Below are 46,678 nucleotides of genomic sequence, written 5' to 3'. Positions count from 1 at the left end.
CCCGGGGGGCACGCCGGGCCCCCCCCCCGACGGCGCTCGGGGGGGGACCCCTGCGGTGCCGCCGCTCGGCGCGGCGGACCGGATGCTCAGGCGTAGACCGGCCCGGTGAACTTCTCGCCGGGGCCGGAGCCGGGCGCGTCCGGGACGACCGAGGCCTCGCGGAAAGCGAGCTGGAGCGAGCGCAGGCCGTCCCGCAGCGGCGCCGCGTGGAAGTTGCTGATCTCCGGGGCGCCGGCCGTGACCAGCCCGGCCAGCGCGGTGATCAGCTTGCGGGCCTCGTCGAGGTCCTTGTCCTTCTCGCCGCCCTCGGCGAGACCGCACTTGACCGCGGCGGCACTCATCAGGTGCACCGCGACGGTGGTGATCACCTCGACGGCGGGGACCTCGGCGATGTCCCGGGTGAGGTCGTCGAAGCCGATCGCCTCGTCGTCCGCGGCGGGGTTCTGGGTGGGCTCGCTGCTCAAGGGGGGCTCGTTCCGTCGTGCCGGTCTCCGTACAGAGGGAGCGTACAAGGGGTGGCGCGGAGGGGCGGAATGGCCTTCGGCCCCGGGGCGCTGTATGCTTCGAGACTGACCGGCCAGGCGTTCTCACGGATGTCCGGCCAGCAAGTGGAGGCTCCACCTCAGGAGGCCCGAGAGGGCAACCGCGAAAGTCTCCCACCCGATCGACCTCCGGGTCGACGGGTCCCGGTCCGCGACGGGCGCCCAGTGTGCCGACGTCGCCGCAGCGCCCCTCACCGGGCGTCGCCCCCGGTTGTGTGGAGCCCCGCTTGTACCGAGCGGGGCTTTTTTCGTGTCGCGGTGTGGTTGCCCTCCAGGGCTTCGGCCCACAGCGCAGCACGAATGAAGCCCCGCCCAGTGGTCGAGTCCACTACGTGCGACCGCCGCCCGACGGCCGCATCGCAGAAGGTGCAACCGAGGAGGCCCCATCAGCACCGAGCCCCGCATCAACGACCGGATTCGCGTCCCCGAGGTGCGACTCGTCGGTCCCAGCGGCGAGCAGGTCGGCATCGTGCCGCTTGCCAAGGCGCTGGAGCTCGCGCAGGAGTACGACCTCGACCTGGTCGAGGTCGCGGCGACCGCCCGGCCGCCGGTGTGCAAGCTCATGGACTACGGCAAGTTCAAGTACGAGTCGGCCATGAAGGCCCGTGAGGCGCGCAAGAACCAGGCGCACACGGTCATCAAGGAGATGAAGCTCCGGCCGAAGATCGACCCGCACGACTATGACACCAAGAAGGGTCACGTCGTTCGGTTCCTCAAGCAGGGCGACAAGGTCAAGATCACGATCATGTTCCGTGGTCGTGAGCAGTCCCGTCCCGAGCTGGGCTTCCGGCTGCTTCAGCGACTCGCCGACGACGTCCAGGACCTGGGCTTCATCGAGTCCTCGCCGAAGCAGGACGGCCGTAACATGATCATGGTTCTCGGCCCGCACAAGAAGAAGACCGAAGCGATGGCCGAGGCCCGCGCGATCGCGGACGCCCGCAAGGCCGAGCGTCAGGGCCGTAACACCGGCCCCGACGCCGCCGAGGCCGACGACGACGCAGCGCTTGAGGCAGAGAACGCCGCCGCCGAGGCGGAGGCCGACGAGATCGACGAGGCCGACGAGGCCGACGAGTCCGACGTCGAGGCCGCCACCGAGGTCGAGCAGCCGGCCGAGGCCTCCCAGGGCGCCTGACCCTTCACGGGCCAGAGCAGTCCGGGAGACCGGCCACCACGGAGACGGGGCGCCCCGCCCGGTCACCGCAGATCCATCCTTCACGCCCGCGCGGCGCACACCGCGCGGGCGTGGACGGACCGACGAGGAGATACGGCGAAATGCCGAAGCAGAAGACGCACAGTGGCGCCAGCAAGCGCTTCAAGATCAGTGGCTCTGGCAAGGTGCTGCGCGAGCGCGCCGGCCGCCGCCACCTCCTGGAGCACAAGCCCTCGACGCTGACCCGCAAGCTGGCCGGCACCGTCGAGCTGGCCCCCGCCGACGCCAAGAAGATCAAGAAGCTTCTCGGCAAGTGATCGCCCTCCCGCCCGGTGCGAGCCGCGTGCGGGGCAGCTGATCCTTCCCGACCCATTCGAATGACGGACCACGTGAAGTAGTCCGTGGTCCAATCCAAGGAGTAATCAAGTGGCACGCGTCAAGCGGGCAGTCAACGCCCACAAGAAGCGCCGGGTCATCCTGGAGCGCGCCAGCGGCTACCGCGGCCAGCGCTCGCGCCTGTACCGCAAGGCCAAGGAGCAGGTCACCCACTCGCTGGTCTACAACTTCAACGACCGCAAGAAGCGCAAGGGCGACTTCCGTCAGCTGTGGATCCAGCGCATCAACGCTGCGGCCCGTGCCAACGGCATCACCTACAACCGCTTCGTGCAGGGCCTGAAGGCCGCCAGCGTCGAGATCGACCGCAAGATGCTGGCCGACCTCGCCGTCAACGACCCGGGCGCGTTCGCCACGCTGGTCGAGGTGGCCCAGAAGGCGCTGCCGGCCGACGTGAACGCCCCGAAGGCCGCCGCCGACGCCGCCTGATCTTCCTGGATCAGTCGAGTTGAGCTGACCGGACCCGCAGGCTCGATCCTGCGGGTCCGGTTTTGCGTTCCGACCGCCACCGGTCCGCACCGAGCACCGGCGGGCTGCGCGCGCCGCCGGTCCGTGCGGACCGACGGTCCCTGTCGCCCGCCCGCCACCGGCCCGCACAGAGTCCGCACCAGAGACGAGATCATGCCGAGCACCGAGACCCCCCTGCTGACCTCCCTGCGCTCTCCCCGCGTGGTCGCCGCCCGGCGGCTCGCCAAGCGGAACCAGCGCGGCAAGGAACGCCGCTTCCTCGCCGAGGGCCCGCAGGCCGTCCGCGAGGCGATCGCGTTCGGGCGGCTGCCGGACTCGGGCGAGCACGCCGTCGTCGAGGTGTACGTCACCCCGGAGGCCGCCGAGCGGCACGCCGGCATCGTCGACGCCGCCCTCGCCGAGGACCTGCCGGTGCTCACCGCCACCGACGAGGTCGTCGCCGGGATCTGCGACACCGTGACCCCGCAGGGCATCGTCGCGCTCTGCCGGTTCATCGACACGCCGTTCGCCGACGTGCTCGCCGCCCGCCCGAAGCTCGTCGCGGTGCTCGCGCACGTCCGCGACCCCGGGAACGCCGGCACCGTGCTCCGCACCGCCGACGCGGCCGGCGCGGACGCCGTGGTACTCACCGACGCCTCGGTGGACCTGTACAACCCGAAGGCCGTCCGGGCCTCGGTCGGCAGCCTGTTCCACCTGCCGGTCGCGGTCGGCGTGCCGGTCGAGGAGGCGATCGGGCGCCTGCGCGAGGCCGGCGTCCGGGTGCTCGCCGCCGACGGCGCGGGGGAGCGCGACCTCGACCGGGAGCTCGACGAGGGCACCCTGGGCGCGCCCGGCGCATGGGTGTTCGGCAACGAGGCGTGGGGGCTCCCGGAGGAGACCCGCGCACTCGCCGACGAGGTGGTGCGCGTGCCGATCCACGGACACGCCGAGAGCCTCAACCTGGCCACCGCCGCCGCCGTGTGCCTCTACGCCTCCGCCCGGGCCCAGCGCTCGCCCGGCGGGTGCCGCACGGTGGGGTAGCCGCCCCCTCAAGTCGTCGCGGACCCTATGACCGGGCGCTGCGAGACGCTAGGGTCTGCCTCGGTGGGGGGAAAGACACGGTGGGTAATCGGGGAGGACACCCATGGTCGGCAGCGGGCCAGAGCTCGACCCGGACGACCTGCCGGACGGCCTGGTGGTCGCCGACGCCCTGGGCCGGGTGGTCTGTTTCAACCGCGCCGCCGCCCGGCTCACCGGTATCCGCCCGCAGGCCGCCCTCGGCAGCGCGCTGGAGGACGCCCTCCCGCTGGAGGACCTCGACGGCCGCCGCTGGTGGCAGCTGACCGACCCGTACGGCGGCCTGGCGATCCGCACCAGCCAGCCGGAGCGCAACCTGCTGCTGCCCGGCGGCCGCGAGGTGCTGGTCTCCGCCCGGTACGTCCGCGCGCTGCCGCAGGGGCCGGTGCAGCGGCTGGTGATCGCCCTGCGCGGCACCGAGGCGCGCCGCCGCACCGAACGCAGCCACGCCGAGCTGATCGCCACCGTCGCGCACGAGCTGCGCTCGCCGCTGACCAGCGTCAAGGGGTTCACCGCCACGCTGCTGGCCAAGTGGGAACGGTTCACCGACGGGCAGAAGCGGCTGATGCTGGAGACCGTGGACGCCGACGCCGACCGGGTCACCCGGCTGATCGCCGAACTGCTGGACATCTCCCGGATCGACGCCGGCCGGCTGGAGCTGCGCAAGCAGGTGGTCGACCTGACCGCCGCCGTCCGCCGCCACGTCGAGCGGAAGGTGGCCACCGGCATCCCCGAGGACCGCTTCGACATCCGCGTCGCCGAGTCCCTGACCGTCCTGTGGGCCGACCCGGACAAGGTCGACCAGGTCCTGGCGAACCTGCTCGAAAATGCCGTGCGCCACGGCGAGGGGACTGTCACCATCGAGGTGGCACCGGCCAAGGAGGTCGTCGAGGCACCCGTGTGGGAGCGCTCCGGCACCCCGCCCCGCATCGTGGAAGGCACAGCGGTCACCGTGAGCGACGAAGGCAGCGGCATCCCCGAGGACTCGATGCCGCGCGTCTTCACCCGCTTCTGGCGCGGCTCCAAGCGCGGCGGCACGGGCCTGGGCCTCTACATCGTCAAGGGCATCGTCGAGGCCCACGGCGGCTCGATCCGGGTCGACCGCGCGCCCGGCGGCGGCGCCCGGTTCCGATTTATCCTGCCCTCCGGGGTGCCCGACTTCATGCTCTGACCGAGCTTGGACGACCAGCGGAGCACGCTGGGAGCGGCCCCCGGACGGGCTTCACGGCAGCTGCGCTACGCGCTGCGACTACACTCGACCCTTGGCGTTGTGGGACGCCCTGCGCGGTGGCGCCGCGGACACCCCTCCTCCCCGTACGGAGATCCTCCCGGATCGTCCTGCACGGAGGACGGGCCTGCCCGTGGCCCGGCCACGTCGGGCGTGACGCGATGGGACCCTCCTGCCCGCTGGCGGGACAGGAGGGAGCGAGCCCCCCTTACCTGAGCACGGACGAGCAGGAGCACGGGAAAGATAGAGATGTCGGCACCCAACAAGTCGTACGACCCGGTCGAGGTCGAGGCCCTCAAGCCCGAGGTGGTGGAGGCGGCCCGGAGCGAGGCGCTCGCCGCGTTCGCCGCCGCCACCAGCCTGGACGAGCTGAAGCAGGCCAAGGTCGCCCACACCGGCGACCGTTCCGCGCTCTCCCTCGCCAACCGCGAGATCGGCGCCCTGCCCCCGCACGCCAAGGCCGCCGCCGGCAAGCTGATCGGCCAGGCCCGGGGCGCCGTCAACCAGGCGCTCGCCAAGCGGCAGACCGAGCTGGAGGCGGAGCGCGACGCCCGCGTGCTGGTCGAGGAGGCGGTGGACGTCACGCTGCCGTACGACCGCGCCCCGCGCGGCGCCCGGCACCCGCTGACCACGCTGGCCGAGCGTATCGAGGACACCTTCGTCGCGATGGGCTACCAGGTCGCCGAGGGCCCCGAGGTCGAGGCCGAGTGGCTCAACTTCGACGCGCTCAACCTGGGCCCGGACCACCCGGCGCGCTCCATGCAGGACACCTTCTTCGTGCAGGCCCCGGACGGCTCCGCCGACTCCGGCGTGGTGCTGCGCACCCAGACCTCCCCGGTCCAGGCGCGCACCATGCTCGACCGCGAGCCCCCCGTGTACGTCGTCTGCCCCGGCCGGGTCTACCGGACCGACGAGCTGGACGCGACCCACACCCCGGTCTTCCGCCAGGTCGAGGGTCTGGCCGTCGACGAGGGCATCACCTTCGCCGACCTCAAGGGCACCATCGAGCAGCTGGTCTCGACCCTGATCGGCGACGGCCTGGAGCTGCGCTGGCGGCCCTCGTACTTCCCGTTCACCGAGCCGAGCGCGGAGATCGACCTCCAGTGCTTCGTCTGCCGCGGCGAGTCGGTGGGCAACCCCGACAGGCCCTGCCGGACCTGCGGCTCCGAGGGCTGGATCGAGCTCGGCGGCTGCGGCGTCGTCAACCCCCGGGTGCTGGTCGCCTGCGGGATCGACCCCAACCGCTACAGCGGGTTCGCCTTCGGCCTGGGCCTGGAGCGGATCCTGATGAACCGTCACAACGTCGCCGACATGCGCGACATGGTCGAGGGTGACGTGCGTTTCACCCTCCCGTTCGGGATGGAGATCTGATGCGCGTCCCGCTTTCCTGGCTGCGCGAGTACGTCGACCTGCCGGCCGGCGAGACCGGCCGTGACGTGGCCGAGCGCCTGGTCCGGGCCGGCCTGGAGGTCGAGACCGTCGAGCAGATCGGCGCCGACCTCAAGGGCCCGCTGGTGGTCGGCGAGGTGCTCTCCATCGAGGAGCTGTCCGGGTTCAAGAAGCCGATCCGGCACTGCTTCGTGAACGTCGGCGACGCCAACGGCACCGGCGCCCCGCAGGAGATCGTCTGCGGCGCGACCAACTTCGCCGTCGGCGACAAGGTCGTCGTGGTGCTCCCGGGCGCCGTGCTTCCCGGCCCGTTCCCGATCGCCGCCCGCCAGACCTACGGCCACACCTCGGCCGGCATGATCTGCTCCGCCCGCGAGCTGGGCATGGGCGACGACCACAACGGCATCATCGTGCTCCCGCCCGAGTTCGAGCCCGGCACCGACGCCGTCGAGCTGCTCCAGCTCGTCGACGAGGTGCTCGACATCGCCGTCACCCCGGACCGCGGCTACTGCCTCTCGCTGCGCGGCGTGGCCCGCGAGGCCGCCGCCGCGTACGGGCTGCCGCTGGCCGACCCGGCGCTGCTCGACGTGCCGCCGGCGAACTCCTTCGGCTACCTCGTGAAGGTCGCCGACCCGGTCGGCTGCGACCGGTTCGTGGCGCGCACCGTGATCGGCCTCGACCCCGCGGCCAAGTCCCCGCTCTGGCTCCAGCGCCGGCTGCAGAAGGCGGGCATCCGCCCGATCTCGCTGGCCGTCGACATCACCAACTACGTGATGCTGGAGGTCGGCCAGCCGCTGCACGCCTACGACAAGCAGCGCGTCGACGGTCCGATCACGGTCCGCCGGGCGGAGCAGGGCGAGAGCCTCACCACGCTGGACGGCGTCAAGCGCACGCTGTCCGCCGAGGACCTGCTGATCTGCGACAACAGCGGCCCGATCGGCCTCGCCGGCGTCATGGGCGGCGCCTCCACCGAGATCCTCGACCCGGCCGCGGGGCCGGGCACCACCGAGGTGATCATCGAGGCGGCGCACTTCGACCCGGTCGTCATCGCCCGCGGCGCCAAGCGGCACAAGCTGCCCTCCGAGGCGTCCAAGCGCTTCGAGCGCGGCGTCGACCCGGAGGCCGCCCGCGCCGCCGCGCAGCGCGCCGTCGACCTGCTGGTGCTGATCGCCGGCGGCACCGCGGAGGCCGGTGTCACCGACATCGCCGCCCCGCACCCGGTGCGCACCATCACCATCGCCGCCGATCTGCCCGACCGGGTGGCCGGCACCGCGTACGGCCGCGAGACCGTCACCCGGCGCCTCCAGGAGATCGGCTGCTCGGTCGCCGGCGCCGACGTGCTGGAGGTCACCCCGCCGACCTGGCGTCCCGACCTCACCGACCCGTACGACCTCGCCGAGGAGGTCATCCGCCTGGAGGGGTACGACAACGTTCCCGCGCGGATGCCCACCGTGCCGCCGGGCAAGGGCCTGACCGAGGCCCAGCGGATCCACCGCCGGGTCGGCGTGGCGCTGGCCGGCGCCGGCTACGTCGAGGTCAACAACTACCCGTTCGTCGGCGAGGCCGCCTTCGAGGCGCTCGGCCTGGAGAAGGACGACCGCCGCCGCCGTACGGTCAAGCTGGTCAACCCGCTCAACGACGAGGAGCCGGCGCTGCGCACCACGCTGCTGCCGGGCCTCCTCGGGGCGCTGCGCCGCAACGTCGGCCGCGGCAACACCGACCTGGCGGTCTTCGAGACCGGCACGGTCTTCCTGCCCAAGGACGAGCTGTCCGTCGCGCCGCGCCCGGCCGTCGACCGCCGTCCGAGTGACGGGGAACTGGCCGCGCTGGACGCCGCGCTGCCGCACCAGCCGCGCCGGGTCGCCGTCGCGCTGGCCGGCGAGCGGCTGCCGTCCGGCTGGTGGGGCAAGGGCGCCGGGGCGTCCTGGGCGGACGCCGTCGAGGCGGCCCGCACGGTGGCCCGCGCCGCCGGCGTCGAGCTGGCCGTGCGTCAGGGCCGGCTGCTGCCCTGGCACCCGGGCCGCTGCGCCGAGCTGGTCGTCGCCGGCACCGACCGGGTGGTCGGCCACGCCGGTGAGCTGCACCCGCGCGCCGTCAAGGCGCTGGGTCTGCCGGAGCGGACCGCGGCGATGGAGCTCGACCTCGACCTGCTGACCGCCGACGGCGCCGAGCGGGTCTCCGGCCCGGCGGTCTCCGGCTTCCCGGTGGCCACCCAGGACGTCGCGCTGATCGTCGACACCGCCGTGCCGGCCGCCGAGGTGGAGGCCGCGCTGCGTTCGGGCGCCGGGGACCTGCTGGAGGCCCTCCGGCTGTTCGACGTCTTCACCGGCGAGCAGGTCGGCGAGGGCAAGAAGTCCCTGGCGTACGCGCTGCGGTTCCGTGCCGCGGACCGGACGCTGACCGCCGAGGAGGCGACCGCCGCCCGCGAGGCGGCCGTCGCCGAGGCCGTCGCCCGCACCGGGGCGGTGCTGCGCGGCGCCTGATCCGCGCAGCCGGTGAAGGGCCCCGGCCCGGACGTTCCTCCGTCCGGGCCGGGGCCCTTCGGCGTGGCCGGCGGCCGGCTCAGGCCATGCCGAGTTCGTGGGAGCTCTGCACCCAGTCGCAGAGGTCCCTGAGGTCGGCCTCGACCTGGGTCCAGGACTTCAGCGAGGAGCCGAGGGTGCGGATCTCGAACGGGACCATCACCGCCTCCTCCTCCACGTGCGGCGCTATCTGGCGCATCCCGCCGAAGACGCTCTGCTGGGGGACGGCGGCGTCGCCCCGGAACGCCGCCGTCGCGTAGTCGAGGAGGACGACGGGGCCGCCGTCGATCTCGCGCACCGCGGTCTCGTAGAAGCCCATGTCCTTCCGTACCCGGCCCTCCTCCTGGTAGTCGTCGGCGAGGAGCGTGACGAGCGCGTCGTGGTGGGTGCGCAGCGCGGTCCGCACCTCGGGGTCCAGGTGCGCGTGCACATCGGCGAGCGGCGACCGGCTCAGCACCACGGTCCGGTTCTTGATGCCGGAGTCGGGGCCGCCCCGGGCGACCGTGTCGGCGTGGTCGGCGAACGCGGTGATCTGCATGAACACCAGCTGGAGGTAGCCGAGGACCTCCCGGTCGCGCCTCGCCCGGGCGCTGAGCGCCGGGGCGTTGCGGCCCGCGTCGTTCGGCCGGTTCCGCGGCAGGAACTCCTGGACCGCACGTTCGGCGAAGGCGTTCGCCTGTTGCAGGCGGTGCCGGGCGTCGGGGAGGTAGACGCCGTCGCGCAGCGGCGCCGCACGGCGCAGCCGGTCGAAGAAGGTGGCCATGCCGCTCACCGGTACGCCCACGGAGTAGTGGACGAACAGGCCGTCGCCTTTGCCCTCCCTTCCGGCGCTCTCCCGGTAGCCGTTGCCCCCGGCGAGCCTGGCCCCGGTGCCGGCGGGCAGCACGTCGAGGAGGTCGGCCGGGGCCGAGAGCAGCGCGGTGGTGTTCCGGTAGAACGCGTCGCGGACCGTCCGGATCCGCGTGAGGGTGTCGAGCAGCGCCGCGGGGCCCCGGGTGTGCCCGTCCCCGACCACGGACCAGGGCCTGGTGACGAACTCCAGGTTGGAGTACTTCCGCCCGTCGGGGAGGCTCCTGCTGTCCGCGACCACCTTGAAGACGGGCTTGCCGTCGGTGCGGGTCCTGCTCGCCGCCAGTTTGGTGTCCCCCTTGATCTTCGCCCCCTTCCCGTCGACGACGGGAAGGTCGATCTCGATCTCGTACCCGATCATGCGCGGCTCCTCGTGCCCGTGGCCGTCCGACTGCGGCCCACGGGTAGGCATTCTGAGGCACCGGCAGGTACGGGGACAGGCGCGCGGAGGTGAGGGGGCGCGCATGGGGCTCGCGCGCGCCGGGCGGGTTGAAGTGATTCGGTCAAAGGCCTTGCGGACGTGCGCCGGTGGGCGCTATCTCTTAGTTAGGAAAGTTTCCTAACTCTCATGGAGCTCGGGTATCCCCCTGCCCGGGCGGAGAAACGGAGCGTCAGATGCGTCTCAAGCACCGCACCGTCGGGATCACCCTCGCCGCCCTCCTGGTCGCCGCCCCGGCCACGGTGGCGGCCGCCGGCGTCGGCCACGCCGCGCAGACCGCGCCCGCAGCGGTCCGGATCGCGGCGGTCGGCCTGGACGACCCCCACAAGAAGGACATCGCCATGCAGCTGGTGTCCAGCGCCGAGAACTCGTCCCTCGACTGGAAGGCCCAGTACAAGTACATCGAGGACATCAAGGACGGCCGCGGCTACACCGCCGGGATCATCGGCTTCTGTTCCGGCACCGGGGACATGCTCGAACTCGTCGAGCACTACACCGACCTCAAGCCCGGCAACATCCTCGCCAAGTACCTGCCCGCGCTCCGCAAGGTCAACGGCACGGAGTCGCACGCCGGCCTCGGATCCGCCTTCGAGCGCGACTGGGCGACCGCAGCCAAGGACGCCGTCTTCCAGCAGGCCCAGAACGAAGAGCGCGACCGCGTCTACTTCAACCCCTCCGTCAGCCAGGCCAAGTCCGACGGCCTGCGCGCGCTCGGGCAGTTCATCTACTACGACGCCATCGTCATGCACGGCCCGGGCACCAGCTCCGACAGCTTCGGCGGCATCCGCAAGGCCGCCATGAAGAAGGCCAAGACCCCCGCCCAGGGCGGCGACGAGACCGCCTACCTCAAGGCCTTCCTGGACGCCCGCAAGGTCGTCATGAAGCAGGAGGACGCGCACTCCGACACCAGCCGCGTCGACACCGCGCAGCTGGTCTTCCTCAACGCCAAGAACTTCGACCTCAACCCCCCGCTGAAGTGGAAGGTCTACGGCGACAGCTACAGCATCAACAGCTGAGGTCCGGCCGCCGGGCCGGCCGAGCCGCGGGGACCGGGTCCGCCCGGGCCCCGCGGCCGGCCGGGAATTCGGATGACGGTCGAACGGGTGCGCTGATAGCGTCCGGGACGTGGCCAAGCTGAACCAGATCATCGCCGTCGAAAAGGGCGTCAAGTCCAAGTCCTTCCAGGAGCTGACGCAGTCCCACCAGGACCTGCAGAAGCCCGCGCTGCTGGCCGGAATCTCCCGGACGTACCAGCCCAAGGACGAGGAGGGCGAGCAACTGCCCCCCGAGTCCACCCGCGTCCAGGTGAAGGCCGAGGACGTCCTGCGGGCGACCGCCGCGACCCTGACCCGGCTGTTCGACGTCACCGCGACCAAGGACTGGGCCAACACCACCGCCCGCGCCGACGTCGTGGTCGACGGGCGGACGCTGGTCGCCGACGCCCCGGTCACCTACCTGCTCTTCCTGGAGAAGCAGCTCACCGACCTGCGGACCTTCGTCCGCAAGCTGCCGGTGCTGGACGCCTCCGAGGCCTGGAACCACGACGCCTCCACGGACTCCTGGAAGACCGAGTCGGTGCGCACCATCCGGACCAAGAAGGTCCCGCGCAACCACGTCAAGGCCGAGGCGACGGAGAAGCACCCGGCGCAGGTCGAGGTGTACTACGAGGACATCGCCATCGGCTACTGGACGACCGTGAAGTTCTCCGGCGCCCTTCCGGCCCGGCGGGTGAACGAACTCCTGGAGCGCGTCGAGAAGCTCCAGCAGGCGGTTCAGTTCGCCCGCGAGGAGGCCAACGGCGCCGAGGTCGCGGACCACCGGGTCGGTGATGCGGTGTTCGGCTACCTGTTCGGGTAGCCCCATGATCGCCCCCGTATGAGAGCGGGGGTGGCGCGAAGAGCGCAAGCTGACACTGATGGTGAAGCTGACATCAGGGGAACGGTGGAGGTTCGAGTCCTCCCCCCGGCACCACGCGTCGGGGTGGCCCAACTCGGCAGAGGCAACCCCTGTCAAACTCAGACTCTCGCTCAAGTCTCAGCATTCGCCGCCGAGCGCCGGATCGACCGGGTGTGTGCTGTAAGCGTCGGATGCGGGTTCGACTCCCGCCTGCGCCTCTTCCTGGCGCGGTAGCTTCAATGGCAAAGCGCGACGCTGTGAAAATGACCCACACCCTTAAACGTGCCGGTGCAGAGCAATTGGGTGGCACCTCAGGGGCCCGGGAGCTGGATACCGCTCCCGGGCCCCGTCACGTGCCCGTCACTCCCGCGTGCTCGCAGGTCAGGCGGTGGCGGTGTAGTCGTAGAAGCCGCGGCCGGACTTGCGGCCGAGCAGACCGGCGTCGACCATCCGGGAGAGCAGCGGGGGAGCGGCGTACAGCGGCTCCTTGTACTCGTCGTACATCGACTCGGCGATCAGGACGATGGTGTCCAGGCCGATCAGGTCGCACAGCCGCAGCGGGCCCATCGGGTGGGCGCAGCCGGCCTCCATGCCCTTGTCGATGTCGGAGGCGGTGGCCACGCCCGACTCGAACATCCGGACGGCGGAGAGCAGGTACGGCACCAGCAGGGCGTTGACGACGAAGCCGGCCCGGTCGCGGGCGCGGATCGGCTCCTTGCCGAGCACCTCGGTGGCGAAGGTCTCGACCCGCTCGGTGGTGGCCGCGGAGGTGGTCAGGGTGGGGATCACCTCGACCAGCTTCTGCACCGGCGCCGGGTTGAAGAAGTGCAGGCCGATCACCTGCTCCGGGCGGGAGGTGGCGGCGGCCAGCTTCACGATCGGGATCGACGAGGTGTTGGAGGCGAGGATCGCGTCACGGCGCTCCACCACCTGGTCGAGGGTCTGGAAGATCTTGACCTTGACGTCCTCGCGCTCGGCCACCGCCTCGACCACCAGGTCGCGGTCGGCGAAGTCCGCCAGGTCCACGGTGAAGGCGAGACGGCCCAGCGCCTCGTCCCGCTCCTCGGGGGTGAGCTTGCCCCGCTTGACGGCGGTGTCCAGCGAGTTGGTCAGGCGGGTGCGGCCGAACTCCAGTGCCTCCCCGGTGGCCTCCGCGACCAGCACGCTCAGCCCCGCCCGGGCGAACACCTCCGCGATGCCCGACCCCATCAGGCCGCAGCCGATCACTCCGACACGCGCGATGTCACTCACTCAGTTGCCCTTCGGTGGTGCTGGGGGTCGCCCAGCGACAGGTGGTACCGCAAGCTGTTGTCCAGCGGGGCGGGTGCACGGTAGGTGTGCACCGGTGCACCGCCCCGACGACGTTACTACTCCCTACCGGCCAGTAGGTCATCCCCTCCCTCCGGGTCGAACCGGCCGTCCCGTGCCGCCGGGGCCTTCCGCGGGCCTCCTTCCGGCCCCTTCCGCCCGCCTCCCGACGTGACCCTCCGGCAAACTTCCGACCACGTTCCGGCGATCTCGTCACGACCTCCCGGCGATCTCCCGGCGACGGCCCCGCGATCCTCCGGCGTCCTTCCGGCGCTTCCTCCAGGCGTCCGCGCCCGCCCCGGTCCGGCGGCTGCGCCGGACGGGTGGGCGCGTTCGCGTCGCACGTGCGCCCCGGCTCCGCGCCGCCCCGCGCCGGACAGAATGCGGGACGGTCCGCACACAGGCGAAGGGAGTACGGGGATGCCGACGGGGTCGCTCACGGGACAGGTCGCCCTGATCACCGGCGCCGGCCGGGGAATCGGCCGGGAGCTCGCGATCGGCCTCGCAGCCGAGGGCATGGCCGTCGGGCTGGTGGGGCGGACCCACGAGACCCTCACCGAGACCCTCAAGGAGTGCGTCCGGCACGGTGCACGCGGAGTCGCCGTCACCGCCGACGTCACCCGGCCAGGTTCGGTCCGGGAGGCCGTCCGCCTGGTCGAACGCGACCTCGGCCCGGTCGACCTGCTGATCAACAACGCCGGCCAGATCGACCGCGCCGAGGTGCCGCTCTGGGAGACCGACGCCAACCAGTGGTGGCAGGTCGTGGAGGTCAACCTGCGCGGACCCTACAACCTGCTGCGCTGCGTCCTGCCCGGCATGGTCCGCCGCGGCAGCGGGCGCGTGATCAACCTCAACTCCGGCTTCGCGCTGCGCCCCGACGGTCACTACACCGCGTACGCCACCTCCAAGGGCGCGTTGCTCCAGCTCTCCGACAACCTCGCCGACTCGCTCGCCGAGCACCACGTGGTCGTCCTCGACATCAGCCCCGGCGCGGTCGCCACCGACATGACGGCCGGGATGCCGATGTTCCGGTCCACCAAGGAGTGGGGCTCCATCCCGTACATGGTCGCCGTCACCGTGGACGCCGCCCGAGGCCGCTTCGACGGGCTGCACGGGCGGTTCATCCACGCCGGGCGGGACGACCTGGAGGTTCTGGTCAACCGGGCCGGGGAGATCCGGGAGGCGGACGCGCGCACGCTCCGGCTCCGCCCGTACGGGCCGGACGACCCGATGGGCTGACCGCGCGGTCCGCGGGACGGCGGGCGGGCGCGTCCGCGGAACCCCGACCGGACCGGACCGGACCGGCCCGGCCCCGGCTCAGAGTGCGGTGAGTGCCGCCAGTTCCTCCGCGGTGAGCGAGCCCGGTGCCCGCCCGGTCCGGGCGAACGCCCCGGCCAGCCGCTGGAGCGCCTCGTTGAGCGGCGCCGACACCCCGTGCAGCCGGGCCAGCAGCACGATCTCACCGTTCAGGTGGTCGGCCTCGATCGAGCCGGTGCCGCGCGCCAGGCTCTGCCAGGACGACGAGCCGGTGCGACCCTCGCCCGCCACCGGTGCGAGCCGCAGCGTCTCCCGGGCCTCGACGAACTGCTCGGCCAGGTCGTGGTGCGGGACGCCGGCGGCGGCCAGCACGGCGGCGCCCTCGGCCGTCACCCGGTCGCGGAGGGCGCCCAGCGGACCGTCCTCGATCCGGCCGGCCACCGCGTCCAGCGCGTTGGCCAGGTTGCCGAGCAACTTGGTGTACTTCCAGCGCATCACGTCCTCCTCCAGCGGCACGCTGAAGGAGGACCCGGCGAGGTCCGCGGCGATCGCCGCCGCCCGCCCGCCCGTCCCGGCCGGGTAGCCGCCGAGCCGCAGGATCCCGCTGACCGGCGTCCCCGCCGCGCTCACCCGGCCCGGCTCCAGGTGGGTGGACGGCATCCACACGTACACGCCGAGCACCTCACGGAAGAGCCGCAGCGCCAGCCGCTCGTTCTCCACCCCGTTCTGCGCGCAGACCAGCGGCAGCCGCTCGCCGGCGGTGCCGCCGCCGGCCACCGGGCGGGGAGCCCAGGCGGCCAGCAGCGCGGCGGTGTCCTGGGTCTTCACGGCGAGGACGAGCGCGTCGTCCGGACGCAGCTCCAGCTCGGCGGGCCCGCCGACGGCCGGGATCCGCAGCGTCCGGGTGCCCTCCGGGGTGCCGAACCGGAGGCCGGTCTCCCGCAGCGCGGCCAGATGGGCGCCGCGCGCCACCAGGACCACCTCGTGCCCGCCCTCGTGCAGCCGGGCACCGATCGTGCCGCCCACCGCACCCGCCCCGATGATGATGTAGCGCATGCGGGAAGCATGGCACGCACGTGCGAGAGGCGGCCGGGCTCTTCCGCGGCACCGCCCGGCGGGCCCGCGCCCCACGGGCCGGGTGCCCCCGCGGGCCGGTGCCGCGGCTACGCGAAGAGGCGGCTGGCGGTGACCGGGGTCAGGCCGGCCCCGGCGAGGCCGTCCAGGATCGCGGGGAGCGCGTCCACCGTGCACTGGTGACCCAGGTGCAGGGCCACCACCGACCCGGCGCGCACCGAACCGAGCACCCGGCGCTGCAGCTCGGCCGCGCTCGGGTCGCTGTAGTCCCGGGGGTCCACGTCGAACGCCAGCACGTGTTCGTACCCGACGGCCTTCGCCTGCTCGCGCACCATCGCCGTGGCGTACTGGGCGGCCGACGGGCGGAACCAGCGGCCGATCGAGCCGGTCAGCCGCTGCAGCCGCTCCGCGCACTGGGCGATCTCGGCGCGCGCCCGGTCGGGGGTCATGGTGGAGATGTCCTGGTGGTTCTGGGTGTGGTTGCCCAGTTCGTGGCCGCCGTCCAGGATCCGCCGGGCCATCTGCGGCTGCTGGTCCAGCCAGCTGCCGACGGCCAGCACGGTGAGCCCGACGCCGCGCCGTTCGGCGGTCTCCAGCAGGGCGGTGGCGAGCCGCGGGTCGCCGCTGCCGTGGAAGGTCAGCGCGACATTGCGGCGGGTACGCGGCCCGTACGCCACCTCGACCGGGGTGCCGGGCGCCAGGGGCGGCAGCACCGGCGGTGCGGGCGGTGCGGACGGGGTGGTGGCGGCTCCCGGACCTGCCCCCGGACCCGCCCCCGGACCCGCCCCCGGATCGGCTGCCGGGCCCGCCGCCGGTGCTTCGGCCGCCGGGACCGTCGACGCGGGGGCGCCCGGTACGCCGGGGGAGCCACCGGCCGCCGGCGAGGCGGGACCCTCCGCCTCCGCCCACGCCGGGTCGACGGTGCCCGCCGGGTCGATCGTGCCCGGGCGGACGGCGAGCGCCCCCGGATCGGCCCGGCGGGCGCCGCTGTCGGCGCAGGCGCCGACGAGCCCGCCGACGGCGGTCAGAGCGGCCAGCTTGGCGGTGGTGCGCAGGACGCTGCGCCGATCGACAGTCATCGGCAGCCAGCATAGAGAGGGCGGCACCCCGCGGCGACCGGTGGGAGGAGCCCGAGGACACGGCCGCCGACCCGCACGCGGGCCATCGTTCGAATGCTGCGGAAACCTGAACTCCCGCTGTTTCGGGGGTCCGTCGTCGGTTACGATCGCCGCGCACCGGCGCGGAGGGGGCACGGCACACCGGGCCCGCCGATCGCACCCGGTACGGGGGACGCCGCCGGCACCGGCCGGAGGTGAACGCGGTGAACGACAGGGGGCGGCAGATGACCGAGGACACGACGACGGCGAGCACGGGGATCGGAACCGACTGGGAGTGGGCGCGCGCCGACGACTGGCAGCCCCCGACCGAGCTCGACACCGGCGTCCCGCACACCGCCCGGATGTACGACTACTACCTCGGCGGCAAGGACAACTTCGAGGCCGACCGGAAGGCCGCCGAGGCCGCCATCGCCGCCTACCCGGCGCTGCCGCTGCTGGCCCGCACCAACCGCGAATTCCTCGGCCGCGCCGTCGAGTTCGTCGCCGACCGGGGCATCCGGCAGTTCCTCGACATCGGCACCGGCATCCCGACCGTCGGCTCCACCAACGAGATCGCCCAGCGGGTCGCCCCGGACGCCCGGGTCGTCTACGTCGACAACGACCCGATCGTGGCCACCCACGCCCGCGCCCTGCTGGCCGGCCACCCGGCGGGCCACACCTCCGTCATCGAGGGCGACCTGCGCGAGCCCGAGGCGATCCTCGACCACCCCGGTCTGCGCGCCGCCATCGACCTCGGCGAGCCGGTCGCCCTGATGCTCGTCGCCGTCCTGCACTTCATCCGGGACGAGGACGGCGCCGAACGGATCGTCCGCACCCTGCGCGACGTGCTCGCCCCCGGCAGCGCGCTGATCCTCTCCCACGGCAGCCCCGACTTCGCCTCCCGGGAGAGCGCCGCCGAGGGCACCCGGATCTACCGCAGCGCCAGCGCACCCCTGGTGCTGCGCCCGCGCGCCGCCGTCGAGCCGTTCTTCGGCGACTTCGAGTTCGTCGGCCCCGGCCTGGTCCAACTTCCGCTCTGGCGGCCGGAGTCCGGCCACATCCGGACCACCGACCTGCCGGAGGGCTGGCAGGACGTCTCCGCCTACGCCGGCGTCGCCTTCAAGCGCTGAGCCGTCGGCCGCCCCTGACGCACCGTCGGATCGAGGGGGCGGCGTGCGGGTGGGCCGGGGGGCGGTGCTGTTCGGCGCCGCCACCCGCGACCCCGGCGAGGCCGCCCACCACGAGGAACGCCCCCGGCCCGCTGCGCGGGCGGGCCTGATCGCCGCAGGTCCGGTGCCCGGGCGGACGGAAAACCGCGCGACGGCGCCGGGCGTCCGGTGTTAGCTTGCGACGTATGCGACCCCTGAACGAGACCGACATCCGCGCGTCCTTCGTCAACTGCTCCAAGGGCGAAGCCCGTCGGCTCAACCTGCCCCGGGGCCTGGCCGAACTCCCCTGGGAGAACCTGGACTTCCTCGGCTGGCGGGACCAGGGCGCCCCCGACCGCGGCTACCTGGTGGCGGAGCACGGCGGCGAGCTGGTCGGTGTCACGCTGCGGGTGCCGTCGTTCCGGCGCAGCCTGACCAAGACCAACGTCTGTTCGCTCTGCGTCACGGCGCACGCGGGTTCCGGCGTCGCGCTGCTCACCGCCCGGCGCGCCGGTGCGGCGGGGCGGGAGGGGAACACGGTCGGCACGTACATCTGCGCGGACCTGGCCTGCTCGCTCTACCTGCGCGGCCTGAAGAAGTCCGCGCTGGTGACCCGGCCCGACGAGTCGCTCCCGCTGGAGGACCAGATCGCCCGCACGCTGGCGAACCTGGACACCTTCCTCACCCAGGTCCGGACGGACACCCTGGCTTCCTGACCGCCGTCCGGCCGGGTCGGACGCGGCGGGGTCGGCGGGCCGGGGACCCGGCCCGCCGTGCTACTGGCCGCGCAGCTGGTTCATGTCCCGGCGGTCCCGCTTGGTGGGCCGCCCGGCGCCCCGGTCGCGCAGGCCGGGCACGGCCGCCAGCTCGCGCGGCGGCCTCGGAGGACTGTTGTCCACCAGGCACTCCGCCGCGACCTCGGCGCCGACCCGTTTGCGGATCAGCTTCCGCACCACGACGACCCGCTCGTAGCCCTCCTGGCGCACCCGCACCTCGTCGCCGGGCTTCAGCGACTGGGCCGGCTTGGCCCGCTCGCCGTTGACCCGGACGTGCCCGGCCTTGCAGGCGTCGGCCGCCGCCGACCGCGTCTTCGCGAGCCGCACCGACCAGATCCAGCTGTCCACCCGGACGCTTCCCTCGACATCGACCATCCTCCGAGCCTACCGAGACCGCCCGGGCGGCCCCTACCTCAGCCGGACGGCCCCCGCCACCGGACGGCCCCCGCCACCGGACGGGCCCCGCCACCGGACCGGACCGACGGCGCTACCGGCGGTCGGGTGCCTCCTGGACGGCCCAGCCGTTGCCGTCCGGGTCGCTGAAGAAGACGAACGAGTTCCACTCGCCGCCGCGCCCGTCCACCCGGGTCCCGTCCTCGAAGTGCTGCACCGGGCTGACCTCCACGCCCCGCGCGACCAGCTCGGCGTGCGCCCGGTCGATGTCCGGCACCACCAGTTGGAGACCCTTCAGCGAGCCGGGCGGCGCCTCCGTCATCCCGGCGCCCACCACGATCGAGCAGCCGGATCCGGGGGGTGTCAGCTGGACGACCCGCACGCCGTCCCGGATCCGGGTGTCGTGGTCGACGGTGAAACCGGCCTGTTCCTCGTAGAAGACCTTGGCCCGGTCCACGTCCGACACCGGGACCACCACCACTTCGAGCTTCCAGTCCATGGCCTCGCCCCTTCCCTCGGGCTCCTCCAGTATCGGCCGAGGCCCCGATGCGCGCCCGGCGCCCGGCCCCGGGCGGTGAACCGTGCCGACCGGCCCCGCCCGTCGGCCCCGCCCACCCGCCTCGGCCGTACGACCCCGCTACGCGTCCCCGCACCCGTGATCCCGGGCCCGCCGTCGCCGCCCACCGGGCCCGCCCGCCGGTCGGCTAGCCTGGGCCACGATGAACCGCCTCTCGACGCCCGCCGCCGCGACCCCCTTCGCCACTCCCTGGGGCAGCCTCGACCTCACCCGCTACCCGGAGGACCCGCGCGAGCTGCTGCGCGCCTGGGACGCCGCCGACGAGTACCTGCTGCGGCACCTGGCCGGCGAGGCCGACTCCGCCCAGGGCGGGGCCACCGACCTCACGGGCCGGGCGGTCACCGTCCTCGGCGACCGCTGGGGCGCCCTGGCCACCGCGCTCGCGCGGTTCGCCCCCGCCCAGATCAGCGACTCGCACCTCGCCCAGCGGGCCACCCGAGCCAACCTCGCGCGGGCCGGCGCCGACCCGGCCGCCGTCCGGCTGCTCACCACCCGGGACGCCCCGCCCGCGCGGATCGACGTCCTGCTGGTGCGCGTCCCCAAGAGCCTCGCGCTGCTGGAGGACCAGCTGCACCGCCTCGCCCCGGCCGTCCACCCGGACACCGTGGTGATCGGCACCGGCATGGTCACCGAGATCCACACCTCCACCCTCCAGCTCTTCGAGCGCATCCTCGGGCCGACCCGGACCTCGCTCGCCGTCCGCAAGGCCCGGCTGATCTTCTGCACGCCGGACCGGACGCTCGACCCCGGCCCCAACCCCTGGCCGCACCGCTACGCGCTGCCCGCCGACATCGGTCCTGCCGCCGGCCGCACCGTGGTCAACCACGCCGGCACCTTCTGCGCGGACCGCCTCGACATCGGTACCCGGTTCCTGCTCGCCCACCTGCCGACCGCGGCGCCGGGTGACCGGGTCGTCGACCTCGGCTGCGGGAACGGGGTCGTCGGTACCGCCGCCGCCCTGGCCGCGCCCGGCGCCGAGCTGGTCTTCGTCGACGAGTCCCACCAGGCGGTGGCCTCGGCGGAGGAGACCTTCCGCGCCAACCTCGGCCCGGACGCCCCCGCCGAGTTCCTGACCGCCGACGCGATGACGGCCGAGGCGGTGCCCGCCGGGTCGGTGGACCTCGTCCTCAACAATCCGCCGTTCCACTCGCACCAGGCCACCACCGACGCGACCGCGTGGCGGATGTTCACCGGTGCCCGTCGCGCCCTGCGGCCGGGCGGTGAGCTCTGGGTGGTCGGCAACCGGCACCTCGGCTACCACGAGAAGCTCCGCCGCCTCTTCGGCAACTGTCAACTCGTCGCCGGTAACCCGAAGTTCGTCGTCCTGCGGGCCGTCCGCCGGTGAACCGCCGGGGGCCGGGCCGGCGGGGTGCGGTCGGGCCGGTCCCGCGCGGGCCGTTTTTCCCCTAAGTAAGGGTAGCCTAAGCTAATCGCCGACGACGGGCGGACGATCGCCCGCGCGGTCGGAGTGCCCTGTCCTCGGACGTGGGGGTGGGGCGTGCCCGTTGCGGCGCCCCTCGCCCCACTCCTTGCATGAATGTTCCGTACTGCGTATATTCATGCCACGACGAAGGAGGGAATGCCATGGCATTGCGAGTCGCCGTCGCCGGCGCGAGCGGATACGCGGGCGGTGAGGTGCTGCGTCTGCTGCTCGGCCACCCGGAGGTGGAGATCGGGGCGCTGACCGGCGGTTCGAACGCCGGCACCAGACTGGGCCTGCTGCAGCCGCACCTGCTGCCGCTCGCCGACCGGATCCTGGAGCCCACCACCACCGAGGTACTGGCCGACCACGACGTGGTGTTCCTGGCGCTGCCGCACGGACAGTCCGCCGCCGTCGCCGAGGAACTCGGCGGGAACGTGCTGGTCGTCGACTGCGGGGCCGACTTCCGGCTCAGGGCCGCCGCCGACTGGGAGCAGTTCTACGGCTCCGCGCACGCCGGCACCTGGCCGTACGGGCTGCCCGAGCTCCCCGGCCACCGTGCCGCGCTCAAGGGCAGCAACCGCATCGCCGTCCCCGGCTGCTACCCGACCGCCGTCTCGCTCGCCCTCTTCCCCGCGTACGCGGCCGGACTCGCCGAGCCCGAGGCCGTCATCGTCGCCGCCTCCGGCACCTCCGGCGCAGGCAAGGCGGCCAAGACCCACCTGCTCGGCAGCGAGGTCATGGGCAACGTCAGCGCGTACGGCGTCGGCGGCGTCCACCGGCACACCCCGGAGATGTCCCAGAACCTCACCCCGCTCGCGGGCGAGCCGGTCGCGGTCTCCTTCACCCCCACGCTCGTCCCGATGCCGCGCGGCATCCTCGCCACCTGCTCCGCCAAGGCGAAGCCCGGCGTGACGGCCGAGAGCCTGCGCGCCGCCTACACCGGGGCGTTCGCCGACGAGCCGTTCGTCCGCCTGCTGCCCGAGGGGCAGTGGCCGCAGACCAGCAGCGTCTACGGCTCGAACGCCGCCCTCGTCCAGATCGCCCTGGACGAGGCCACCGGGCGGATCATCGCGATCAGCGCGATCGACAACCTGGTCAAGGGCACCGCCGGTGGCGCGGTGCAGAGCATGAACATCGCCCTGGGCCTGCCCGAGGAGCTGGGCCTTCCCGTGAACGGAGTCGCACCGTGACCGACCACCAGAACCTCGGAGTGACGGCCGCCAGGGGCTTCCGCGCCGCCGGTGTCACCGCCGGCATCAAGGCCTCCGGCACCCCGGACCTCGCCCTGGTCGTCAACGACGGGCCCTCGCTCGCCGCCGCCGGCGTCTTCACCGCCAACCGGGTCAAGGCCGCCCCCGTGCTCTGGTCCGAGCAGGTCCTCAAGGGCGGCTCGGTCTCCGCCGTCGTCCTCAACTCCGGTGGTGCCAACGCCTGCACCGGCCCGCTCGGCTTCCAGGACACCCACGCCACCGCCGAGAAGGTGGCCGAGGAGCTCAAGCTCAACGCCGGTGAGGTCGCCGTCGCGTCCACCGGCCTGATCGGCGTCCGCCTCCCGATGGACCTGCTGCTCCCCGGCGTCGCCACCGCCGCCGCCGAGCTGAGCGCCACCGGCGGCGAGGCCGCCGCGATCGCCATCAAGACCACCGACACCGTCCACAAGACGGCCCAGGTCACCAGCCCCGCCGGCTGGACGGTCGGCGGCATGGCCAAGGGCGCCGGCATGCTGGCCCCCTCCCTGGCCACCATGCTCGTCGTCCTCACCACCGACGCCGACCTGGACGCCGCCGCCCTGGACGCCGCACTGCGCGGCGCCACCCGCACCACCTTCGACCGGATCGACTCCGACGGCTGCATGTCCACCAACGACACCGTGCTGCTGCTCGCCTCCGGCGCCTCCGGCACCACCCCGGACACCGCCGAGTTCGACGAGGCGGTCCGCACCGTCTGCGCCGACCTCGCCCGCCAGCTCATCGGCGACGCCGAGGGCGCGAGCAAGGACATCCGGATCGACGTCACCGGCGCCGCCACCGAGGACGAGGCCGTCGAGGTGGCCCGGACCATCGGCCGCAACAACCTCCTCAAGTGCGCCATCCACGGCCAGGACCCCAACTGGGGCCGCGTCCTGGCCGCGATCGGCACCACCGCCGCCACCTTCGACCCCGACCGGCTCGACGTCGCCATCAACGGCGTCTGGGTCTGCCGCGACGGCAGCGTGGGAGAGGACCGCGATCTCGTCGACATGACCGGCCGCGAGGTGGTCGTCACCGCCGACCTCAACGCCGGCGAGGCCACCGCCACCCTGTGGACCAACGACCTCACCGCCGACTACGTGCACGAGAACAGCGCCTACTCCTCCTGAGACCTGCTACCTGAGCCGGGGACAGAAAACGTGCAGATCGCACCCAAGGGCGAACAGGCCCGCAACAACACCGCGTTGCCCAAGGCCCTGACGCTCATCGAGGCGCTGCCGTGGCTGGAGCGGTTCCACGGCAAGACCGTCGTCATCAAGTTCGGCGGCAACGCCATGGTGGACGACGAGCTCAAGGCGGCCTTCGCCCAGGACGTCGTCTTCCTCCGCTACGCCGGGCTCCACCCGGTGGTGGTGCACGGCGGCGGCCCGCAGATCAGCGCCCAGCTCGACCGGCTCGGCCTGGAGTCCTCCTTCACCAACGGACTCCGGGTCACCACCCCCGAGACCATGGACGTGGTCCGGATGGTGCTCGCCGGCCAGGTCCAGCGCGAACTGGTCGGGCTGCTCAACGGCCACGGCCCGTTCGCGGTCGGCATGACCGGCGAGGACGCCCACACCATGACGGCCGTCAAGCGGTACGCGGTCGTCGACGGCGAGCAGGTCGACATCGGCCTGGTCGGCGACATCGTCAACATCGAGGCGGGCGCGGTGAAGGCGCTCATCGCCGACGGCCGCATCCCCGTGATCTCCTCGATCGCCCGGGGCGTCGACGGCCACGTCTACAACATCAACGCCGACACCGCCGCCTCCGCCCTCGCGGTCGCGCTCGGCGCGGAGATGCTCGTCGTCCTCACCGACGTCGAGGGCCTCTACAAGGACTGGCCGAACTCCGACGACGTGATCAGCCAGCTCAGCGCGGGCGAGCTGGAGGAACTGCTGCCCGGCCTGGCCAGCGGGATGCTCCCGAAGATGGAGGGCTGCCTGCGCGCCGTCCGCTCCGGCGTCGGCACCGCCCGCGTGCTGGACGGCCGGGTGGCGCACAGCCTGCTGCTGGAGATCTTCACCGACGAGGGCATCGGCACGATGGTCGTGCCGGACGACGAAACGACCGTGACCGGGGGACTGGCATGACTTCCAACGAGCAGCTCACCGAGCGGTGGCAGCACGCTTTCACCGACAACTACGGCACGCCCCGGATCCCGCTGGTCCGCGGCGAGGGCAGCAAGCTGTGGGACGCGGACGGCAAGGAGTACACCGACCTGCTCGGCGGCATCGCCGTCAACGTGCTCGGCACCGCCCACCCGGCGATCGTCGCGGCCGTCGGCCGGCAGATCGCCACCCTCGGCCACATCTCCAACCTCTTCATGGCCGAGCCGACCATCAGCCTCGCCGAGCGGCTGCTCGCGCTCGACGGCCGCGCGGGCCGGGTCTTCTTCTGCAACTCCGGAGCCGAGGCCAACGAGGCCGCCTTCAAGATCGGCCGCCGGACGGGCCGCACCCATGTCGTCGCCCTGGAGGGCGGCTTCCACGGACGCACCATGGGCGCCCTCGCGCTCACCGGCCAGCCCGCCAAGCAGGAGCCGTTCCGCCCGCTGCCCGGCGACGTCACCCACGTCCCGTTCGGCGACGTCGAAGCGCTGCGGGCGGCCGTCACCACCGAGACCGCCGCCGTCTTCCTGGAGCCGATCCAGGGCGAGAACGGCGCCGTCCCGCTGCCCGACGGCTACCTCGCCGCGGCCCGGGAGATCACCCGCGCCACCGGCACCCTGCTCGTCCTGGACGAGATCCAGACCGGCATCGGCCGGACCGGCCACTGGTACGCCCACCAGGCGTTCGAGGGGGTCGAGCCGGACGTCGTCACGCTCGCCAAGGGGCTCGGCGGCGGCCTGCCGGTCGGTGCGGTGCTCGCCTTCGGCGAGGCCGCCGACCTGCTGACCCCCGGTCAGCACGGCACCACCTTCGGCGGCAACCCGGTGGTGGCGGCCGCCGCCCTCGCCGTCCTGGACACCATCGAGTCCGAGGGTCTGCTGGAGCACGTCCGCAAGATCGGCGACCGGCTGCGGCACGGCGTCGAGGCGATCGGCGACCCGCTGGTCTCGCACGTGCGCGGCGCCGGCCTGCTGCTCGGCATCGTCCTCACCGAACCGGTCGCGGGCGCGATCCAGGCCGGGCTCCAGGAGGCCGGCTTCCTCGTCAACGCCGCCGTCCCGGACGCGATCCGGCTCGCCCCGCCGCTGGTGCTCACGGAGGAGGAGGCGGACGCCTTCCTCGCCGCCCTGCCGGACGTCCTCCGGGCGGTCCGCGAGGGCGCCCCGGGCGATGCGAACCGAGCGTAGTCCGGGAGAATAATCACATGACCGTTCCCCACTCCGGCCAACCCGCCGCCGGCCCGACGCCGCAGGTCCCCCAGACCCGCACCGCGCGCCACCGGCGGATCGTGGACCTGCTCACCCGCCAGCCCGTGCGCTCGCAGAGCCAGCTCGCCAAGCTGCTCGCCGACGACGGACTGGTGGTCACCCAGGCCACCCTCTCCCGGGACCTGGACGAGCTGGGTGCGGTGAAGATCCGCAACCGGGACGGCGCGCTCATCTACGCCGTCCCGGCCGAGGGCGGCGACCGCACCCCCCGCGCACCGATGGGGGAGTCCGCCACCGAGGGCCGGATGGCCCGGCTGGCCGGCGAGCTCATGGTCTCCGCCACCGCCTCCGGCAACCTCGTCGTGCTGCGCACCCCGCCGGGTGCCGCCCAGTTCCTCGCCTCGGCGATCGACCAGGCGGAGGTCTTCGAGATCATCGGCACCATCGCCGGCGACGACACCGTCCTGCTGATCAGCCGGGACCCGGCGGGCGGCCAGGCCCTCGCCGACCACCTGATGCAGCTCGCCCAGGCGAAGGCCCAGTAGCGGCATCCCCTTCTGTGGGCCCGGTTTCCCCGGGCCCACAGTCGTATCCGCGGCCCCGTCCACGGCCCGACCGGCCCGACCGGCCCGCCCTCGGCCCGGCCGAAGTCCCGCCCGCAGCACGCCCGAAGTCCCGTCCGTCACCCCGCCGGCAGCCCCGTTCGTGGAAGCTCCCGGCCGGCGTTTTGAGTTTCATACGGAGTAGTGCATACTTATGCCTATCGCCGTAAGCCTGTTCGCACTGTTGTGAAGGAGAAAGCCGTGACCGAGCGCGTCGTACTCGCCTACTCGGGCGGTCTGGACACGTCCGTCTGCATCGGCTGGATCGCCGAGGAGACGGGTGCCGAGGTCATCGCCGTCGCCGTCGACGTCGGCCAGGGCGGCGAGGACCTGGACGTCATCCGCCAGCGGGCGCTGGACTGCGGTGCCGTCGAGGCCGAGGTCGCGGACGCCCGCGACGAGTTCGCCGACGAGTACTGCCTCCCGGCCATCAAGGCCAACGCCCTCTACCAGGGCGAGTACCCCCTCGTCTCCGCCCTGTCCCGGCCGGTCATCGTCAAGCACCTGGTCGCCGCCGCGCAGAAGCACGGTGCCACCACCGTCGCCCACGGCTGCACCGGCAAGGGCAACGACCAGGTCCGCTTCGAGGTCGGCATCCAGTCGCTGGCCCCCCAGCTGAAGTGCATCGCCCCGGTCCGCGACTACGCGATGACCCGGGACAAGGCGATCGCCTTCGCCGAGGCCAAGGGCCTGCCGATCGCCACCACCAAGAAGTCCCCGTACTCGATCGACCAGAACGTCTTCGGGCGGGCCGTCGAGACCGGCTTCCTGGAGGACATCTGGAACGCCCCGATCGAGGACGTCTACGAGTACACCCAGAACCCGGCCACCCCGCGCGAGGCCGACGAGGTGGTCATCACCTTCGACGCCGGCGTCCCGGTCGCCGTGGACGGCCGCAAGGTGACCGTCCTCCAGGCCATCGAGGAGCTCAACAAGCGGGCCGGCGCCCAGGGCATCGGCCGGCTCGACATGGTCGAGGACCGGCTCGTCGGCATCAAGTCGCGGGAGATCTACGAGGCCCCCGGCGCGATCGCCCTGATCACCGCCCACCAGGCGCTGGAGAACGTCACCGTCGAGCGCGAGCTGGCCCGCTACAAGCGGCAGGTCGAGCAGCGCTGGGCCGAGCTGGTCTACGACGGCCTCTGGTTCTCCCCGCTCAAGCGCGCCCTGGACGGCTTCGTCAACGAGGCCAACCAGCACGTCTCCGGCGAGATCCGGCTGGTGCTGCACGGCGGCCGGGCCGTCGTCAACGGCCGGAAGTCCGACCAGTCGCTGTACGACTTCAACCTCGCCACCTACGACACCGGCGACACCTTCGACCAGTCGATGTCCAAGGGCTTCATCGAGATCTTCGGGCTGTCCTCGAAGATCGCCGCCCGCCGCGACCTCGGCTGAGTCACCGGCCAGACAGCCGGCCCGACCTCAGGCCCGACCTCCGTCCGGACCCCCGGACGGGTCCGGGCCGAACCGCCCCGACCGGGGCCCGAACCACCTCTCCCGGTCCCGGCCGCGCCCCCCCCCGCGGCCGGGACCACCCCTCCCGAACCCTCTCGCGCAAAGGAGCCCGTGCGATGTCCGCCGACCAGACCACCTCCGGTGGCGACGTCCGCCTCTGGGGCGCCCGCTTCGCCGACGGCCCGTCCGAGGCCCTGGCGAGGCTCTCCGCCTCGGTGCACTTCGACTGGCGCCTCGCGCCGTACGACATCGCTGGCTCCAAGGCCCACGCCCGCGTCCTGCACAAGGCCGGCCTGCTCTCCGACGAGGAACTCGCCGGCATGCTGGACGGGCTCGCCCGGCTGCTCACCGACGTCGAGGCCGGCACCTTCACCGGCACCGTCGCCGACGAGGACGTCCACACCGCCCTGGAGCGCGGTCTGCTGGAGCGGCTCGGCCCCGACCTGGGCGGCAAGCTGCGGGCCGGGCGCTCGCGCAACGACCAGATCGCCACCCTCTTCCGGATGTACCTGCGGGACCACGCGAAGATCATCGGCGGGCTGGTCCTCGACCTCCAGCACGCCCTGGTCGGCCTCGCCGAGGCCCACCCGGACACCGCCATGCCGGGCCGCACCCACCTCCAGCACGCCCAGCCCGTCCTCTTCGCCCACCACGTCCTCGCACACGTGCAGGCCCTCGGCCGGGACGCCGAGCGATTGCGCCAGTGGGACACCCGCACCGCCGTCTCCCCGTACGGCTCCGGCGCGCTGGCCGGCTCCTCGCTCGGCCTCGACCCGGAGGCCGTCGCCGCCGACCTCGGCTTCGAGCGGGGCTCGGTCGGCAACTCCATCGACGGCACGGCCTCGCGGGACTTCGTCGCCGAGTTCGCCTTCGTCACCGCGATGATCGGGATCAACCTCTCCCGGATCGCGGAGGAGGTGATCATCTGGAACACCAAGGAGTTCGGCTTCATCACGCTGCACGACGCCTTCTCCACCGGTTCGTCGATCATGCCGCAGAAGAAGAACCCGGACATCGCCGAGCTCGCCCGGGGCAAGTCCGGCCGGCTGATCGGCAACCTCACCGGTCTGCTCGCCACCCTCAAGGCGCTGCCGCTGGCCTACAACCGGGACCTCCAGGAGGACAAGGAGCCGGTCTTCGACTCCTGCGACACGCTGGAGGTGCTGCTGCCCGCCTTCACCGGCATGATGGCCACCCTCACCGTGCACCGGGAGCGGCTGGAGGAGCTGGCCCCGGCCGGGTTCTCGCTCGCCACCGACATCGCCGAGTGGCTGGTCAAGCAGGGTGTGCCGTTCCGGGTCGCGCACGAGGTGGCGGGTGCCTGCGTCAAGGTGTGCGAGGCCGACGGCATCGAACTCGCCGACCTGACGGACGAGCAGTTCGCCGCGATCTCCCCGCACCTGACGCCCGAGGTCCGCTCGGTGCTCAGCGTGCACGGCGCGATCGCCTCGCGCAACGGCCGGGGCGGCACCGCCCCCGACGCCGTGGCGGTCCAGCTCGCCGAGCTCAAGGCGGACCTCGCGGTCCAGCAGGAGTGGGTCAAGGGCTGACGCCCGGTCACCGAACCGGGGGAGGGGCGCGACGGTCCGACCGTCGCGCCCCTTTCGCGTGGACGCGACCGGGCGGGCGTAACCGGCCGGGCCCGTACCCGGTCATCCACGGTATGTGCACCAACCTCCCGTTCGTCCCCTCCGCCGAGGACGAGGTCCTCGCCGAGCTGCGGCGCCGCCTCGTCCGGGAGGCAGTGGCCGCCCTGCCCGGCCGCTGCCCGCAGCTGATGGCCGCCCTCGTCGAGGACCCGCCGCCGACCTACCGCGAACTCTCCGAACGCCTCGGGATGCCGCGCGGGTCCATCGGGCCCACCCGCTCCCGCTGCCTCGCCTGCCTCCGGGCCCGCCTCCACGCCGAGCGCTACGCCTGAACCGCCGCGGGGCGCGGTCCCGCCCCGCGCCCTCCGGCCCCGGCCATCCGCCGCCTCGTCGCGCCCCCGTCCGACCCCCGACCGGCTCCGGAACCGGGGCCCTCGACCGGCCCCGTCGGGCGTGACCCTCGCCACGTCCGGCGGCCGAAAGGTTGAGGGCAGCTGACGCGCGGGTAAGGCGCTGGCGAACGTAGCTCTTGACGGTGGCGCGGTCGCTCGGATACTGACCGTGAGCACGCCATCGGCGGCACGGCCCTCACCAGGGCCGCGCGGCTGGTACGTTCGTGCGCCACCCCCGGTCCGGGAAGACCCCCGGCCGGGACATCTCCGGCAGGGCATCCGGTGCGACACCCTCACGTTCGCGCGCCGGGCACAACGATGGGGAGGCCCCCGCACATGGGCATGACCGTGATCATCTCGACCGCCGAGGCGGAGGACGCGGAGCAGATCCTCAAGCTCCAGTACCTCGGCTACCAGACCGAGGCCGAACTCTACGGCGACTGGGCCATCGAGCCCCTGACACAGTCGTTGGAGAGTCTGCGCGCCGAACTGACCGAACAGCACTTCCTCGTCGCCCGCCTCGGCGGCGAGATCGTCGGCACCGTACGCGGCCGGGTCGGCCCCGACGGCGTCGGCCGGATAGGGCGCCTGGTCGTCCACCCCCGGATGCAGCGGCACGGCCTCGGCGGCCGGCTGCTGGAGGCACTGGAACACCGCCTCGCGGAGGACGGCGCGGTGAGCTCCTACCGGCTGTTCACCGGCCACCGCAGCCTGGGCAACCTGCGTCTCTACGCCCGCCAGGGGTACCGGCAGACCACCGTGGAGCAGATCAGCGGCCGGCTGAGCCTGGTCCACCTGGAGAAGCCCGCCGAGGTCGAGCTCGCCGCCACGGCCTGACCCTCCGCCGCACCCTCCCGATCCGGCGCCGCCATCATTCGGACCTCCGAAGGCGGCGCCGGTCGGCATTTATGCAGGTCAGGGCCATGAGCGTCCGCATTGCGGACAGCTGGTCCGAATAGTTGGGACCACATCGACCCATCTGATTTACTGGCTCACATGACTGCGACGACGAAATGGACCCCCACCGGCACCCTGCCGGCAGGTGAGCGTGCCATGTGCCGTCGAATGTGTCACCGCTGAGGGCCACCGTTCCCTCCCCCTCGCCGCCGGCCGGGGGACCACATCTCGCGCCCCGAAGCGAGACCCGGCCGCTCCCGTCCGAGTGAGCGAGCCCAGCCTGCCGTCACCACCCCTTCACCCCGCCTGCCCGTCCACGGGCGGGCGGCCGTCACCGTTGACACGTAAGGGCCACGCCGTCGCGCGGCCCGGCCGTCGACCGGCGACGATCAAGGGGTGGCAGGTCCGGACCCCCCTGGCGCAACGCCGTCCTCGTCGCCGACCGCAACCCGGTCCGGCGGTTGCACGCCGCCCGCCCCCGACCCACGGAAGCAGCTGTGATCACCACCACGGACCTCACCAAGGTCTACCGCTCAAGCGGCCGCGAGGTGACCGCCCTCGCCGGCGTCGACCTCCACGTCCGCCCCGGCGAGGTCTACGGCGTCGTCGGCACCAGCGGTGCCGGCAAGTCGACCCTCATCCGCTGCGTCAACATGCTGGAGCGCCCCAGCTCCGGGACCGTCACCGTGGACGGCGTCGAGCTCACCGCGCTGTCCGGCGGCGAGAACCGGGCCGGCAGGGAACTGCGCGAGGCCCGCCGCCGCATCGGCATGGTCTTCCAGCACTTCAACCTGCTCTCCTCGCGGACCGTCCAGCAGAACGTCGAGCTCCCCCTGGAGATCATGGGCCTGGACGGGGCCGAGCGCCGCCGCAAGGCCGCCGAGCTGCTCGACCTGGTCGGCCTCGGGGACAAGGCCCGCAGCTACCCCGGCCAGCTCTCCGGCGGTCAGAAGCAGCGCGTCGGCATCGCCCGCGCCCTCGCCGGCGACCCGAAGGTGCTGCTCTCCGACGAGGCCACCTCCGCACTCGACCCGGAGACCACCCGGTCGATCCTCAAGCTGCTGCGCGACCTCAACCAGCAGCTCGGCCTCACCGTCCTGCTGATCACCCACGAGATGGACGTCATCAAGTCCGTCTGCGACTCCGCCGCCCTGATGCGCGGCGGCAGGGTGGTCGAGTCCGGCGAGCTCACCGACCTGCTCGCCAAGCCCGGCTCGGAGCTCGCCCGCGAGCTCTTCCCGCTCAGCGAGTTCGGCACCGGCCACCCCGGCAGCACCGTCCTGGAGATCACCTTCCAGGGCGACAGCTCCGCCCGGCCGTTCGTCTCCCAGCTCGCCCGCACCTACCAGATCGACATCAACATCCTCGGCGCCGCCGTCGAGACCATCGCCGGCCGGATGGTCGGCCGGATGCGGGTCGAGCTGCCCGGCTCCCGCGCGGACAACGTGGTGCCGATCGGCTTCCTGCGCGAGCAGGGCCTTCAGGTGGACGTGCTGGAGACGGCGAACGGAGCGGCGGCATGACCTGGGACCAGATGCAGGAACTGATGTGGCCCGCCACCTGGGAAACCCTCCAGATGGTCGGCGTCGCCACCGCCGGCACCGTACTGCTCGGCCTTCCGCTGGGCGTGCTGCTGGTCCTCACCGACAAGGGCGGCCTGCTGCAGAACCAGCCGGTCAACAAGGTGCTCGGCGCCGCGGTGAACATCGCCCGCTCGGTGCCGTTCATCATCCTGATGATCGCGCTGATCTCCTTCACCCGCTGGTTGGTCGGCACCTCCATCGGGTGGGAGGCCGCCACCGTGCCGCTCACCATCGGCGCGATCCCCTTCTTCGCGCGGCTGGTCGAGACCTCCGTCCGCGAGGTCGACCGCGGCCTGGTCGAGGCCGTCCAGGCCATGGGCGGTTCCACCTGGACCATCGTCCGCAAGACGCTGATCCCCGAGGCGCTGCCCGCCCTCGTGGCCTCCGTCACCACCACGATCATCACGCTGATCAGCTACTCCGCCATGGCCGGCGTGGTCGGCGGCGGCGGCCTCGGCACCCTCGCCATCAACTACGGCTACTTCCGCTTCGAGACCGCCTTCATGTGGATCATCGTCGCGGAACTGGTGATCATCGTGACCGTCGTCCAGCTGATCGGCGACCGGGCCGTCCGTGCCCTCGCCAACCGCGGACGCACCGGCGGCCGGACCCGCCTGCTCGGCCCGCGCGGCCGCACCCCCGCGGCCCCGGCCACCCCCGACGAGGACGTCGTCGCCCGCTGACCTTCCGATGTCCGAACCCGGACCCGGCTCCCCGTATCACGCAGAAAGGCACTTTTCGTGCGCAACGCCCTGAAGTTCACCAGCGTCCTCGCCACCGCCGGCATCGCCCTCTCGCTCGCCGCCTGCGGCAGCAACGGCGACTCGGCGTCCTCCGACCCGAACGCCGCGCTCACCGTCGTCGCCAGCCCCACCCCGCACGGTCAGATCCTCAAGTACGTCAAGGACAACCTGGCGGAGAAGGCCGGCCTCAAGCTCACCATCAAGGAGGTCACCGACTACGTGACCCCCAACACCGCGGTGCAGGACGGCTCGGCCGACGCCAACTACTTCCAGCACGTGCCGTACCTGGAGGACTTCAACAAGAAGCACAACACCCAGATCGTCTCGGTCGAGACGGTCCACCTGGAGCCCCTGGGTGTGTACTCCAAGAAGGTCAAGGCCATCGGCGACCTCAAGGACGGCGCCACCGTCGGCCTGCCGAACGACGCCACCAATGAGGGCCGCGCGCTCAAGCTGCTCGCCGACAACAACCTGATCACCCTCAAGGCCGGTGTCGGCACCGCCGCCACCCCCGCCGACGTCACCGCCAACCCGAAGAACCTCAAGTGGAAGGAGCTGGAGGCCGCCCAGCTGCCCCGCTCCATCGACGACCTCGACGCCGCCGTGATCAACGGCAACTACGCGCTGGACGCCGGCCTCAAGCCGGCCACCGACTCGCTGCTCCTGGAGAAGGCCGAGGGCAACCCCTACGCCAACATCCTGGCCGTCAAGCAGGGCAAGGAGAGCGACCCGCGGGTCAAGAAGCTCGCCGAGCTGCTCCACTCGGCCGAGGTCAAGAAGTACATCGACGACACCTTCAAGGGTTCCGTCATCCCGGCGTTCTGACACCGGCGCGCCGAACCGCGCTCCGACCCGTCCCGCCGGACCCGCACCGGGCCCCCGCCGCACCTCGGCGGGGGCCCGGTCGGGCAGTATGCACCAGTGACGGTCCGACAGACCCGGAACTGACGTACCGTCGTGCGGTCCGTGCACCGCGTGAGACCCGGGCACCGGCGAGGCGTACGGTGTGTCCACGACCCGGCGAGGAGAGACGGCATGGCAGCGAGCTTCCCCGAGACCGCCATCAGCACCGAACGGCTGCTGCTGCGCCCGCTTGCGGAGGACGACGCCGCCGGCCTCGCCACGATGATGGCCGACGAACTCGTCCTGGCCTGGACCGACCTCCCGCACCCCTTCACCGAGTCCTACGCCGCCGAACTGGCCCGCAGTCTCGCCCCCGCCCACCGGGCCGCCGGCCGGGGCATCGTCTTCGCCGTCACCGAGCACCTCACCCAGCGGCTGGTCGGCCTGGTCGAACTGCGCGCCACCGACTGGCGGCTGCGCTCCACCGAGATCGCCTTCGTCACCGCCGCCTGGGCGCGCGGAGAGGGCTACGCGCCGGAGGCCGTCCTCGGCGTCGCCCAGTGGCTCTTCGAGGACCGCGGCTTCCTCCGCCTGGAGATGCGCACCGCCGCCGGCAACACCGCCGCCCAGCAGGTCGCGCAGAAGATCGGCGGCATCAGCGAAGGCGTCCTGCGCAGCGCGTGGATAGTGCGGGGTGAGGCCGGCGAGGTGGTGGAGGAGAGCCGCAGCGACCTCATCCTGTGGAGCCTGCTGCCGGAGGACATGGAGACCCCCGACACCGTCCAGGCCGGGGCCTGGCCCGGCGACCGCCACTACGTCCTGCGCGACTGACCCCCCGGGGCCGCCCGGTGCCCGGCCGCCCCGCCGCCCGTACGTGACGGACATGTGTGCGAGATGTCGCCGACGGGGGGATCGCACCCGGTAGCCTCTCCACCGGCGCCGTACGCGGGCGCAGCATGTCGGCGCACGGATGGCGAGGGGGAACAGCCGCAGATGGCTGACCGGATCACGGTCATCGGGTGGGACGGCACCCCGCTGACCGAGGCCGCCGCAGCGGCCCTCGCCGCAGCGACCCTGGTGGCCGGCGCCCCGTACCAGCTCAGGACCCTCCCGGTGCCGCCCGCCGCCGAACGCGTCATCCTCGGCAGCATCCGGCCGGCCGCCCGCCGGATCGCGGAGCACCGCGGCGCGGCCGTCGTCATCGCCGAGGGGGACCCGGGCTTCTTCGGTGTGGTGCGCACCCTGCGCCGCCCCGAGTACGGCCTCGAACTGGAGGTCCTGCCCGCCGTCTCCTCCGTCGCGGCCGCCTTCGCCCGGGCCGGCATGCCCTGGGAGGACGCCCAGGTGGTCAGCGCCCACGGCGGCCGGCTGCGCCGTGCCGCCAACGTCTGCCGGGCCAACCCGAAGGTCGCCGTGCTCACGGCTCCCGGCGCCGGGCCCGCCGAACTCGCCCTCATGCTCCGTGGCGTGCACCGCACCTTCGTGGTCTGCGAGGCGCTCGGCACGCCCGACGAGGACGTCACCGTGCTCACCTCCGACCGGGTCGCCGACCACGTCTGGCGCGACCCGAGCGTGGTGCTGGTGATCGGCGGCAGCAGCGGCGGCGGCCCCGGTGGGGGACCGCAGGCCGGCACGGCCTCCGAGGCGGCCGGCTGGATCGCCGGCCGTCCGGTCGGGTATCCCGGCGTGGAGCGGGGCTGGGCGCTCCCGTCCGACGCCTACACGGGCGCCGGGCGCGCGGGGGGCGAGCCCGGCGCGTCCGAAACGCTCCCCTCGCACGTGCGCGCCCTGGTGCTGGCCCGCCTGGGGGCCCGCCCGGGCGACCTGGTCTGGTCGGTGGGGGCCGGCAGCGGCGAGCTCGCCGTGGAGGCGGCCCGGTTCGGTGCCGCCGTCGTCGCCGTCGAGTCCGACCGCGCGGCCTGCGCCCGGCTGGCCGTCAACGCCCGCCGCTACGGGGTCGAAGTGGAGATCGTGCAGGGCCGCGGCCCCGAGGTGCTGGGCGGACTCCCGGAGCCCGATGCGGCGGTGGTCGAGTCGGGCGGTGCCGACGTGGTGCGCGCCGTCCTGTCCCGCCGCCCCGAGCGGGTCGTGGCGGTGGCCCGCACCCTCGGCGAGGCGGAGGAGGTCCGCCGGGCGATCGCCGGAGCGGGCTATCGCGCGGACGGCGCACTCCTCCAGTCCGCGCCGCTGCTCGCGCCCGCCGCGGCCCCTGTCGCCGCGTCGGCTTCCGCACCCGCCGCCGCGGCGGACACCGGCTCCGGACTCCGCCTCGGTGTGGGCGATCCGGGCACCTTCCTGCTCTGGGGTGAGCAGATCGTGTGAAGGCGCGGTCGCCGCAGGGTGGTGATCCCGGTGGTGGATCGCCACCGCGGTGGTCCGACGGAAGGCGCGGTGGCAGGCGCGGCCGGTCCGACGGTGATCCAGGTCGCATCCGGACACCGATTCGAGAGGCGGCGCCGCCGGGCCGGTAGTGTGGCGTCCGGGACGGCTGCGACGTCCGACAGCCCGCCCGATCCGGTCGGTTTGTCGCCTTTTTGACGTGGTGCAGGCCGGTACGGCTCGGAGTGTGGGCAATTCGACGGGCCGCCTGCCGGACCTGGAGAATGCCGTAGGGTCCGGTGCGGTCGTGCCGGTTGCCCCGGCTTGTCGTTGTTTCAGATGACGCGCCACCCCTCGCGGGTGGTGCGCGGGCCGGGGTGCCGCAGCGCGCCGGAAGGACTTCGGCCGCAGCGCCTCGGCGCGGCGGCCATGTGTGGTTGAGGGGCGGGCCGGTGCAGGCCCGGCCCGTGCGGATGGGCGCTGCGGTCGGTGATCGCGTCGCCGAGGGCGCGGCAGCGGCCTGGAAGGAGCTTTGACATGACCGATGGCGGCCACGTCCCGAACGAGGGACTGCCGGAGCACCTGCTCGCCGGGCCCGACCCGCTCGGCGGCCCGGAGGGCGTCGCGGCTGTCGCACCCGTGCAGGGCGTCGCGACGGACGGTGCGGTCCCCGGACAGCTGATCCCGAACCCCACGGTTCCGGGTGCGGGCTTCCCGGGCGCGGTGCCCCCCGGCGCGGGTGTCCTTCCGCCGCAGGGTGTCCCCGGCCAGGCACTGCCGCTCGGCGCGCCCGGCTTCGTCCAGGCCCCGGGCGTTCCCGTCGGCACCGGTGTCCCGGGCGCCGTCGGCGAGGGCTGGGCCGCGGACCCGGGCGCCCCGCGCCCCGCCTTCCACTTCCTCGACCAGCCCGACCAGCCGGACGGGCTCGACGACGAGGACGACGTCCTGCTTATGCCCGGCCCGCAGGGCTCGTGGGGCGAGCCGGCCGCGACCGCCGCCGACCAGCAGGTCGCGCCGGGCACCCCGGTCGAGCCGTCCTGGCCGCCGCTGGACCCGCCGCCGCTCGGCGTCGACCCGGCCGTCCCGCAGGCCCACGGCGTCCCGCAGGCGCCGTTCCCGGCGCAGGCCGGTCAGGCCGTTCCCGTCCAGCAGAGCCCGGAGCAGGCCGCCGCCGCCCAGGCGCCGCGCCGTCCGCTGCACGCCGGACCGCCGATCCCGGACCCGTCCCTGATGACCGGCCAGGTCCCGGTCCGCTCGCTCGCCGACCGCGGACCCTCGCAGGGCGGCACGCCCGCGCACGGCATCCCGGTGATCCCGGCCGCCGTCCAGCCGGAGCCGCAGGCCGTCCCGGTCGCGCCGGCCCAGCCGGTGCCGCACGTGCAGCCGGTGCCGCAGGCCCAGGACGTCCAGCCGGTGCCGGACGCCGTGCCCGTGCCGCAGCCCGTGGACGGCGACGTCCAGCACGCCCCCGCCGTCGAGGTCCCGGTGGCCCCTGAGGCCGTCGCGGCCACCGAGCCCGTCGCCGAGCCCGTTGCCCAGTCCGTTGCCCAGCCTGTCGAGGCGACCGGGACCGTCGAGCCCGCGCAGGCCGAGGCGCTGCAGGCCGAGGCCGCCCCCGTGGCAGTCCCCGCCGTGCCCGCGGGAGAGGCTCCGGGCACCGACGCGCCGAGCTCCGAGCAGCCGTCCGCCGAGCAGCCGGTCGCCGTCGAGGCCCCGGTCGCCGTCGCGCAGCCCGTCGCCCCGGCCGGACAGCCCCGCCGGATCTCCGCCTTCCTCGCCGCCCCGACGCCGCACGGTCTGCCCCAGGTGGAGGCGGTGGACCAGCCGGCCCCGGCCGTCGCCGAGGACGCGGCGCAGCAGTCCGCGCCCATAGCGCTCGCCGGGCAGCCTGCGGCGGAGGCCACCGCCCCGGCGCCCGAGGCCGTCCCGGCCGCCGAGCCGGCCCCGGCCGAGCCGACGGCCGTCGCTGTGTCCGAGACGGTGGACGGCCCCGCCGAGAACGCGGAGGCCGCCGCCGCGACCGCCGTGGGCACCGGCGAGATGCCCTCCGGCCGGTCCGTCGCCGGCCCGGCCGCCGAGCCTGCCCCGGCGGACGCCGCTCCGGCCGACGCGGTCGCGCCCGTCGAGGCCGCGCCCGTCGAGGCCGCGCCCGTCGAGGCCGCGGACGGCGGTGCCGCCGACGCGGTGCAGCCGGCCGTTCCCGCCGAGCCGGTGGACGCCGCCGGACAGCCCGTCGTGCAGGCCCCGGAGGCCGGGGAGACCGCCGAGGCGGCCCAGGCCGCACCCGAGACCCCCGTCGTCGAGACCCCTGCCACCGAGGCCCCCGTCGCCGACCTCCGGGCCGCCGGGGTTCCGGTTGCCGAGGCCCCGGTCACCGAGGCCCCGGTCACCGAGGTTCCGGCCGCGGCCGAGCCGGCCCCCGCCGAGGAGCCGTCGCCCGCCGAGGCCCCCGCCCCGGTCGAGCCCGGGACCGTCGAGCCCGCCGAGCCCGGCACCGACGCCACCGCCCCGGCCGAGGCCGCCGAGACCACGGAGGCCACGGAGCCCGCCGAGACCACGGAGGCCGCCGAAGCCGCGGAGGCCACGGTGCCCGCCGAGGTCCTCACGGAGGCCGCCGAACCCGCCGAACCCGCCGAGCCGGCCGAACCCGCCGAGCCGCGCGGCCCGGCGGCCCCCGGCTACGACGAGGCCGGTCGCGAGGCCGTCCACCAGGTGATCCGCGAGCGCCGCGACATCCGCAACGGCTTCCGCCCGGACCCGATCCCGCACGAGGTGCTGATCCGGGTCCTGGAGGCCGCCCACACCGCGCCCAGCGTCGGCTACTCGCAGCCCTGGGACTTCGTGGTCATCCGCTCCGCCAAGACCCGCCGCAAGATGCACGGGCTGGCCGAGCGGCAGCGCGAGGCGTACGCCGACTCGCTCCCCAAGGGCCGCGCCAAGCAGTTCAAGGAAATCAAGATCGAGGCGATCCTTGAGACGCCCGTGAACATCGTGGTCACCGCCGACCGCACCCGCGGCGGCCGGCACACCCTGGGGCGGCACACCCAGCCGCAGATGGCCCCCTACTCGGCGGCCCTCGCCGTCGAGAACCTCTGGCTGGCCGCCCGCGCCGAGGGCCTCGGCGTCGGCTGGGTGAGCTTCTTCGACGAGGAGGAGCTGGTCCGCGAGCTCGGCCTGCCGGAGCACCTTGAGGTCGTCGCCTACCTGTGCGTCGGCTTCGTCGACGCCTTCCCGGACGAGCCCGAGCTCCAGCAGCAGGGCTGGGCCAAGAAGCGCCCGCTCTCCTGGGTGGTCCACGAGGAGCAGTACGGCAACCGCGCCCTGCCCGGCGAGGAGCCGCACAGCCTGCTCTCCGAGACCCTGCGCGGCATCCGCCCGCTGGACGCCAAGGCGCTCGGCGAGGCCTGGGACCGGCAGAAGCGGATGACCAAGCCGGCCGGCTCGCTCGGCATGCTGGAGATCATCTCCGCCCAGCTCTCCGGACTCTCCCGCAAGTGCCCGCCGCCGATCCCGGAGCCCGCCTGCGTCGCGGTCTTCGCCGGCGACCACGGCGTGCACGCCCAGGGGGTCAGCCCCTGGCCGCAGGAGGTGACCGCCCAGATGGTCGGCAACTTCCTGGCCGGGGGAGCGGTGGTCAACGCCTTCGCCCGCCAGATCGGCACCGAGGTCTGCGTGGTCGACGTCGGCGTGGCCGCCGAGCTGCCGGACGCGATCCAGCAGGGCCGCACCACCGGTCTGCTGCCGCGCAAGGTCAAGCCCGGCACCGACGACATGACCAAGGGCCCCGCGATGACCCGCGAGGAGGCCCTCAAGGCCATCGAGGTCGGCATCGAGACCGCCCGCGACCTCGTCGCGGCCGGCAACAAGGCCCTGGTCACCGGTGACATGGGGATCGCCAACACGACCGCCTCCGCCGCCCTGATCTCGGTCTTCACCGGCCTGGACCCGGCCGAGGTCACCGGGCGCGGCACCGGCATCGACGACGCGACGCACGCCCGCAAGATCGAGGTCATCCGCACCGCGCTGGCCCTGCACCAGCCGGACCCGGCCGACCCGATCGGCGTCCTCGCCGCCGTCGGCGGTCTGGAGCACGCGGCGATCGCCGGCTTCCTGCTCGGCGCCGCCTCGCTGCGCACCCCGGTGATCCTGGACGGTGTGATCGCCGGTTCGGCCGCGCTCGCCGCCAAGGCGATCGCCCCCGAGGTGCTGGCTGCCTGCATCGCCGGCCACCGCTCGGCCGAGCCCGGCCACCAGGCCGCGCTGACCAAGCTGGGCCTGCGTCCGCTGATCGACCTCGACCTGCGGCTCGGTGAGGGCACCGGTGCCCTGCTGGCCCTGCCGCTGGTGCAGAGTGCGGCCCGGGCGATGCACGATGTAGCCACGTTCGACTCCGCCGGGGTCACCGAGAAGGCCTGACGCCCTCCCGCACCGCTCCGCGTACCGGCCCGAGGGCGCGCCGTGACGCGGAGCGGTGCGGCGGCGTACCCCCACCACCCTCACCCGATCCAGGAGCACCGCCGATGACCGCGCCCACCCCTCACCCCAGCACCGAGGGCCGCACCCCGTACCCGGTCGGCCTGCTGCTCGCCGGCCGCCGCGTCGTGGTCGTCGGCGGCGGTCACGTCGCCCAGCGCCGGCTGCCCGCCCTGCTCGCCACCGGCGCGGACGTGCAGCTGATATCCCCGGTCACCACCCCGGCGGTCCAGGCGATGGCCGACGCGGGCGAGCTGACCTGGCACGAGCGGCGCTACCGGGACGGCGACCTGGCCGACACCTGGTACGCGCTGGTCGCCACCGACGACCCGGCGGTGAACACCGCGGTCAGCGCGGAGGCCGAGCGCGAGCGGGTCTTCTGCGCCCGCAGCGACGACGCGGCCGCGGCGACGGCGTGGACGCCGGCCAGCGGACGTGACGCGGGTGCCACGGTCGCGGTCCTCACCGGGGATCCGCGCCACTCCGCGGCCCTGCGCGACTCGATCGTGGAGGGGCTGCGGGACGGCTCCCTCGCCGCCCGCCAGTACCGTGCGCACGGTGCGGGGGTGGCGCTGGTCGGCGGCGGTCCGGGCGACCCGGACCTGATCACCGTCCGGGGCCGCCGGCTGCTCGCCGACGCGGACGTCGTGGTGGCCGACCGGCTGGCGCCGCGCGAGCTGCTCGCCGAGCTGCCGGAGCACGTCGAGGTGATCGACGCCTCGAAGATCCCGTACGGCCGGTTCATGGCCCAGGAGGCGATCAACCGGACGCTCGTCGAGCACGCCAAGGCCGGGAAGTTCGTCGTCCGCCTGAAGGGCGGCGACCCGTACGTGTTCGGGCGCGGCGGCGAGGAGCTGCTCGCCTGCGCGGAGGCCGGACTGCCGGTGACGGTGGTGCCCGGCATCTCCAGCTCGATCAGCGTGCCGGCGGCGGTCGGCGTGCCGGTCACCCACCGGGGGATGACGCACGAGTTCACCGTGGTCTCCGGTCACGTCGGCCCGGACGACGAGCGCTCGCTGACCAACTGGGACGCGCTCGCCGGGATGACCGGGACGCTGGTGCTGCTGATGGCGGTCGACAAGATCGGCGCGATCGCGGCCCGGCTGATCGAGGGCGGGCGCCCCGCGGACACCCCGGTGGCCGTCGTCCAGGAGGGCACGACCGCCGCCCAGCGCCGGGTGGACGCGACCCTGGCCACCGTCGCCGCCACCGTCGAGGCCGAGCAGATCAAGCCCCCCGCGGTCATCGTCGTCGGCGACGTCGTGGACGTCCTGGCCGCCGCGTCCGGCACCGCCCCCGCCCGGTCCTGACCTCCGGGACCCGGCCCCGGGCCCGCGGGCCCGGGACCGGGCGGCGCCCCCGCCGGCCGCTACTCCAGCGGCTGCTCCGTCCAGATCACCTTCCCGGTGGCCGTGTACCGGGTGCCCCACCGGTCGGCGAACTGGGCGACCAGGAAGAGCCCGCGCCCGCCCTCGTCCGTGGTGGCCGCGTACTTCAGGTGCGGCGAGGTGCTGCTGGTGTCCGACACCTCGCAGATCAGCGACCGGTCACGGAGCAGCCGGACCCGGATCGGCCCCGTCCCGTAGCGGATCGCGTTGGTGACCAGCTCGCTCAGGATCAGCTCGGTGACGAACGCCGCCTCCTCCAGCCCCCACTCCTCCAGCCGTTCGGCCACCGCAGCCCGCACCCCGCCCACCGCCGCCGGGTCGGACGGCACCTCCCACTCCGCGACCCGGTCCGGCGACAGCACGTGGGTCCGCGCCACGAGCAGCGCGATGTCGTCCTGCGGCCGGGCCGGCAGCAGCGCCCCGAGCACGTCCGCACAGGTCTGCTCCGGCGTCCTCGGCGGCCCGGCGAGTGCGGCCCGCAGCAGCTCCAGCCCCTCGTCGATGTCCCGCTCGCGGTCCTCCACCAGCCCGTCGGTGTACAGCACCAGCCGGCTGCCCTCGGCGACCTCCAGCTCGACCGTCTCGAAGGGCAGCACCGCCAGCCCCAGCGGCGGCCCGGTCGGCAGCTCCGGGTAGACCACGTGCCCGTCCGGCCCGACGAGCGCCGGCGGCGGGTGCCCGGCACTGGCCAGCGTGCACCGCCGGGACACCGGGTCGTAGATCAGGTACAGGCAGGTGGCACCCGTCACCGCCGCCGGGCCGCCGGTCGCCGACTCCTCCTGGTCGATCCGGTTGACCAGTTCGTCCAGGTGCCCGAGCAGTTCGTCCGGCGGCAGGTCGAGGGTCGAGAAGTTGTGGATCGCCGTCCGCAGCCGGCCCATGGTCGCCGCCGCGTGCAGCCCGTGCCCCACCACGTCGCCGACCACCAGCGCCACCCGCGCGCCGGGCAGCGGGATCACGTCGAACCAGTCCCCGCCCACCCCGGCCTGCGCCGGCAGGTACCGGTGCGCCACGTCCAGCGCGTTCTGGTCCGGCAGGCTCCGCGGCAGCAGGCTGTGCTGCAGGGTCACCGCCATCGCGTGCTCCCGGGTGTAGCGGCGCGCGTTGTCGATGCAGACGGCCGCGTGCGCGACCAGCTCCTCGGCGAGGGCCAGGTCGTCCTCCTCGAAGGCGTCCGTCCGCTCCGAGCGCCAGAACCGGGCCACTCCCAGCAGCACGCCGCGGGCCTTCACCGGGACCCGCACCAGCGAGTGCACCCCGTACGCGAGCACCTGCGCCGCCCGCTCCGGGTCCTGGTCCCGCCAGGCCGACGCCTCCGCCAGCCGCGGCTCGACCGCCGGCAGTCCGCTGTGCAGGGCGCCCGCCAGCGGCGTCGACGGCACCACCTCCAGCACCGTTCCCACCGGGTAGAACGGCGAGTCGTCCCGCACCCCGGCGAACGCCGCCCGGCGCATCCGCCCCAGGTCCGGACCGGGCGGCGGTTCCTCGCCCGCCAGCACCTGTTCGGCGAGGTCGATGGTGACGTAGTCCGCGAACCGCCCCACCGTGACCTGCGCCAGTTCCTCCGCGGTCCGTTCGACGTCCAGGGTGCTGCCGACCGCCACCCCGGCGTCGTACAGCAGCCGCAGCCGTCGTTGCGCGACCTCGGCCCGCCCGGTCAGGGCCATCAGCTCGGTCGAGTCGCGCAGCGTGGCGACCGAGCCGGGAGGCCCGCCGTCCTGGTCGGTCGGTCGGACGTTCACCGCGAGCAGCCGCTCACCGGCGAGCACGACCTCGTCGGTGACCGCCCGCCCGGCGGTCAGCAGCTCCGCGGGCGCCCGGTCGAGCCCCAGTTCGGCGACCGGCCGGCCCTCGGCGTCCGCCGGCAGGTCCAGCAACCGGCGTGCCTCGTCGTTGCAGAGCAGCAGCAGCCCGTCGCCGCCGATGATCAGCACGCCCTCGCGCACCGCGTGCAGCACCGCCGCGTGGTGCTCGTACATCCGCGTCATCTCGGCCGGCCCGAGCCCGTGCGTCTGCCGCCGCAGCCGGCGGCTGACCAGCGCCGTGCCGCAGGTGGCCAGCCCGAGCGCGATGGCGGCCGCGCCCAGCACCACCGGCAGCTGCCGTTCGCTCGCGCTGCTCACATTGGCGATCGTGATGCCGGCGGACACCATCCCGACCACCTGGCCGTCCGGCGCGTGCACCGGCACGATCGCCTGCACCAGGGGTCCGATGGTGCCGACGACCTGCTCGACCACGACCTGTCCCTGGAGGGCGGGCTGGTAGGTCCCCACGAACTTCTGACCGATCCGGTCCGGGTTGGGGTGGGTGAAGCGGATGCCGTCGGTGTTGAGCACGACGACGAAGTCCACACCCGCGTTGACCGCCACCGACTGCGCCTTGGGCTGGAGGATCGCGGTCGGGTCGGGGGAGCGCAGTGCCTCGACCATGCCGGGCGAGTTGGCGAAGGTCTGGGCGACCGCCACCGACCGGTTGGTCGCCTCCTGCCGGGCGTCGTTGCGGGACTGGACGACCAGTGCGACGACGGCCGCGGCCACCAGCAGCAGGACCACCACGACCTGCAGCGCGAACACCTGTCCCGCCACCGACCGGCTCTTCGCCGGCCCCTGTCGGGCCGCTCGGGGTTGCTGGTGCCGACCGTGTGGGCGCCCACCGGCGGAGCCGGCGGTACCGGTGGATCGGGGCGAGGTGGTGGAACCGGATGCACCAGCGGCCGACGGAGCCCAGGATCGGCCCGGAAAACGGGCCATACGTCATATTTGCACTCCGCCCGGCAGGGGGCCAAGGGCACCACCCCCGACCCTTGGGCCGTTTGGCCTTCCCCGGCCCGGCTTGGCAAGATCGCAGGGTGTCCGAACCCAGCACCATCACCGACCCCGCCGACCCGCGCCTCGCCGACTACACCGGCCTGACCGACGTCGAACTCCGCCGCCGCCGCGAACCCGCCGAGGGCCTCTTCATCGCCGAGGGCGAGAAGGTCATCCGCCGCGCGCTGGCGGCCGGCTACCGGATGCGGTCGATGCTGCTGACCGCCAAGTGGCTGGACGTGATGGCCGACGTCATCGCGGACGCCGACGCCCCCGTCCACGTCGTCGAGCCCGCGCTGGCCGAGGCCGTCACCGGGTACCACGTCCACCGCGGGGCCCTCGCCTCGATGGAACGCCGACCGCTGCCGGACGCCGCCGAGGTGCTGGCCGGAGCCCGCCGGGTGGCCGTCCTCGAAGGCCTGGTCGACCACACCAACCTCGGCGCGATCTTCCGCAGCGCCGCGGCGCTCGGCATGGACGCCGTCCTGCTCTCGCCCGACTGCGCCGACCCGCTCTACCGGCGTGCGGTCAAGGTCTCGATGGGCGCCGTCTTCGCCGTGCCGTACGCCCGCCTGGACCCGTGGCCGGCCGCGCTGGACGCGGTCCGCGCCGCCGGGTTCAGCCTGCTGGCCCTCACCCCCGCCGAGACCGCCGTCGACCTCGCCGGCCTGGCGCCCCACCGCCTGCCCAAGGCCGCCCTGATGCTCGGCGCGGAGGGCGACGGCCTCACCCGGGCCGCCGTCGGGGCCGCCGACCACGCGGTCCGCATCCCGATGGCGCACGGCATCGACTCGCTCAACGTCGGCGCGGCGGCGGCCGTCGCCTTCTACGCCGTCACCGCGGCCTGACGGATCCGGCGCGCACGGGACGTCGGCCGGTCCGACGTCCGGTGCGCCGGGCCCGATCCGGGCGAGCCCTCGGCCCGGTGGCCCTCAGCCCGTCGGGGCGGTGGGCGGGGCGGGAGCCGCGGCGGGCGGAGCGGTGACGGCCGGCGTGGTGGAGCCGGAGCCCGGCCAGGACTCCTCCAGGGTGCCGTCCGCGCGCACCGTGTACCGGGTCGAGGTGGCCGACCCCGTCTGGGCGACCCGCTCCTCGCGGACCAGTGCACCGTTCTCCAGCCGCCAGGTCGCCGTGGCCTGCGGATCCGCGGCCGAGGAACGCGAGGCCAGCGCGACCGGCGCGTCCCCGTTGAAGGAGAACAGCTGGACGAGGTCGACCGGCACCGAGCCCTCGGAGCGGCGCAGCACCACCAGGGCCGCCGGAGCCCCCTTGTACCGCGCCGGGAGTACGGCGCTCAGGACGACCTGGGGTCCGGTCCCCGCGGAGCGGCCGTCGCGCAGGGTGACGGCCGCTCCGCTCGCCGGATCGGGGTAGGCGCGGTTCGGCCAGTCCACGGCGGGCCCGGCGCCCTGTGCCGGGCCCAGCGCGCCCTCGCCGGCCACCGCGCTCGCGCGCGCCGCCGCGGTGAGCGGAGAGGCGGACTGGGCGATGCCGTCGGCGGAGAGGCCGGTGCCGGCCGAGCCCGCCGGGCCCTGGGCGGGGGTCGACGGCGGGGCCGCGCCACCCTGCTGCTCGCCCGCACCCGGAGCCGCCGGGGCCGAGGCCGAGGGCCGCATCCCCTGGTTCTCCCGGTTCTCGCACCCCTGCGCCGCGGCGATGGCGAGTGCGACCCCGACCGTCACGGTGACGAAGACCACGAGGCGCTGCCGGAGCAGCCGCTGCCGGGCCGCACCCGGACGGCCGCCCGGTACGGGTGTGTGCTGCCGGTCCTGGGCCCGCCCGCGCGGCCGGGCCGGCCGCTGGTCCCGCTCCCGCGCGCCGCCGGGTGCACCGGGGCGGCCGGGCGGAGGGGTCTGCTGGCGTTCACGCATCGGCCGGGTCGCCTGGGTCGCGTCGGGCCGGGGGAGCGGTGCGGTGGCCGCCTGCCCGCCCTGGCCGGGGGCACGTCGCGGCGGTCCGCCGGGGGGTCCGGCGGGCCGGCCCACCGCTCCGGCGCGGGCGCGCGAGGCCGCTGCCGGGTCCGCTGCCCGCCCGGGGGCCGGGACACCGCGCGG

Annotated in this window: 39 protein-coding genes and 1 pseudogene; 31 read left to right on the top strand and 9 right to left on the bottom strand. The window is 73.9% G+C overall.

Features of this window, described 5'->3' with window-relative positions; genetic code table 11:
- Window positions 1-86: 86 nt before the first annotated feature.
- Window positions 87-464, bottom strand: a complete 378-nt coding sequence (locus ABZY91_RS25885; RefSeq protein WP_329882326.1) for a DUF1844 domain-containing protein — start codon at window positions 462-464, stop codon at window positions 87-89.
- Window positions 465-927: 463 nt separating this feature from the next.
- On the opposite strand from ABZY91_RS25885, the gene infC reads away from it, so the two are divergent.
- The 7 genes from infC (at window position 928) to pheT (ending at window position 8,709) form a co-directional block, all read left to right on the top strand.
- Window positions 928-1,674, top strand: coding sequence for a translation initiation factor IF-3 (gene infC, locus ABZY91_RS25880; protein WP_355405436.1), 747 nt, complete (start codon window positions 928-930; stop codon window positions 1,672-1,674).
- Between the two features lie 140 nt (window positions 1,675-1,814).
- A complete protein-coding gene (rpmI, locus tag ABZY91_RS25875; RefSeq protein ID WP_030055648.1) occupies window positions 1,815-2,009 on the top strand; it encodes a 50S ribosomal protein L35 in 195 nt (64 codons plus the stop codon).
- Between the two features lie 109 nt (window positions 2,010-2,118).
- On the top strand, window positions 2,119-2,514 hold the full coding sequence (gene rplT / locus ABZY91_RS25870) for a 50S ribosomal protein L20 (RefSeq protein ID WP_327675850.1): 396 nt from the start codon (window positions 2,119-2,121) through the stop codon (window positions 2,512-2,514).
- Between the two features lie 192 nt (window positions 2,515-2,706).
- The gene (locus ABZY91_RS25865; protein ID WP_355405434.1) at window positions 2,707-3,573 is read left to right on the top strand and encodes an RNA methyltransferase; all 867 of its coding nucleotides are present in this window, start codon (window positions 2,707-2,709) and stop codon (window positions 3,571-3,573) included.
- A gap of 103 nt (window positions 3,574-3,676) precedes the next feature.
- Window positions 3,677-4,780, top strand: a complete 1,104-nt coding sequence (locus ABZY91_RS25860) for an ATP-binding protein (RefSeq protein ID WP_355405433.1) — start codon at window positions 3,677-3,679, stop codon at window positions 4,778-4,780.
- Window positions 4,781-5,086: 306 nt separating this feature from the next.
- The gene (pheS, locus tag ABZY91_RS25855) at window positions 5,087-6,208 is read left to right on the top strand and encodes a phenylalanine--tRNA ligase subunit alpha (protein ID WP_329882318.1); all 1,122 of its coding nucleotides are present in this window, start codon (window positions 5,087-5,089) and stop codon (window positions 6,206-6,208) included.
- A complete protein-coding gene (pheT, locus tag ABZY91_RS25850) occupies window positions 6,208-8,709 on the top strand; it encodes a phenylalanine--tRNA ligase subunit beta (protein WP_355405432.1) in 2,502 nt (833 codons plus the stop codon). The genes pheS and pheT overlap by 1 nt, the downstream gene beginning before the upstream one ends.
- A 79-nt stretch (window positions 8,710-8,788) precedes the next feature.
- Here the strand turns inward: pheT and ABZY91_RS25845 are convergent, their stop codons facing one another.
- The gene (locus ABZY91_RS25845; RefSeq protein WP_355405431.1) at window positions 8,789-9,958 is read right to left on the bottom strand and encodes a hypothetical protein; all 1,170 of its coding nucleotides are present in this window, start codon (window positions 9,956-9,958) and stop codon (window positions 8,789-8,791) included.
- A gap of 254 nt (window positions 9,959-10,212) precedes the next feature.
- Between ABZY91_RS25845 and ABZY91_RS25840 the strand changes: the two genes are divergently transcribed.
- From ABZY91_RS25840 to ABZY91_RS25830, 3 genes and pseudogenes are all read left to right on the top strand, one after another.
- Window positions 10,213-11,052 (top strand): chitosanase, encoded by an 840-nt coding sequence (locus ABZY91_RS25840; RefSeq protein WP_329949801.1) that lies wholly within the window; start codon window positions 10,213-10,215, stop codon window positions 11,050-11,052.
- 109 nt (window positions 11,053-11,161) lie between these two features.
- On the top strand, window positions 11,162-11,893 hold the full coding sequence (locus tag ABZY91_RS25835) for a hypothetical protein (protein WP_329882314.1): 732 nt from the start codon (window positions 11,162-11,164) through the stop codon (window positions 11,891-11,893).
- A gap of 24 nt (window positions 11,894-11,917) precedes the next feature.
- Window positions 11,918-12,007: pseudogene (locus ABZY91_RS25830) on the top strand.
- A gap of 306 nt (window positions 12,008-12,313) precedes the next feature.
- Here the strand turns inward: ABZY91_RS25830 and ABZY91_RS25825 are convergent.
- Window positions 12,314-13,183, bottom strand: coding sequence for a 3-hydroxybutyryl-CoA dehydrogenase (locus ABZY91_RS25825; RefSeq protein WP_329882313.1), 870 nt, complete (start codon window positions 13,181-13,183; stop codon window positions 12,314-12,316).
- A 477-nt stretch (window positions 13,184-13,660) separates the two neighbouring features.
- Here ABZY91_RS25825 and ABZY91_RS25820 point away from each other — a divergent pair, with 477 nt between their 5' ends.
- The gene (locus tag ABZY91_RS25820) at window positions 13,661-14,479 is read left to right on the top strand and encodes an SDR family oxidoreductase (RefSeq protein ID WP_329882312.1); all 819 of its coding nucleotides are present in this window, start codon (window positions 13,661-13,663) and stop codon (window positions 14,477-14,479) included.
- Between the two features lie 78 nt (window positions 14,480-14,557).
- Here the strand turns inward: ABZY91_RS25820 and ABZY91_RS25815 are convergent, their stop codons facing one another.
- Window positions 14,558-15,553, bottom strand: a complete 996-nt coding sequence (locus tag ABZY91_RS25815; protein ID WP_355405430.1) for a 2-dehydropantoate 2-reductase N-terminal domain-containing protein — start codon at window positions 15,551-15,553, stop codon at window positions 14,558-14,560.
- 107 nt (window positions 15,554-15,660) lie between these two features.
- Entirely contained in the window at window positions 15,661-16,509 is an 849-nt protein-coding gene (locus ABZY91_RS25810; protein WP_355405435.1) for a polysaccharide deacetylase family protein, read from the bottom strand.
- A 404-nt stretch (window positions 16,510-16,913) separates the two neighbouring features.
- Between ABZY91_RS25810 and ABZY91_RS25805 the strand changes: the two genes are divergently transcribed.
- The gene (locus ABZY91_RS25805) at window positions 16,914-17,798 is read left to right on the top strand and encodes an SAM-dependent methyltransferase (RefSeq protein WP_355405429.1); all 885 of its coding nucleotides are present in this window, start codon (window positions 16,914-16,916) and stop codon (window positions 17,796-17,798) included.
- Window positions 17,799-18,022: 224 nt separating this feature from the next.
- The gene (locus ABZY91_RS25800) at window positions 18,023-18,532 is read left to right on the top strand and encodes an FBP domain-containing protein (RefSeq protein WP_355405428.1); all 510 of its coding nucleotides are present in this window, start codon (window positions 18,023-18,025) and stop codon (window positions 18,530-18,532) included.
- A gap of 60 nt (window positions 18,533-18,592) precedes the next feature.
- Here ABZY91_RS25800 and ABZY91_RS25795 read toward each other — a convergent pair whose 3' ends face one another.
- Together ABZY91_RS25795 and ABZY91_RS25790 are read right to left on the bottom strand one after the other, a co-directional pair.
- On the bottom strand, window positions 18,593-18,967 hold the full coding sequence (locus ABZY91_RS25795) for an RNA-binding S4 domain-containing protein (RefSeq protein ID WP_355405427.1): 375 nt from the start codon (window positions 18,965-18,967) through the stop codon (window positions 18,593-18,595).
- A 112-nt stretch (window positions 18,968-19,079) separates the two neighbouring features.
- Window positions 19,080-19,484, bottom strand: a complete 405-nt coding sequence (locus tag ABZY91_RS25790) for a VOC family protein (protein ID WP_329949806.1) — start codon at window positions 19,482-19,484, stop codon at window positions 19,080-19,082.
- Between the two features lie 220 nt (window positions 19,485-19,704).
- On the opposite strand from ABZY91_RS25790, the gene ABZY91_RS25785 reads away from it, so the two are divergent.
- The 17 genes from ABZY91_RS25785 to cobA all read left to right on the top strand — a co-directional run bounded on the left by ABZY91_RS25785 (window position 19,705) and on the right by cobA (window position 41,739).
- A complete protein-coding gene (locus tag ABZY91_RS25785) occupies window positions 19,705-20,907 on the top strand; it encodes a methyltransferase (RefSeq protein ID WP_355405426.1) in 1,203 nt (400 codons plus the stop codon).
- 239 nt (window positions 20,908-21,146) lie between these two features.
- Window positions 21,147-22,175, top strand: a complete 1,029-nt coding sequence (gene argC, locus ABZY91_RS25780) for an N-acetyl-gamma-glutamyl-phosphate reductase (protein ID WP_355405425.1) — start codon at window positions 21,147-21,149, stop codon at window positions 22,173-22,175.
- Entirely contained in the window at window positions 22,172-23,344 is a 1,173-nt protein-coding gene (argJ, locus tag ABZY91_RS25775; protein WP_329949809.1) for a bifunctional glutamate N-acetyltransferase/amino-acid acetyltransferase ArgJ, read from the top strand. The genes argC and argJ overlap by 4 nt, the downstream gene beginning before the upstream one ends.
- 30 nt (window positions 23,345-23,374) lie before the next feature.
- The gene (gene argB / locus ABZY91_RS25770; RefSeq protein WP_329949810.1) at window positions 23,375-24,307 is read left to right on the top strand and encodes an acetylglutamate kinase; all 933 of its coding nucleotides are present in this window, start codon (window positions 23,375-23,377) and stop codon (window positions 24,305-24,307) included.
- Window positions 24,304-25,512, top strand: coding sequence for an acetylornithine transaminase (locus ABZY91_RS25765; RefSeq protein WP_355405424.1), 1,209 nt, complete (start codon window positions 24,304-24,306; stop codon window positions 25,510-25,512). The genes argB and ABZY91_RS25765 overlap by 4 nt, the downstream gene beginning before the upstream one ends.
- A gap of 17 nt (window positions 25,513-25,529) precedes the next feature.
- Window positions 25,530-26,078 carry an arginine repressor gene (locus ABZY91_RS25760; RefSeq protein WP_030395991.1) on the top strand — a complete coding sequence of 183 codons (549 nt, stop codon included), beginning with the start codon at window positions 25,530-25,532 and terminating at the stop codon, window positions 26,076-26,078.
- 258 nt (window positions 26,079-26,336) lie between these two features.
- Window positions 26,337-27,530: an argininosuccinate synthase gene (locus ABZY91_RS25755; RefSeq protein ID WP_329949812.1), complete on the top strand. Its 1,194-nt coding sequence runs from the start codon at window positions 26,337-26,339 to the stop codon at window positions 27,528-27,530.
- Between the two features lie 176 nt (window positions 27,531-27,706).
- A complete protein-coding gene (gene argH, locus ABZY91_RS25750) occupies window positions 27,707-29,140 on the top strand; it encodes an argininosuccinate lyase (protein ID WP_329882298.1) in 1,434 nt (477 codons plus the stop codon).
- Window positions 29,141-29,253: 113 nt separating this feature from the next.
- Complete coding sequence (locus ABZY91_RS25745; RefSeq protein WP_329882297.1) at window positions 29,254-29,511, top strand: hypothetical protein; 258 nt, start codon at window positions 29,254-29,256, stop codon at window positions 29,509-29,511.
- 396 nt (window positions 29,512-29,907) lie between these two features.
- Window positions 29,908-30,408: a GNAT family N-acetyltransferase gene (locus tag ABZY91_RS25740; protein ID WP_355405423.1), complete on the top strand. Its 501-nt coding sequence runs from the start codon at window positions 29,908-29,910 to the stop codon at window positions 30,406-30,408.
- Between the two features lie 557 nt (window positions 30,409-30,965).
- A complete protein-coding gene (locus ABZY91_RS25735; RefSeq protein ID WP_329882294.1) occupies window positions 30,966-31,991 on the top strand; it encodes an ATP-binding cassette domain-containing protein in 1,026 nt (341 codons plus the stop codon).
- Window positions 31,988-32,734, top strand: a complete 747-nt coding sequence (locus tag ABZY91_RS25730; protein ID WP_355405422.1) for a methionine ABC transporter permease — start codon at window positions 31,988-31,990, stop codon at window positions 32,732-32,734. The genes ABZY91_RS25735 and ABZY91_RS25730 overlap by 4 nt, the downstream gene beginning before the upstream one ends.
- Before the next feature lie 57 nt (window positions 32,735-32,791).
- The gene (locus tag ABZY91_RS25725) at window positions 32,792-33,619 is read left to right on the top strand and encodes a MetQ/NlpA family ABC transporter substrate-binding protein (RefSeq protein ID WP_355405421.1); all 828 of its coding nucleotides are present in this window, start codon (window positions 32,792-32,794) and stop codon (window positions 33,617-33,619) included.
- Between the two features lie 210 nt (window positions 33,620-33,829).
- Window positions 33,830-34,468, top strand: a complete 639-nt coding sequence (locus ABZY91_RS25720; protein WP_329882291.1) for a GNAT family N-acetyltransferase — start codon at window positions 33,830-33,832, stop codon at window positions 34,466-34,468.
- Between the two features lie 162 nt (window positions 34,469-34,630).
- The gene (gene cbiE, locus ABZY91_RS25715) at window positions 34,631-35,959 is read left to right on the top strand and encodes a precorrin-6y C5,15-methyltransferase (decarboxylating) subunit CbiE (protein WP_355405420.1); all 1,329 of its coding nucleotides are present in this window, start codon (window positions 34,631-34,633) and stop codon (window positions 35,957-35,959) included.
- Window positions 35,960-36,493: 534 nt separating this feature from the next.
- Window positions 36,494-40,372: a nicotinate-nucleotide--dimethylbenzimidazole phosphoribosyltransferase gene (gene cobT, locus ABZY91_RS25710; protein ID WP_355405419.1), complete on the top strand. Its 3,879-nt coding sequence runs from the start codon at window positions 36,494-36,496 to the stop codon at window positions 40,370-40,372.
- Between the two features lie 104 nt (window positions 40,373-40,476).
- On the top strand, window positions 40,477-41,739 hold the full coding sequence (gene cobA, locus ABZY91_RS25705) for a uroporphyrinogen-III C-methyltransferase (protein WP_355405418.1): 1,263 nt from the start codon (window positions 40,477-40,479) through the stop codon (window positions 41,737-41,739).
- A 59-nt stretch (window positions 41,740-41,798) separates the two neighbouring features.
- On the opposite strand, the gene ABZY91_RS25700 is transcribed toward cobA, so the two are convergent.
- Window positions 41,799-44,567: a SpoIIE family protein phosphatase gene (locus tag ABZY91_RS25700; protein ID WP_329949819.1), complete on the bottom strand. Its 2,769-nt coding sequence runs from the start codon at window positions 44,565-44,567 to the stop codon at window positions 41,799-41,801.
- Window positions 44,568-44,665: 98 nt separating this feature from the next.
- Here ABZY91_RS25700 and ABZY91_RS25695 point away from each other — a divergent pair, with 98 nt between their 5' ends.
- Window positions 44,666-45,472, top strand: a complete 807-nt coding sequence (locus ABZY91_RS25695; protein ID WP_355405417.1) for an RNA methyltransferase — start codon at window positions 44,666-44,668, stop codon at window positions 45,470-45,472.
- A gap of 84 nt (window positions 45,473-45,556) precedes the next feature.
- Here the strand turns inward: ABZY91_RS25695 and ABZY91_RS25690 are convergent, their stop codons facing one another.
- On the bottom strand, window positions 45,557-46,495 hold the full coding sequence (locus ABZY91_RS25690) for a hypothetical protein (protein ID WP_355405416.1): 939 nt from the start codon (window positions 46,493-46,495) through the stop codon (window positions 45,557-45,559).
- Between the last annotated feature and the right edge of the window lie 183 nt (window positions 46,496-46,678).

This window comes from Kitasatospora sp. NPDC002965 (genome assembly GCF_040611255.1).
Lineage (GTDB): Bacteria > Actinomycetota > Actinomycetes > Streptomycetales > Streptomycetaceae > Kitasatospora.
The sequence above is the reverse complement of the archived record's forward strand: the minus strand, read 5'-3'. Positions and strand labels throughout refer to the sequence as shown.

Coding starts and splice junctions, on each gene's coding strand:
- rpmI (WP_030055648.1), top strand. CDS start 1,815: ATGCCGAAGCAGAAGACGCACAGTGGCGCCAGCAAGCGCTTCAAGATC.
- ABZY91_RS25865 (WP_355405434.1), top strand. CDS start 2,707: ATGCCGAGCACCGAGACCCCCCTGCTGACCTCCCTGCGCTCTCCCCGC.
- ABZY91_RS25860 (WP_355405433.1), top strand. CDS start 3,677: ATGGTCGGCAGCGGGCCAGAGCTCGACCCGGACGACCTGCCGGACGGC.
- pheS (WP_329882318.1), top strand. CDS start 5,087: ATGTCGGCACCCAACAAGTCGTACGACCCGGTCGAGGTCGAGGCCCTC.
- pheT (WP_355405432.1), top strand. CDS start 6,208: ATGCGCGTCCCGCTTTCCTGGCTGCGCGAGTACGTCGACCTGCCGGCC.
- ABZY91_RS25845 (WP_355405431.1), bottom strand. CDS start 9,958: ATGATCGGGTACGAGATCGAGATCGACCTTCCCGTCGTCGACGGGAAG.
- ABZY91_RS25840 (WP_329949801.1), top strand. CDS start 10,213: ATGCGTCTCAAGCACCGCACCGTCGGGATCACCCTCGCCGCCCTCCTG.
- ABZY91_RS25820 (WP_329882312.1), top strand. CDS start 13,661: ATGCCGACGGGGTCGCTCACGGGACAGGTCGCCCTGATCACCGGCGCC.
- ABZY91_RS25815 (WP_355405430.1), bottom strand. CDS start 15,553: ATGCGCTACATCATCATCGGGGCGGGTGCGGTGGGCGGCACGATCGGT.
- ABZY91_RS25805 (WP_355405429.1), top strand. CDS start 16,914: ATGACCGAGGACACGACGACGGCGAGCACGGGGATCGGAACCGACTGG.
- ABZY91_RS25800 (WP_355405428.1), top strand. CDS start 18,023: ATGCGACCCCTGAACGAGACCGACATCCGCGCGTCCTTCGTCAACTGC.
- ABZY91_RS25795 (WP_355405427.1), bottom strand. CDS start 18,967: ATGGTCGATGTCGAGGGAAGCGTCCGGGTGGACAGCTGGATCTGGTCG.
- ABZY91_RS25790 (WP_329949806.1), bottom strand. CDS start 19,484: ATGGACTGGAAGCTCGAAGTGGTGGTGGTCCCGGTGTCGGACGTGGAC.
- ABZY91_RS25785 (WP_355405426.1), top strand. CDS start 19,705: ATGAACCGCCTCTCGACGCCCGCCGCCGCGACCCCCTTCGCCACTCCC.
- argC (WP_355405425.1), top strand. CDS start 21,147: ATGGCATTGCGAGTCGCCGTCGCCGGCGCGAGCGGATACGCGGGCGGT.
- ABZY91_RS25765 (WP_355405424.1), top strand. CDS start 24,304: ATGACTTCCAACGAGCAGCTCACCGAGCGGTGGCAGCACGCTTTCACC.
- ABZY91_RS25760 (WP_030395991.1), top strand. CDS start 25,530: ATGACCGTTCCCCACTCCGGCCAACCCGCCGCCGGCCCGACGCCGCAG.
- argH (WP_329882298.1), top strand. CDS start 27,707: ATGTCCGCCGACCAGACCACCTCCGGTGGCGACGTCCGCCTCTGGGGC.
- ABZY91_RS25745 (WP_329882297.1), top strand. CDS start 29,254: ATGTGCACCAACCTCCCGTTCGTCCCCTCCGCCGAGGACGAGGTCCTC.
- ABZY91_RS25740 (WP_355405423.1), top strand. CDS start 29,908: ATGGGCATGACCGTGATCATCTCGACCGCCGAGGCGGAGGACGCGGAG.
- ABZY91_RS25730 (WP_355405422.1), top strand. CDS start 31,988: ATGACCTGGGACCAGATGCAGGAACTGATGTGGCCCGCCACCTGGGAA.
- ABZY91_RS25720 (WP_329882291.1), top strand. CDS start 33,830: ATGGCAGCGAGCTTCCCCGAGACCGCCATCAGCACCGAACGGCTGCTG.
- cbiE (WP_355405420.1), top strand. CDS start 34,631: ATGGCTGACCGGATCACGGTCATCGGGTGGGACGGCACCCCGCTGACC.
- cobT (WP_355405419.1), top strand. CDS start 36,494: ATGACCGATGGCGGCCACGTCCCGAACGAGGGACTGCCGGAGCACCTG.
- cobA (WP_355405418.1), top strand. CDS start 40,477: ATGACCGCGCCCACCCCTCACCCCAGCACCGAGGGCCGCACCCCGTAC.
- ABZY91_RS25700 (WP_329949819.1), bottom strand. CDS start 44,567: ATGGCCCGTTTTCCGGGCCGATCCTGGGCTCCGTCGGCCGCTGGTGCA.
- ABZY91_RS25690 (WP_355405416.1), bottom strand. CDS start 46,495: ATGCGTGAACGCCAGCAGACCCCTCCGCCCGGCCGCCCCGGTGCACCC.